The following is a 57,017-nucleotide window of genomic DNA, read 5'->3' as shown; positions in this document are numbered from 1 at the left end:
GTGGCGGGCCGCATGTTGGCCGCACGCTCTCCCGTCGAGACTCGCTCCGTGCACATGGCCAACGATACCCCCCCCACCCTTTCCGGCAACGCCCCGCCTGAAGGCGCGCAGACACTACTCGCCTTGCTTCATGCCCAAGGCGAAGTCGCTCGCCTGAGCGAGCGCGAGCAGCTCTATAGCGCGCTGCTCGATAGCGTCAATGCGGTGCTTTGGGCGTTCGACTGGGAGACCCGCCAGGTGCTGTATGTCAGCCCTGCCTACGAGCGCATCTTTGGCAAGCCGGTCAGCCTGGTCCTGGCCGACTACAACGAGTGGCGCGACAGCATCTACCCCGACGACCTCGAGTTCGCCGAGCGCAGCCTTGCCCAGGTGCTGCTCGAAGGCGCCGTGGAGGATCGCGAGTACCGCATTCTCAATGCCAACGGCGAGGTTCGCTGGCTCAGCGACAAGTGCTACATCAATCAGCAGCGAGGCGAGCGCGTCATCATCGTCGGGATCGCCGAGGACATTACCGAAAAGAAGCAGCTCGAAGGCGAGCTCCAGCGCCTGGCCACCACCGACGTACTGACCCAGAGCAGCAACCGTCGACACTTCTTCGAATGCGCCCGCCAGGCCTTCGAGGAGGCCCGCGACAACGGCAGCCCACTGGCCTTCCTGCTGTTGGACATCGACGACTTCAAGCGCATCAACGATAGCTACGGTCATCAGGAAGGCGACCAGGTGCTGCAGCGTATCGCTGACAGTGGCAAGGCCGCCTTGCGTCGCGGAGACCTGTTCGGGCGCATTGGCGGCGAGGAGTTCGCCGCCGTGTTTCCGGGTTGCACGGCACAGCTCGCCGAGCAGATTGCCGAGCGGTTGCAACGCGAGATCCAACGCCAGAGCTTCAGCCATGGCGACCAGACCTACGGGGTGACGGTGAGTCAGGGACTGACCGGCCTGACCGAGCAGGACGAAACCCTCGATACCCTGTTCGCGAGGGCCGACGCGGCGATGTACCGGGCCAAGCGCCAGGGCAAGAACCAGATCGTCAGGGGATAGCGAGTCCGCGCTCCCACAGCATCAGCTTCGTTATCATTCCACCTTGCGCAGGCGGCTCAACGCCGGCAGGCCAAGCTTGAGCAGGCGTGCGGTCTTGCCTTCGGCAAGCTTTTCAAGGCCCTGGTCCGCCGGCAAGCGTGCCAGTTGCCCAGCCAGGTTCATGACCAGGATCTCCCGCGAATACACACCACCGCCCAATTGGTAGATCGCCGCGATCAGTTCGCGCAAGCTCAACGGCAGGCGCCAGCGGGTCCGCAGCGCCGAGCCGAAGGCCGCGCCGAAGTCGTCCAGCGAGCGGCGTACCTGCCCCTCATCCAGCTCTCCCCCCGCCAGCCGCCACTCCTGCAGGCAGCGCAGCACCGCCAGGTCACCCAGGCAATGCAGCAGCCCGGCGCAGTAACACCACTCGGCATCGACCTCGAGCAGTCGCGCCAAGCTGCGGGCATATTCGGCGGTGTGCAGTGACTGGTGCCAGTAACGGGCGGCAGGCTCGGCGAGCAATGGATCGCTCAGCCGTGCGCTGCGCTTGAGCGTAAGGCCGAGGATCAGGTTCATGCTCTGGGTACTGCCCAGCTTGTTCAATGCCTGCAGCAAGGTCTGCACCGGCGCCTCACGGTGCAGCCCGGCGCTGTTGGCCGCGGCGATCAATACGCCGGTGATCTGCGGGTCGTTGCGCACTTCCTGTTCGAGCAGGTTGAGGTTCAGACCCTGAGGGTTCAGAGCGCGCTTGATCGCGACCTGGACATCGGCGAACAGAGGTCCGCCATCGGCACTGGCACGGCGCTGTTCGAGGTAGTTCGGCAGCGAAGCGCCTGGCTGCAGGGGCGGTGTCGGGCAGGCCACCTGCTCACCCTCGGCCACCAGCAGCACCTCCAACCGACGGCGCAGCTTGTCGAGGTCCAACGGCTTGCCAAGATACTCGGTGGGGTGCAACGGCAGGGTTTCCCTGACACTGGCAGCGTCGATGCGGTTGCTCAGCAGGATGAACGGCAGCCCCGGCTTTTCGCGCCTGGAGCGGACCCGGCGCAACAGGTCCAGGCCATCGCCACCAGGCAGTTCGCGAGCGGCAATGATCAGGTCGGGCTCGCTCGCCAACGCATTCAAGGCCTCGACACCATCGCCGCACACCTGCAAGCGTGCATCGCAGCGCACGCTGAGCAGGGTTTCGCGCAGCATGTCGCGTACCCACGGATCACCTTCGGCAATCAGTACGCAAGGGGGGATGGGGTCTGCAGCGCTCATGGCCAACTCCTGAGTAATCCTGACATGCGCATCCATCGCAGCTTCCAGGGCGAATCCTTCCACAACCATAGCGTCAAGCCGCTTTCGTGGGCACAAAAAAAACCCGCCGAAGCGGGTTTTTTCTGAAGCAGGTCACATCAGGCGAGTTCAGCGAAGCACTCTTCGATGATGGCCAGGCCTTTGTCCAGCAGGGCGTCTTCGGCAGTCAGCGGCACCAGGATGCGCAGAACGTTGCCGTAGGTGCCGCAGGACAGCAGGATCAGACCCTTGTCACGCGCCTTGGCCACGACCTGGGCAACGGCAGCGGCGTTCGGGGTGTGGGTGCCTTTCTCGAAGACTTCCACGGCGATCATCGAACCCAGCCCACGGACGTCACCGATGATCGGGAACTTCTTCTGGATCTCACGCAGGCCAGTGGTCAGGCGCTCGCCGACAGCCTTGCTGCGATCCAGCAGTTTCTCTTCCTCGAACACGTCGATCACAGCCAGAGCCGCGGCACATGCGATTGGCGAACCGGCGTAGGTGCCGCCCAGGCCGCCTGGCGCGATGGCGTCCATGTACTCGGCCTTGCCGCACACACCGGCCAGCGGGAAGCCGCCAGCGATGGACTTGGCGAAGGTGGTCAGGTCAGGCGCGACGCCCATCTGTTCCATGGCGAAGAAGGTACCGGTACGGCCAGCGCCGGTCTGCACTTCGTCGGCGATCAGCAGGATGCCGTGCTGGTCGCACAGGGCACGCAGACGCTGCATCAGCTCTTTCGGCGCAGGCAGGAAGCCGCCTTCACCTTGTACCGGCTCGAGGATGATGGCGGCGATGTCACGCGGCTCGGCATCGTTTTTGAAGATGCGCTCGACCGAGGCAATCGCGTCATCGACGCTGACACCGTGCAGCTCGCTCGGGAACAGAGCGCGGAAGATGCCACCTGGCATCAGGCCCATGCCAGCGGAGTACGGTACGACTTTGCCGGTCAGGCCCAGGGTCATCATGGTACGGCCATGGTAGCCACCGGTGAAGGCGATCACGCCAGCGCGGCCAGTGGCGGCACGGGCGATCTTGACGGCGTTTTCAACGGCTTCGGAGCCGGTGGAAACCAGCAGGGTCTTCTTGGCGAAGTCGCCTGGGACCAGCTTGTTGATCTTTTCGCACAGCTCGACGTAAGGCTCGTAGGCCAACACCTGGAAGCAGGTGTGGCTGACCTTGGTCAGCTGCTCTTGGACGGCCGCGACCACCTTCGGGTGCAGGTGGCCGGTGTTCAGTACAGCGATGCCGCCGGCGAAGTCGATCAGTTCGCGGCCTTCAACGTCGATCACCGTCGAGTTCTTCGCGCTTTCGACGAAGATCGGGTGAATCTGGCCAACGCCACGTGGGACGGCGGCTACACGACGTTGCATCAAGGATTCGTTGGTCTTGCTCATAATGCCCTCATCCGCGCCGCTTCGAACGGCGCTTTTATTCGGGGGTGGCTGGGTAGGCCGTTGAACAGTATTCGTTGATCGACTGTCTCGGGCGCCCGGCCACCAGGTACTGCGATGTAAAAAAGGCCAGCGAGACGTCGCTCTCGCGCCCCGCTGGCAGAGGTAAAGCCTTTACCCGGCGATCAGACGCTGATGCACAGGTATTTGATTTCGAGGTAGTCCTCGATACCGTACTTGGAGCCTTCGCGGCCCAGGCCCGAAGCCTTGATGCCGCCGAATGGCGCGACTTCGTTGGAGATCAGGCCGGTGTTGATACCCACCATGCCGTATTCCAGGGCCTCGGCGACACGGAACACGCGGCTCATGTCACGGGCGTAGAAGTACGAGGCCAGGCCGAACTCGGTGTCGTTGGACATGGCGATGACTTCGGCTTCGTCTTTGAAGCGGAACAGCGGTGCCAACGGGCCGAAGGTTTCTTCCTTGGCGACGGCAGCGGTCTTCGGCACGTCGACCAGGATGGTCGGCTCGAAGAAGTTGCCTTCGATGATCTTGCCACCGGCCAGCACCTTGGCGCCTTTGCCAACGGCGTCGTCGATGTGTTCCTGAACCTTGGCGACAGCCTTGCCGTCGATCAGCGGGCCCGTGGTGGTGCCTTCTTCCAGGCCGTTACCGATCTTCAGCTTGGCCACGGCAGCGGCCAGCTTCTCGGCGAACGCGTCGTAGACGCCGTCCTGCACGTAGATACGGTTGGCGCAGACGCAGGTCTGGCCGTTGTTGCGGTACTTGGAGATGATCGCGCCCTCGACCGCCTTGTCCAGGTCGGCGTCGTCGAACACGATGAACGGGGCGTTGCCACCCAGCTCCAGGGAAACTTTCTTGATGTCCTTGGCGCATTCTTCCATCAGCTGGCGACCGATTTCGGTCGAGCCGGTGAAGGACAGCTTGCGCACCAGGGAGTTGCCGGTCAGCTCGCCGCCGACTTCGCCAGCGCTGCCGGTGACGACGCTCAGCACGCCAGCCGGGATACCGGCGCGGTTGGCCAGCTCGACCAGGGCCAGTGCCGAGTACGGGGTCTGCGAAGCAGGCTTGAGGACCATGGTGCAGCCAGCGGCCAGGGCCGGGCCGGCTTTACGGGTGATCATCGCGGCCGGGAAGTTCCACGGGGTGATGGCCGCGGTAACGCCGATCGGCTGCTTGATGACGATCAGGCGCTTGTCAGGCTGGTGGCCTGGGATGGTGTCACCGTAGACACGCTTGGCTTCTTCGGCGAACCACTCGATGAACGAGGCGGCATAGGCGATTTCGCCCTTGGCTTCGGCCAGTGGCTTACCCTGCTCGGTGGTCATCAGGCGAGCCAGGTCGTCCTGGTTCTCGATCATCAGTTCGAACCAGCGACGCAGCTTGGTCGAACGCTCTTTGGCAGTCAGCGCACGCCAGGCCGGCAGGGCCTTGTCGGCGGCTTCGATGGCGCGGCGGGTTTCCGCGGTGCCCATCTTCGGCACGGTACCGATGACTTCACCAGTGGCCGGGTTGGTCACATTGATGGTCTGGCCGCTGTCCGCATCCAGCCACTCACCGTTAATGAAGGCTTGCTGGCGGAACAACTGAGCGTCTTTGAGCTGCATGTCGGCTTCCCGAATTGTTGATTGTAGAAAAAGCGTTTGAAATCTCAAACGAATGCTAAGCGGCTGCTGGGGTGTTGGACAATAGGCTGTTCGAAAAAAAGAACGAATGGTTGAACACCCTATCCGAAATCGAGCCCTTTCCTGCGCCGGGCAGGTGTGGCCCATTCGCTACCCCCGCGTTCTCGAACAGCGTGGACCGTGAAAGGACCGGTACAGGTTAGACGATCGAACTCCAGGAAATGCGATCGAAGGACCAACGGACCTCTGCAAATGCTGAAAACGGCTACAGATCAATACGATGGACGCAACCGAATCAGATCGGTATCATGCCTGCGCGCCGCACTCGTAGCTCAGCTGGATAGAGTACTGCCCTCCGAAGGCAGGGGTCGTGGGTTCGAATCCCGCCGAGTGCGCCATCTTCAATCACAAAGCCCGCCATGAGCGGGCTTTGTCGTTTCTGCGCACTCACCTAATGACGTTTTTCAATCGCCTCGATGCCGTTTCCTGCATTGCCGTGCAAGGCGCCGTGCCGGATGCTTTATTTACTCCGACAGGTCGTACTTTTCACCCCGCAGAGGCCCTTATGAAGAACGTCGAACAATTGCTCAAGACCAAGTCCCAACATCAGACCGTGTACACCATCGGCCCTGAGGACTCGGTGCTGGAGGCGCTCAAGCTGCTGGCTGAAAAGAACATCGGTGCCCTGCCCGTGGTGGAAGACGGACAAGTGGTGGGCATCGTCAGTGAGCGCGACTACGCACGCAAGCTGGTGCTCAAGGGACGTTCATCGGCCGCCACCCCTGTGCGGGAAATCATGAGCGCACCGGTGATCACGGTTGAACCCCGCAAGAAGCTGGACGACTGCATGCAGTTGATGACCGACCGCCACCTGCGCCACCTGCCGGTGGTCGACGGCGGCAAACTGCTCGGTTTGCTGTCGATCGGCGACCTGGTCAAGGAAACCATCGCCGAACAGGCCGGGTTGATTCAGCAGCTGGAGCAGTACATCCGCGGCGAATGACCGAGCCTCAGTGGTAGGCACGCTCCAGTTCGTCGAGCTGATGATCGAAACTGCGCAGGCGTGCCGACCAGGTGTACACCAGTACCTCCAGATCACGGTTGAGCACGGCGGTGTTGCCCCGGTCGGTGCTCGAAGGCTCGCAAAGATCCAACTGGTAGCGTTCGCGCGCCATGGCCGTGGCCACGCTGGAGAGATCACGGGCATTGGCCAGCCACCGGTGGTGATGGTCGTGGACCTCACGGTCCAGCGCCCGACATTGACGTCTGAGGGCGTCCAGGCTTTGCTCCAGCGGTGTCCCCTTGAGCTCGCCCATGACTTCTTCGAACGTCCGTCCGGAGTGCCAATAGCTGCCCCAGAAGTAACGGTCGAACACTGTCTCGACCCGACGCAGGGCCACCTTGGTGTTCCAGATGGTCAGCAGCGTTCGACCCTGGCTCACTTCACGCTTGTTCAGGTGCCATTGCTGCCAGGCGATCCAGGTCAACGCCACCAACGTAACGGCAGCGGTCACGGCGGCTGCGGCGTAGAGAAACTGCACCGCCTGGCTCATCTGGTGCGTATGGCGGATGCCGTAGAAGTAACCGGCCGTCAGTGCGCCCAGGATCGTCACGGAGCACCAGAAACCTGGCGCGTAGGGATCTTTCATCGCCATATCCCCTTATTGTTTTCCTGAGCATAGCAACGGCCAAATCACTCACAGCTGCCGCTCGGCTTATTTTTTTTGCGGGTGCAGCGCCTCGTTGAGTTGGTCGATCATCGGTACCCAGTCGGCATCCTCGACGTAGCTCTCCTTGAGGAAAGCCCGCTGCGATTCGTTCCAAAAGGGTGCGTCGACCAGCTTGGTGCCGTCATCGAGCGGCGAGTGGGTGGTAATGAAGCGCTCGATGTCCGTCGGGTCGTCCGACAGCCCGAGTTGCTTGAAGATTTCGGAAAATTGATGGGTCGGTGCGTCCATGGTGCCTCCTAGGCGCCTGGGCGGTTGTCCACGACACCGCCCGGCATGGGTTGAAGAGCATCAGCACAATTCGCGCACTTCGGCGCGTGGTACCAATTTCAGGTATTGCTCCATGCTCATGTGGATGAGGTGATCGTGATCACCTGCCTCCAGGTAGACATCGCCCTGACGGGTAAGACTCGAATCGAGCAGCATGTTTATCTGATAGGCCTCACCCAAGGCCGGCACGGCACCGCGCTCGCAGTCGCCGAACAGGCTCGGCAGGCCACTTTCACGGGTCAGCTGCCAAGCCCCGGTCATCCGTACCTTGCTCATGTCCAGGTGGCGGTTGGCCGGCAGCACCGCCATGAGGTAATTGCCATGACGGTCGTCGAGCATCACCGACTTGGCGACCCGCTCGGCGGGCACGCCTGCGGTACGGGCCGACTCGAGGCTGGTGGCCGAATGAGGATGGGGAATGATGTCGTAGTCGCAGTTGGCCTGGTCCAGGCGTTGCTGCAGGGTCTTGGCCATACGCATGTTGCACCTCCGGATATCCCCCACTGTTCAATTTTAGGCCGTGCCCGGGCAGGCATGGCTAAACTTTGCTTAGAGACCTCGACGAGGTGACGACAGGTGTACACGCGATGTTGCCGCTGGTTGCTCCTGGCGCTGCTGGCGCTGACCCCGGCAGGTCATGCCGCGCCAGGCAGCGTCTGGGTGCTGGACATCGGCGATGCCATCGGCCCGGCCAGCGCCGATTACCTGGTACGCAGCCTGGAGCAGGCAGGGGATCAGGGAGCGCAGTTGGTGGTGATCCGCCTGGACACGCCCGGCGGGCTGGATACCGCCATGCGCCAGATGATCAAGGCGATCCTCGCCAGCCCGGTTCCGGTGGTCAGCTTCGTCGCGCCCAGCGGCGCCCGCGCCGCCAGCGCCGGCACCTACATTCTGTATGCAAGCCACGTCGCCGCCATGGCGCCGGGGACCAACCTGGGTGCCGCCACGCCCGTGCAGATCGGCGGCCCAGCCGGCTCTTCCCCAGACAAGGCACCAGATGACAAAGCCAATACCGCAGACGACGCCACCCTGGCGCGCAAGCAGGTCAACGATGCCGCCGCCTACATCCGAGGCCGAACGTGAACGGCGAGCCAAGGTGATCCATGCCGAAGGGGAACTGCAGGCGTCGGAAAAGCTCATGCAGGCCGCGCAGATGCTCGGCAAGGAGCCAGGCGCCATGCAGCTGCGTTACATGCAGACGCTGGGGGCGATTGCCGGGGACAAGAGCTCGACCATCGTCTTCCCGTTGCCGCTGGATCTATTCAAAGGGTTGGCGGACAAGCCGAATTGAGGCGGGGGCGTCCTGCGCCCCCTGGCTCGGTCAGACTGGTGCGCGGCGCAAGGTCGCGAGGAAGGTTGCAGCACCGAGGAACAAGCCGGCGAACGTGCGGTTCAGACGCTTTTGCTGCTTGGGCGTGCGCAATACCCGCAAGACCCGGGCTGCGAGCCCGGTGTAGCCTGCCATCACCAACAGGTCGACGGTCACCATGGTCACCGCGATCGCCACATACTGCGCCAGCAGCGGCTCGTGCGGGTTGATGAACTGCGGCAGCACGGCGAGCATGAACACCAGCGCCTTGGGGTTACTGACGTTGACCAGGAATCCGCGGAACACCAGGCTCAGCGGCTTGCCGATCGGGCGGATGCCGGACTCATCGGTCATGTCCATCGGCAAGGCACGCCACTGTTTGTAGGCCAGGTACACGAGATAGGCGACACCGAACCACTTGATCAGCTGGAAGGCGGTGGCCGACGCGGCGAGCACGGCGCCGACACCGGCAGCGATGATGGCGATCTGCAGGATCAGGCCCAGTTGCAGGCCCAGGGCATTCCAATAACCCCGCCAGAAGCCATACTGCAGCCCGCTGGACATCGAGGCGATGGCCCCGGCACCCGGCGACAGGCTGATGACCCAGCACGCGGCAAAGAAGCCTAACCACACGTCCATCGACATCACACACCTCACTTCACTCGAACAAATGTTGCAAAACGTTAAGCTAAGCGGTTGGTGAAAAAATGACCAGCGAATTTTGCGTGATCAGGACAGCGCCTCGAGCTCGGCCTGCATGCTCTCCAGGGTTTCCAGCGCTTCCATCCAGGCTTCTTCCAGTTCGGCTTCGCGCTGCTTGAACTTCGTCTGCCGCGCCAGCAGATCCCGCAACTCATCTTTGCGCGCCGCTTCGTAGACTCCGCTGTCGCCCAACGCGGCCTCGACCTCGGCCAGTTGCCCATGCAACTGGTTGAGTTCGGCCTCCAGCTTGTCGGCAGCCTTTTTATGCGGGGCCAACTGCTGGCGCAAGGCTGCAGCAGCCTGGCGCTGGGCCTTCTTGTCGGTCTTGTCCGGGTTGACCGGCGCATTGCTGGCGGGTGCGCTGCGCTGGCGGTAGTCGACCAACCAACGGCTGTAATCGTCGAGATCGCCGTCGAAGGTGTCGACCTTGCCGTCGGCCACCAGGAGGAAGTCGTTGGTGGTGCTCTTGAGCAGGTGACGATCGTGGGAAACCACGACCACGGCACCGGCGAATTCCTGCAGGGCCATGGTCAGCGCCAGACGCATTTCCAAGTCCAGGTGGTTGGTCGGCTCGTCGAGCAGCAGCAGGTTGGGCCGCTCCCAGGCGATCAGTGCCAGAGCCAGGCGGGCCTTTTCGCCGCCGGAGAAATTGACCACCGGTTCGTCGACGCGATCGCCATGGAAATCGAAGCCGCCGAGGAAGTCACGCAGGGTCTGCTCGCGCTCGGTCGGGGCAATGCGCTGCAGGTGCAGCAACGGACTGGCTTTGTCGTCGAGCGAGTCGAGCTGGTGCTGGGCGAAATAGCCCACTGCCAGGTTTTCGCCACGCACCAGGCGCCCGGAAAGCGGCTCGAGTTCACCGGCGAGGTTCTTGATCAGGGTCGACTTGCCTGCGCCGTTGGGGCCCAGCAGACCGATCCGTGCGCCGGGAGCCAACTGCAGTTTGACCTTGTCGAGAATGGCCTTGTCGCCATATCCCAGGCGTCCCTCGGACAGGTCGAGCAGCGGGCTGGAAATCTTCTGCGACTCGCGGAAGACGAAATCGAACGGCGAATCGACATGGGCCGCCGACAGCTCCTCCATGCGCTCCAGAGCCTTGATCCGGCTTTGCGCCTGACGGGCCTTGGTGGCCTGGGCCTTGAACCGGGCGATGTACTTTTCCATGTGCGCACGTTGCGCCTGCTGCTTCTCGTAGGCCTGCTGCTGCTGCGCCAGGCGCTCGGCCCGGGTACGCTCGAAGGCGCTGTAACCGCCCTTGTACAGATTGAGCTTGCGCTGTTCGACGTGCAGCACATGGTCGACCACGGCATCGAGGAAATCGCGGTCATGGGAGATCAGCAGCAGCGTGCCGGGGTAGCCCTTGAGCCAGTCTTCCAACCACAGGATGGCATCGAGGTCGAGGTGGTTGGTGGGCTCGTCGAGCAACAGCAGGTCGGATGGGCACATCAGTGCCTGGGCCAGGTTCAGACGCATGCGCCAGCCACCGGAGAAGTCGCCGACGCGGCGATCCATCTGCTCGTTGGTGAAGCCCAAGCCCGCCAGCAGCTTGCGCGCACGGGCGTCGGCGGTATAGCCGTCGGCACTTTCCAGTTCACTGTGCAAACGGGCCAGGGCAGTGCCGTCATGGGCGGCCTCGGCCACCGCCAGCTCGGCCTGGACCTTGCGCAGACGTGCGTCGCCATCGAGCACGTAGTCCACGGCCAGGCGATCGAGGGTATCGACCTCCTGGCGCATGTGCGCGATGCGCCAGTCGCCAGGCAACTGACAATCGCCGGCATCGGGCGTCAGCTCGCCGCGCAGGAGGGCGAACAGGCTGGATTTTCCGGCGCCGTTGGCGCCGATCAGGCCGGCCTTGTGACCGGCGTGCAGGGTCATCTCGGCGCCTTCTAGCAAGCGCTGCGGACCACGCTGTAAAGTGAGGTTGGATAGTCTGATCATGATGGTCGCGGAGTCTACCAGCTTCCTCGGCCCGTAGCGTGAGTGGAATGATGCACACCGACCTGTGGAATCACGCCCTGGCCCTCTATGGGCGACCTGGCGTGGAAACCGCCTGCCTGGCACTGCAAGACCTGGGCGGCGACGTTTGCCTGTTGCTCTGCGCCACGTGGCTGCAAGCCCGCAGGGTGGCCGTGGACGAAGCGCGCATCAAAGCCTTGCGAGGCCTTGCCGAGCCCTGGCAAGGCCAAGTGGTCGGCCCATTGCGGGAGCTGCGTCAGCGCTGGCGTAACCAGGCGCACGACGATAGCGCCCTGGCGACGCTACGGATGCAGGTGAAGGCCATGGAACTGGAAGCAGAGAAGGTGTTGCTGACGCGGCTGCAAGCCTGCTCGCAACTGTGGCCCGCAGACCCGGGTGGCGCCTCGGGCGACTGGCTGGACGCATTGGCGCCGGCCAACGCCCTGGGCCACGGCGCGCTGTTGCGATTGCGCGCCGCAGCCAGGGGGCTTCAGGAAGCCGAGGACGGCGTCTGAGCTGGGGTGCTGGCAGATGCTGCCGATGGCGAGGCCGGGGCGGGCGAGTTGGTCACCGGTGCACTGGCGGCCGGTGTAGTCGCTGGCTTGGTTTCGGCCGGTTTGGCGGCTACCGGCTTGGCAGCGGCAGGTTTGGCCGGCGCCTTGGCAGCGGGCTTGGCGGCAGGCTTTGCAGCTGGCTTGGTAGCGGATGCCTTGGCAGCCGGCTTCGTCGCAGCGGGCTTGGCAGCGGCTGGTGTGGCCGCAGTCTTGGCAGCAGGTTTCGCCGCGGCTGGCTTGGCCGAGGCCTTGGCAGCAGTTGGTTTGGCTGCGGCAGCACGTGTCGCAGGCTTGGCCGCAGCGGCCTTGGCTGGCGCCTTGGTAGCCGCAGGTTTGGCTGCAGCAGTACGAGCCGGGGCTTTGCTGGCGGCCGGCTTAGCGGCTGTCTTGTTCACTGCAGGCTTGGCAGCGGCCTTGCTCGTGGCGGGCTTGGCAGCAGCGACTTTGGCTGGTGCTTTTGCGGCAGCAGGTTTGGCCGCAGCACGGGCGGGTGCCTTGGCAGCTGCAGGCTTGGCCGCAGCACGGGCTGGCGCCTTGGCAGCTGCAGGCTTGGCCGCAGCACGAGCGGGTGCCTTGGCAGTTGCAGGTTTGGCCGCAGCGCGAGTGGGTGCCTTGGCAACAGCCGGTTTGGCCGCACGTTGATCGAGCGCTTTGGTGGCTGCCTCACGCACCTTGCCAACACCCTGGGCTAGCTTCAGGCTTTCCTGGGCGTCACGTTTGAGTTGCTGAATATATCCGCGGGTCTGGGTCTGGCGATCCTTGAGGGAGTCGAGCACTTCCTCCAATTCGCCGATGGCTTTTTGCGCTTTGCTCTGCGCCTTGGCTTTACCCGCCTTGGCCGCATCCTGCAACTTCAGGCGACCGGTGTGCAGTTTTTCCTGAGCCTTGCCACGCTGCTTTTCCAACTTGGCCAGGAGTTTCTCCGCGTCCGCCAGTGCTTGGGAGCAGGCATCTTCCAAATGTTCGAGCAGGCTGCTCGAAAGTTGCTGGAGCAGGTGTAACGGCGTACTTACTGGCTTCTTCTTGGCCGACATGGTTTACCTCCTGGCTGACGAGATTGCGGCTCATACTATGCTTCTGCTGCTACCGCCGCTAGGGCATGTGGACAGTATTGTTTGCGCCGCGTTGCATGCCTGGGCAAAGTTGTTATCTTGCAGCTCCGAGCAAGTGTAGTTGCTTAACTCATCATTGCCGATATTTGGCCCAATCACTTTATTGCGCGCATCCTTCAATTGCCTGGAGTTGTCATGCCCCGTTCTCTGGTTCTCGGCCTGTGCCTGATGGCGCCCTCCGCACTGGCCAACCCCGATGCCGCCCCTGCCAACGACCACGACCTGGCCTACAGCCTCGGCGCAAGCCTGGGAGAGCGCCTGCGCCAGGACATGCCCGGGCTGCAATTGGACGTGTTGGTGGAGGGGCTGCGCCAGGCCTACCTGGGCCAGCCGCTGAAACTCGACGACGCCCGCATGCAAGCCATCCTGCAGGCGCACGATGCCCAGGCCGGCAGCCCCGTGGGGCAGGAAGACATGTTGAAGCTGCAAGCGGCCGAGACCCGCTTCATGGCCAACGAAAGGGCCCGCGCCGGCATGCACGAGCTTGCCGAAGGCGTGCTTTACAGTGAACTGGCCAGTGGCTCCGGCGCGCAACCGAGAGCCGATGGCAAGGTGCAGGTGCGGTATGTGGGCAAGCTGCCGGATGGCTCGGTATTCGACCAAAGCCAGCAACCGCAGTGGTTCAGCCTGAATTCGGTAATCGAAGGCTGGAAAGTGGCTTTGCCACATATGAAAACCGGCGCCAAGTGGCGCCTGGTCATTCCTTCGGCACAGGCCTATGGCGCACAGGGGGCGGGCGACCTGATCGCGCCGTATACCCCACTGGTGTTCGAGATCGAACTGCTGCCGGTCAGCGATTAGTCCAGCGCCGGAACTTGCTCGGCACTTTCTTCCTGATGGGCATTGTGTAGGACTTCGATCAGGCAGTCTTCCAGCTCGAAGCGCTCGTGCAACAGGCCACCCAATTTGCCAAGTTTTTCGGCGAATCGTTCGGGATCGGTGCAACCACTCTTCTCGCAATGGTCGTTGAAGGCCAGGGCGATCTGGGTGATGTCATTGATGCGCGGGTTGATCTCCTCCGCCAGCACCAAGGCCTTTTCGTCGCCGAATGCCTTTGCCTCGCTGACCAGTTGCTCGCAGACCTCGAAATGCCACGCCGACACGTAATCGACGAGAACCTCGCAGAATCCCCCGTTGTGCTCCCGATCGGCAAAGGCCGGCTTGGCATCGCGCAAGGCGCGGAAAGCCTGCACCAGCTCCTGGCGCTCCTTCAGCCAACGGTCGATCAGCTTGTGAACCCCACCCCAGCGTTCCTGGGCGTTCTGGCAACTATCGAGCATGGCGATCTCATCCCTTCTGGGTTGATGCCGTTGCACCTCGTAGCACAATCGTGCAGCACAAAGGTGACATCAGCAGGACGGCATCGAGCAGTTGTAATTTCGGTATACGTGCTGCGAGATTATTCCCGCGCGTGCAGGCCTTCAAGGTACGCAGCAGACAAAGTTCATACAAGCGTTTAATACTTTTTCTGTTCACCACTGGTCGCGCAATGCTTTGGCATTGCTATAGATCAAGCATTGGCCAAGACACGCAACCGATAAGCGAACAGACAGGACAAGGGCACCGAGGCCAACAACAGGAACGCCACCAGGCTCCACTCCGGAAGCGTCAGGTCGATGAAGCTCCAGGTCAGCGAGCCGCAATCCGAGCCGCTCCACAACAGGGACCGGACGATTTCATACCAGGGCTGCTCGAACACTCGTGACATGGGCTGGGGACACGAGCTGCCGGCCACGCCCTGCACCCACACATGCCGCGCCGCCAGCATCGCGCCCACCAGCGCGCAGACCAGGGCAGCCACCATGTAGCGATAGATGCCACGCACTCCGGGGCCATGCAGCCAGGCCACGAAACAGACAAGGGTGTATCCGGCCAGTGCCACGCGCTGGCTGAAGCAGAGCGCACACGGCATCAGACCCAGTACGCTTTCGAGGTAGAAAGACGCTGCCAGTATCGCCAGAGAGGCAAGCCAGGCGGGAAGAAACGGAGTACGAAAGCGGGCCGGCAACATGGTCGGAATGGGTCCGGGGATGGAAGATTGGCCTGAGACGGTAGAGGATACCTATGCTTTGTTTCAAGGCACTACGGGAACGGGAAGTCGATTCGAACTGAAGGAAAATTCCGAGCTCGATGTAGGATCCCCCCAAGGAACAATCTCGCAGAACTCCCCGTTTTCACTGGATAAATTACCCGCCCAGCAGCCCGGGCCACGCCACGGGCTGCTTGGGTACATCAAGCTCTGACGCTTTCCGGCAGCGGCAGCGCCAACAGGCGCTCATCCAACAGACCGAGCCCCTCCTGGAACAGCTGGTTGCTGCGTTCGGTCTCGCCGAGGCCGGCCAGCAGGCGGGCGAGCTCGGCACAGGCTTCGGGATTGCGCTCCATGCGCAAGCTGCTTTCGAGGTAGTCACGGGCCTTGCCCCACAAGCGGTTCTGCAGGCTCAGACGGCCAAGGGTCAAGAGCAGGCTGGGGTCTTGCGGATGGGCCTTGAGCCAGCCTTCGGCGGTCTGCAGCTGGCGCGCCGGGTCATCGCCCCGCACCAGACCGTACAGACGCGCCAGATGGCTTTCGTACTCACGCTTGAGCGCCGTGCGCAACACCTGCTCTGCCTCGCCCTGGGCGCCCACCTGGCGCAGTTGCTCAGCGTAGGCCAGGACCAACTGCGGCTCCTGTCGCTGGGCAGCGCTTAGTTGCTGCCAGGCCCTTTCCAGGGCCTGCCGCGCGGTCTGGGCGTCTTCGCCACGGGTAGCCGCCAGGCTCAGATTCTGGCCCCATGCGCGCTGTTCCAGAGCAGCCAGCTCCTTGGCCGGTAGCACCTTGTGCTTGCGCAGGTCGGGTAGCAGACGGATCAACGCCGACCAATCGCCGCGTTCCAGGTACAGGCGCTGCAGCAGGCGCAGCACCTGGCCGTTGTGCGGGTGACGTTCCTGCATCGCCAGCAACGTTTCAAGGGCGCCGTCGGATTCGCCACGATCCATCTGTAACTGGGCATGGGTCAGGGCGATGGCCAACTCGGCCTGAGGCTGGCGTTCCAGCGCACGCTCAAGCAGGTTGTCGCTGTCCTCGCTGCGCCCCTGTTCGTTGGCCGCTCGGGCAGCGCCGAGGTAGTAGAGCAGCGGCTGGCGCTCGGCTTCGGCAGCGCGATGCAGGTGGCGCTGGGCGCTGGCCCAGCGTCCTTCGGCGAGATCCAGTTGACCCTGCTCGATGGCCACGCGCACGCGGCGAGTACGATTACGCCGCGACCAGGGATTGACTACGCCGCTGGAGGTGAGCACCAAGCCCACCAGGTAGCGTACCAGCCACAACAGCAGCACGATCGCCACCAGTGCTGCCAGAGCCGCCCACAAACCTGACTGATAGCGGAAGCCGCCATAGGCGATCATCACGTAGCCACTGTGCTTGGCCACGGCGATGCCGAGCGCTGCGGCGACGACGATCGCCAGCACCGCCAACAGGTAGACACGTTTCATGGTTTGGCCCCCTCGCCTTCGACCGGCAGGTGGCGACGCTGGATATAGGCCTGCACCGCAGCCAGGCTGTCGCTCAGGTCAGGGGTGACCACCGACACCGGCTGCTCGGCCAGCGCATTGAGGCTTTCGAGCATGGCCTGGCTTTGCGGGTTGTCGGCGTTGAAGTTGGCCAGCAGCACGCTGCGGGCATCGTCCAGGGCTTGGGTGTAGACCTTGGCCTGCCCATTGAGCGCCGCCCACTGGGCCTGCTCGATGGTCAGGCTCAGCGCCAGCCGCAGTTGGTTGAGCGATTGCCCGGCCAGCAGCGGCCGAACGTTGTCATCGGCATTGAAATCGATCTGGAAGTACTTGCCGATTTCCGCCCACCACTGTGACCAACGACTGGCGCCGTCACCGTCGGAGGTCAGCGCCCCCATGGGATCGGCGTTGCTGTCGAACTCCGGCGACCGGGCGCTGAGCTGCTGCACCAGCTCGCGCTGGGCCGCAAGCTTGAGGAACAGCCCGGTACGATCCGGCTGCTCGGTGCTGTTGAGCGTAGCCAGGCTGCGGGCCAATGCTTCACGGGCGGCGAAGGCGCCGGGGTCGCTCTGCTCGCGGAGAATTTCATCGGCACCTTCGACCAGGGCCTTGGCGCTGGTGATGTCCTGCAGCGCCGACAGGCGCAGGGTGGCCAGTCGCAGCAGGTGCTCGGCCTCGGCCAGCCGCCATTCCTTGCGGCTCTCGCCCAGCACGGTTTCCAGGCGTTGGCTCAAACGTTGCTGATCGCCCTGCAACTGCGCCACCAGCCGGCGACGGTCTTCAAGCTCGCTGGCAGCCGGCAAACTGGCCAGTTGCTCGCTGATCTGCTGTTCGCGCTGCTGCAGAGCTGCGGCACGTTGGCTCAACGTTTCAAGGTGCTGACCCTGGCTCAGTTCGCTGCCTTGCAGTTGCCGCACTTGCCAGACGCCCCAGCCGCCGACCGCGACCCCCGCCGCGCCAACCAACAGGGCCAGTAAGGCCAGGCCGCTGCCGGTACGCTTGGCGGGCGCGGCGGTATCGGATTGCGCCGGCTCCTGGGCCGACGGCTGTTCATTGTTGGGCAAGACAGTTTCGCTCACGTATCCATCCTTTGCATGGGAGGCGCATCGCCCTAGCTTAGCGCCTTAGGAGGCAGGTGCAGCGCTGCGCTGCACGGCTGCCAGCAAGGCCGCGGCGCTGGCGCCACGGCAATCCACAACCTGTTGAGCCCCAGCGGACCTGGCCTGTTCGGCCACCCGTGGGCTCGGCACGAACACTGTCAGGCGCGCCACCCGCGGCCAGTCGTCCCCGGCCATCTGCCGCAAGTGTTCAAAGCCCTGCCCACTGCTGACCACCAGGCCATTGAGGCGTTCCGCTTCGATGCATTGCATCAGCGTGCCGGCCGGATACTCCGGCAGACGGCGGCGATACAGTTCCAGATAATCGACACTAGCACCTTGCTCTCCAAGACGCTCTGCCAGCAGTTCGCGACCTCCGATGCCGCGCACGATCAGTACACGTGCTGCGGGCACGGCGACAGCCTGGCGCAGTAACGGGCTGGCGAGCAAGGCCTCGCTGTCGTCGCCCTGGACGGGGCAGGTCACTTCCAGGCCCGCGGCCTGGAGTACCCCTGCGGTCGCCCCGCCGACACTGAACCAGCCCGTGGGTGGCGCCGGTAAGCCTGCTTTGGCTAGAGATCCAAGCAACAACCTGGCCGCCGGCTTGCTGACCACGATAATCGCCTGGTAGCTCGCCAGCGCTGCCAGCAGGCTACGCCGTGGCGCATCCAGGGGCTCTGGCTCGATGGCCAGCAGGGGCAGGCTCGCGTTGGCCACGCCCTGTGCCGCGAGGTACTGCGCCAGTGCCGCGCAGTCCTCTTCGGGCCGGGTCAGCAGCAGACGCCAGGGGCTCACGGATGTCCAGCCTCGCCATAGACTTCCTTGAGGATAGCCTCGGCGCCCTGCCCCAGCAGGTCCTCCGCCACCCGCACGCCGAGGGCTTCGGCGGCCGTACGCGGGGCCCGGGCATCGGCGACCAGCAACGTGCCGCCACTCGGCTGGCCGACCAGGCCACGCAGCCACAGCTGGTCGCCGTCGAGCACGGCATAACAGGCGATGGGCACCTGGCAACCACCATTCAGGCGCTTGTTCAGTGCGCGTTCGGCGATTACCCGGTCGGCGGTGTCGACATGGTTCAGCGGTGCCAGCAGTGCGTGAATCTCGTGATCGGCGCTGCGGCACTCGATGCCCACCGCACCCTGGCCTCCTGCCGGAAGGCTGTCGTCGACGCTGATGCTGGAGGTGATGCGTTGCTCGAAACCGAGGCGGATCAGACCGGCCGCAGCGAGGATGATCGCGTCGTATTCGCCCGCATCGAGCTTGGCCAGGCGGGTATTGACGTTGCCCCGCAGGAAGCGAATCTGCAGGTCAGGCCTGCGTGCCAGCAACTGGGCCTGACGGCGCAGGCTGGAGGTGCCGACGATGCTGCCGGCGGGCAGCGCGTCGAGGCTGGGGAAACGATTGGACACAAAAGCGTCGCGCGGATCTTCGCGCTCGCAGATGCAGTACAGACCCAGTCCCTCAGGGAAGTCCATGGGCACGTCCTTCATCGAGTGCACAGCGATGTCGGCTTCGTTGTCGAGCAAGGCGGTTTCGAGTTCCTTGACGAACAGCCCCTTGCCGCCAATCTTCGCCAAGGGAGCATCGAGCAATTTGTCGCCGCGGCTGACCATGGGCACCAGGGTCACCTGCAGCCCCGGATGCGCTTGCTCGAGTCGGGCCTTGACGTATTCGGCCTGCCACAGGGCCAGGGCACTTTTACGGGTGGCAATGCGGATTTCGCGAGTGGACATGGAACGCCCCGATGCAGAGAAATGCCGCCGATGATAACAGCTCCGTCGGCATCGCTAGCAGATGTGGGTCATGATCCTGCTCAGGCTGCGGCCGATCCGGCACCGCGTTTGCGGCACCGGACCGGCCGGCCAACTTTGGCTACTGCGTCGTCACAGCGTCTGCATCATCTTGCGCACACCCGCGACATGCCGCCGGCTGACGGTCAAGGCATCGCCATCGAGGCCCTTGAGGAACAGCTGGAAATGCCCCAACGGCGTGCGCTGCAAGCGTTCGATGCGCGCACGGGCCACGAGCGCATTGCGGTGGATACGCACGAAGCGTTCACCGAATTCATCTTCCAGGGCCTTGAGCGGCTCGTCCAACAGGACTTCACCGGTCTCGTGGCGCAGCGTGACGTACTTGTGGTCGGCAATGAAGTAGATGACCTGGTCCAAGGGAATCAGCTCGATGCCCTTGCGCGTCCGGGCGCTGATATGACTACGCGGGCCACCGCCTTCATTGGCTGGCCGGGTCAGCGCGGCCAACTGCGCGCGGTTGGGCTTCTCCGCCTTGCGCAGGGCATCACGCAGGGCCTGGGGTTGGATAGGTTTGGACACATGGCTGAGGGTACTGTCCCCGAAGGCTTCGCTGCCGTATTCATCATCCCCGGTGCAGAACACCACTGCCGGGGGCGCCTCACGCTCGCACAGGCGTGCGGCGACTTGCAGGCCATCCAGGCCTTTCATGCCGATGTCCAGCAGGACGATATCGGGCTTGAGGCTTTCGATCAGGGCCAAGGCCTCCTCGCCGTTGGTGGCGCTGGGCTCCAGCACGGTGTACCCCTCCAGCTCCGCCAGCAGCCGCGTCAGGCGTTCGCGGGCCTGGGGTTCATCATCAACGATCAGGACATTCATAGTTGCTCTGGATTCCTGAGTGAGTCTCGCACAAGGTTTAGCGTAGACAGATGCAGGTCGAGCGACACTGCGGTCACGCTCTAGACCGGTGCGAAGGCCAAAGATTCACTGTGCTGGCAGATTCATCGCCAGTCCTTTGTCCAACTGTAGACGGTCCGTGGAACACTGCCGTTCAATCGGTAAATATCCCTGGTACCCGTTCACACTGGATTTTCCGACCGTTTCTGGCGACCGGCGCCCTGCGGCCGGGCCCTCAATCCTGTTATCATCGGCGACACTTTTTCGTTCACGCCTTCAAAGAGTGAATCCATGAGCACCGACAAGACCAATCAGTCCTGGGGCGGCCGCTTCAGTGAGCCCGTCGACGCCTTCGTCGCCCGCTTCACCGCCTCGGTCGACTTCGACAAGCGCCTGTACCGCCACGACATCATGGGTTCGATCGCCCACGCCACCATGCTGGCGCAGGTCGGCGTTCTCAGCGATGCCGAGCGCGACACCATCATCGATGGCCTGAACACCATCCAGGCCGAGATCGAGGCAGGCACCTTCGAGTGGCGCGTCGACCTCGAGGACGTGCACATGAACATCGAGGCACGCCTGACCGACCGCATCGGTATCACCGGCAAGAAGCTGCATACCGGCCGCAGCCGCAACGACCAGGTCGCCACCGACATCCGCCTGTGGCTGCGCGACGAGATCGATCTGATCCTCGCCGAGATCACCCGCCTGCAGGAAGGCCTGCTGGAGCAGGCCGAGCGCGAAGCCGCAACCATCATGCCCGGCTTCACTCACCTGCAGACTGCCCAGCCGGTCACCTTCGGCCATCACCTGCTGGCCTGGTTCGAAATGCTCAGCCGCGACTACGAGCGCCTGGTCGACTGCCGCAAGCGCACCAACCGCATGCCCCTGGGCAGTGCCGCGCTGGCCGGCACCACCTACCCGATCGACCGCGAGCTGACCTGCCAGCTGCTGGGCTTCGAAGCCGTGGGCGGCAACTCGCTGGACAGCGTCTCGGACCGCGACTTCGCCATCGAATTCTGCGCGGCGGCGAGCGTGGCGATGATGCACCTGTCGCGCTTCTCCGAAGAGCTGGTGCTGTGGACCAGCGCCCAATTCCAGTTCATCGACCTGCCCGATCGCTTCTGCACCGGCAGCTCGATCATGCCGCAAAAGAAGAACCCGGACGTGCCGGAGCTGGTCCGGGGCAAGAGTGGCCGCGTATTCGGTGCTCTCACCGGCCTGCTGACCCTGATGAAAGGCCAACCGCTGGCCTACAACAAGGACAACCAGGAAGACAAGGAGCCGCTGTTCGACGCCGCCGACACCCTACGTGATTCGCTGCGCGCCTTCGCCGATATGATCCCAGCCATCAAGCCGCGTCATGCGATCATGCGTGAAGCGGCGCTGCGCGGCTTCTCCACCGCTACCGATCTGGCCGACTACCTCGTGCGCCGTGGCTTGCCGTTCCGTGACTGCCACGAAATCGTCGGCCATGCCGTGAAGTATGGTGTCGATACCGGCAAGGACCTGGCCGAGATGAGCCTGGAAGAGCTGCGCCAGTTCAGCGACCAGATCGACCAGGATGTGTTCGAAGTGCTGACCCTGGAAGGTTCGGTGAATGCCCGCGACCACGTCGGCGGTACCGCTCCTGCGCAGGTGCTGACCGCGGTGGTGCGAGGCAAGGCGTTGCTGGCTTCGCGCTGATCGGCAAATCTAGGGCGTATCCTCTGGGGTACGCCCGGCCGCATCCTTCCAACCCCCACCCAACGCCAGAAACACCCCAACCTGCCCCATCGCCACCTGGCTGTTCGCTGCCGCCAACTGCGCACGCATGTCGGTGTACGCGCGGGTCGCCTGCAGGTCCGCCAGGAATGATTCCCGCCCGGCCTGGAAGTACCGGTGGGTCTGCTCCGCAGCCAGCTTGGCCGACTGCTCGGCTTCAGCCAGGGCATCACGGCGATCGAGCAGAGCGCTGTACTGCGCGAGTCGGGTCTGGGTCTCGCGGATAGCGTTGAGCACCACCCCGTCGAAATGCGCCAGGGCCGCCTGGGTCGAGGCTTCGGCCATGCGAATTCGCGCGCGGGTACCATTGGTGGGGATGGTCCAACTGATCTGCGGGCCGAACCCCCAGCGGTTGGTCGCCGGCTCACCGAGGTTTTCCAGGATACCAATGGTGCCCACCTGGGCGCCGATGCTGATGTCTGGATACAACGCGCCAGTGGCTACGCCGATATTCGCCGTGGCCGCTGCCAGCTGACGTTCGGCCTGGCGCACGTCCGGGCGACGCTTGAGCAGGGCGGCACCGTCGCCGACCGGCACCAGCTGCGCCAGGTGTGGCAGCTCGGCGCAATCGGCGGTGCCCGCCGGCAGTTGATCGACCGGCTTGGCCAACAACGCGGCCAAGGCATACAACCCCGTTTCGCGCTCGGCCTTGAAGCGTGGCAGCTCGGCCCGCAACGACTTGAACTGGGTCTGCGAGCGAGTGACCTGGGTCTCATTACCGCGACCGGCATCGCGCAGGCGCTGGGTCAGTTGCACGCTCTGTTCCTGCAAGTCGAGTGACTCGCGGGCAATATGGTATTCCTCGTTGGCCGAACACACCTGGGTGTAGGCCTTGACCACGTCGGCCACCAGGGTGATGCGTGCCGTGTCGGCAGCGGCCTGGACCGCATCGGCATTGGCCTTGGCGGCCTCGGTGCCGCGCTTGAAGGTGCCCCACAGGTCGAACTGATACGACGCACTGATGATCGCCTCGCCAATGTTGGCCACTGGCACCTTCTCGCTCAGCAGAAACGCCTCGCCGGACTCCTGCAAACGCTGGGCACCGAGTTTCACGCCACCATTGAAACCGCCCTGCGACTGCGCCACCTCGACCTGGGCGCGGGCTTTGGCGATGTTGGCGGCAGCCACGCGCAGTTCGGTGTTGGCACCCAACGCCTGGCGCACCAGCTCGTTCAAACGTTGATCCTGATACAGCTGCCACCAATCCTCGGGCACGGGCGCAGACACCACGCTGTCTGCATCCTGGCGCAGCGGACCGTTGAGGTCACTGCGCTGCACCGCCGCTTCCTTGGGCACTTCATAGTCGGGACCGACCATCATGCAGGCCCCCAACGACAGGCATACACCGGCCAGGATCAGATGCTTCATGGGCGCTGGTCCTCGATGATCGAGACCGTGGCGGTACGTCCGGCGATCATCCGAAAGTCCTGCGGCACGTCGTCGAAGGCGATGCGCACCGGGATGCGCTGGGCCAGGCGCACCCAGCTGAACGCCGGGTTGACGTTGGGCAGCAGGTTGGCGCCACTGACCCGGTCGCGGTCCTCGATGCCGGCGGCGAAACTCTGCACGTGACCGCGCAGGCGGGTGTTGTCGCCCATCACGCGGATGTCCACGGCATCGCCGATGTGGATGCCGCCCAGCTTGGTTTCCTCGAAGTAGCCATCGACGTGGTACGACGCACTGTCGACCACCGACAGCACCGGCCGGCCAGCGGTGACGAACTCATGGTTACGCGGTGCGCGGTCGTTGAGGTAGCCATCCACCGGGCTGCGGATCACCGAGCGGTCGAGGTTGAGCTGGGCGGCATCGACCGCCACCTGCGCCTCGTTGGCCGCCGAGCGAGCTCGGGCTTCGCGGGACTGGCTCTCTTCGAGCTGCTCGGCTGCCACCAGGTTGCCCAGCTTGCGGTTGCGCTGCGCTTCACGCGAAGCCTGGGCCAAGGTTTCCTGGCGCTCGGCCAGGGTCGCCTTGGCCTGGCGCAAGGCCAGGGTGAAGCGGTCCTGGTCGATGGTGAACAGCACGTCGCCACGCTTGACCACTTGGTTGTCGCGCACCTCGACCTTCTGGATCAGGCCGGAGACGTCCGGGGCGATCTGGATCACGTCGGCGCGGATGTGGCCGTCGCGGGTCCAAGGCGCGAACAGGTAGTACACCACCATCTGCCATACGAGCACGGCGGCGAAACTCACGACCAGCAAGGTCAGGACCACACGGCCCAAGGTCAACAAAGGTTTTTTCATGGCAGCATCAGGTTTCGGCAAAAGTGGTCGACCGCGCCCAGCATCACGGCGTACAGGGCGACGTTGAACAACGCCCGGTGCCAGACCAGGCGATAGAAATTCAGGCGCACGAGCACGGCGTGCACGCCCAGGAACAGCAGGTAGGTGAACACCATCATCACCAACAGCGTGGGCAGGAACACCCCGCTGATATCCAGATCACCAATCACAGTGGCGCTCCATCGATGCCGTGGGGCAGTTGCGGTTGTTCGCTGGGTTCGAGCATCACCTCGACACCCGGCAGCAGGGCCAGACGCAGGCCGCTAAGGGCATGCAGCAGGTGCAGGCGGGCATCGCCACGGTCATGGCCCTGGTCCAGCGCCAGACCCTGACGCGCCCGCTCCATGCTGCGCAGCAGATCGGCCGGCGCGTGCAAGCGCTGGTTGGCGTGCAGGCAGGCCGAATAATGGCTGCCGACTTCGGCAATGACCGTGTCCAGTCGCTCGCGGGCCGACAAGCCGACACGCGGCATGTACGCCTGCAGGTCGAGGAGGTTCAAGCCCACGCGCAGGTCGCGCAGGGCCGCGCCGCTGTCCTGGCCAGTCTGCGACAGACGCGGCAGGTGCTGCATCAACCGGTCGAGCATCTGCACGCCAAGCTGGCGGTGCTCGGCAAGGCTCGCCGGATGGGTGATGTCGACGATGTCGCGCCAGGCGAAACGGGTCATGCGCTTGGCGGCCAACTCGACGCCGAAGGGGCGCAGGAGCAGGGTCCAGATGAAAGCGAACAGCAAGCCTACGGGGCCGGCCAGATTGGCATTGATGAAGGTCAGGAAATCGGCATCGTAGGCGCCCTGGATGCTGATGAAGGTTGCCGTGTTGACGATCGTCAGCAAGGTACCGAGGTAGAAGCGCGGCTGTACGGTCAAGGTGCCGACGCAGATGAACGGCACGGCGAAAGCCAGCACCAGCATGGGGAAGTCATGCAGGTTGGGCAGCACCAGGAACAGATAGACGCTGGAGAAGATCACCGACAACAGCGTCCAGAAGAAGAAGCGGTAGATCTGCGGCGCCGGGTCGTCCATGGCGGCGAAGAAGCTGCAGGCCACGGCGGCGAGGATCACCGCACTGCCGCCGTCGTTCCAGCCGAGCAGGATCCACAGGCCGCTGGCGACGATGATCGCGGTGACCGTGGAGAACACCGAGTACAGCATCAGGCCGCGGTCGAAGAATGGCGTCAGACGGCCCAGGCGCCAGTGTCGGTAGACGGCCCGCCATGGCGTGGCATCGTCCTGGCGCAAGGCATGCTGCAAGGTGCAGCAGTCCTGCCAGAGGTCGACCCATTCAGCAAGACGGTAGAGGGCATTGGACAGCAGCAGCTCGCCGCGCTGGTCCAGCGCGGCGGCGCTGGGCTGCTGCCGGTCGATCTGTTCGCGCAAGGCGCTCCAACGTGTCAGCGAAGCATCCTTGGCAGTGCCCTCGAGCCATTCCCGCGCAGCCTCGAGCAGCGGCTGCACCTGGGCGAACTGGGCCGGAGCACGGCCTTCGAGAGCGACCAGGGCGTCATCCAGCGCATCGACCACCGGCAGCAGGTGAATCATCCGCCCGCGCAGCTCACGGGCGTTTTTCACCGTGTGCGGGCCTGCGCCTTCATGACCGAGCTGACCGATCATCATTTCCAGGGTATTGAATGTGGCGACCATCGAGGCGCGCATACCGCCCACCTTGTCGGCGACAACGGCGCGGGCCAGGTAGGTATCGCTATAGCGGATCGCCTCGCTGAACCAGTTACCGGTGGAGCCGACCACCACCGGTGCCAGCCGGCGCGGCCAGAAGATTGCCCCTACCACGGCGGCGCAGACGATACCCAGGCAGATCTCCTGGGCCCGTGAGGACGCCACGTCGAACACTGCGGTCGGATTGTCGACCACCGCCAGGGCGATCATCGGCAGGGTGTAGCCGGCCAGCATCAGCACATAATTGTTGGCCGTGCGCAGGTTCAACGAGAGAAACAGCAAGGTGCCGGTCCAGAGGGCAATGGCCACCGACAGCAGCAGCGGCGATTGCACCAGCGGCGGCACCAGGAAGATTGCCCCACCGGCGCCCAGCAAGGTGCCCAGGGCCCGATACAAGGCCTTGGAGCTGGTCGGGCCGACGAATGGACTGGAGACGATGTACACCGTGGCCATCGCCCAGTACGGGCGTGGTAGCTGCATGAGCAGGGCGATGTAGAGGGCGATCATCGACGCGGCGAAGGTGCGCACCCCGTAGAACCAGTCACGGGCCGGCGGCACTGAGCTGAAGAAACCCTTCATTGCTCCCCACCGACGTTACCCAGGCCCGCAGCTTCGAAAGCGCGGAGCACGCGTAGGGTGGCCTGCAGGTCCGCTTCGCTGATGCCCTGGAGCACCTCATGGCGCACACGTACCAGCTCGGCCTCGATGGCTTCGGCCAAGGCGCGGCCCTCGGCGGTGAGGCTCAAGGCCTTGGCGCGACGGTCCAGTGGGTCTTCACTGCGGCACACCAGGCCGGCCCTGCACAGTTGGTCAAGCAGACGCACCAGCGACGGGCTTTCCAGACCTGCGGCCTGAGCCACTGCCACCTGGTGCACACCATCGCCCAGGCGCACGATCATCAACAGCGGCGCAGCACAGGCTTCGGAGATACCGTAGCCGGTCAACGCCGCATGGCAGATGCGTCGCCAGTGGCGAGCGGCAACGACCATGCCGCTGCTGACTTGAAGGCGCAGGGAGTCAAGGGACATTTGGATAACCAAGGATATTCATAGTTTGCTAACTATCAATATACGCCTTGCCCTCCCCCTGTCGTCAACAGCAGGCGACCAGTTGCCAGGATGAATTGTTGTTCATACTGCCATCACGCCCGCACCTCGGCCTCAAGGCTGGACCTGATCCTCGAGCTTCATGGCCAAGGCCAGCGAGCTGCCCAGTTGCACCGCCCGGTCGCGCCAATCCAGATAGCGCCCAGGGTCACGGCTGCTGAAATGCACCGCCAGTTCCTCGGCCGCCTGCATCACGCCCGTCGCCGCGGCCAGCTCCAACCAATACAGCCCGGCCTTGATGTCGGTAGCGACGTGAAGACCGTGGAGCAATCGATAGCCCACCTCGAATCGGCAGCGTGCCTCGCCCTGTTCGGCACCACGCAGGAACCATTCATAGGCGCACCCGACGTCGACCTGCCAAGCGAACTCGCCATCGCAGACTTCTTCTTCGTATAGATCGCCCAATGCCGCGGCCGCCTGCGCCATGCCGAGTTCGAAGGCCTGTCGATAGCATTCGGCGGCCTGGGTATAGGAAGGGCTGATGCCTTTGCCGAAATACAGTTGCTGCCCAAGATTGAACCAGGCCGCCGCATGCCCTTGCAGTGCAGCCATGCGCAGCAGGTGTCGGGCCAGTTCGGTATCGGCGCGCCAGTACTTGCCATTGAGCCAGATCCAGCCCAGGTCATTCAGCGCGCTGACGTTGCCTGCCAGCGCCTGACGCCGCAGGTCGGCGTACACCGCTTGCAGGTCCGGTGCCTCGTCCAGACGGCTGACCAGCAGCGCTCGCTGGCTGGGCAGGCCCACGCCGGCGAACTGTCGCTGGCGCTTGCCGGCGGGTATGGGAGCCGGAACGACCTGCTCGGGCAACAGCCGGGCAAGTAACGGGTGGATATTGCTGACAGCTGACATGTTCATCCTCATTGAACGGTCCACGACCCCGGGCACGGCGGCACGAGGCGTGATTCTGCGCGACGCCACGACAAAACCTGTCGCGAACGAACCGGTATGAGGCAACCAATTGCACATTCGTTGATCAGAGCGAGTTGTGGCAAATTGCCATGAGCCCGGACAATACCGCTTCAACCGATGTCGCAAAGCCTAGACAAGGACGTAATCTTTTGCCGTTCGCCACCACCCGCGCCACCCTCAGCCGACAATGGGCGTTGCTTCGCCAGCTGCCCAGCCGCCCCCCGGGCAATACCAGCGCAGAACTGGTGTGGCGCCTGCGCGATGTGGGCTTCACCGTCAGCAAGCGCACAGTCGAGCGTGACCTCAACGAGCTGTCGCTGATCTTTCCACTGGAGCGCAACGACAAGAGCATCCCGTTCGGCTGGCACTGGGCGGCCACAGCCGGTAGCGACCTGCGTGGAAACTTCGACCTGCAAGGCTACCTGCGTGCAGGCGCCGCGCAAGGCACTGGCGAGCAAGGCATCGGATTGCAGGCGTGGGTCAGCGACCGCCTCGCCCGGCAGTTGCGCGATGCGCCTTTGAGCGCTGACATGCAGTTGACCGCGCTGGAACGCGGGCACCGCCTGACCGCCACGGTGGATGCCGAATGGCCGGTGCGCTGGTGGGCATTGAGCCAGGGCGATGAGGTCGTCGTGGAGTTGCCCGAGGGGATGCGTGAGGACATCGCGCGGACCTTGGAGAATGCGGTGGCGCAGTACAGGAATTAGCTGGCTGTAACGGCCCTTTCGCGGGACGAGCCCGCTCCCACAGGCACACCACAGATCCGAAAAACTGTGGTGTGCCTGTGGGAGCGGGCTCGTCCCGCGAAAGGGCCGGTACAGACACACCCTACCGCTGCATCCCCCACCGCCGCACGGTCAACCGCTCCAGGGTATTGAACACCAACCCTTCGACCAGCAACCCGATGAGGATCACCACCGCCAGTCCGGCGAACACCTTGTCGGTATACAACTCGTTCCGGTTTTGGAAGATGTACCAGCCCAATCCGCCCTTGCCGCTGCTGGCACCGAACACCAACTCGGCGGCGATCAGCGTCCGCCAAGCGAACGCCCAGCCGATCTTCAGCCCCGACAGAATCGACGGCAATGCCGCTGGCACGAGAATATGCAGCACCAACCGCAGCCCCTTCAGGCCATAGTTGCGACCAGCCATGCGCAAAGTCTCGGAAACTCCCAGAAAGCCCGCATAGGTGTTGAGCGCCAGCGCCCACAGCACCGAATGCACCAGCACGAAGATCAGGCTGTTATCGCCAAGCCCGAACCACAGCAGCGCCAGCGGTAACAACGCGATGGCCGGCAACGGGTTGAACATTGAGGTCAAGGTGCCCAGCAGATCGCGCCCCAACTGGGTCGACACCGCCAGGCTGGTAAGGCCGAACGCCAGGGCGATGCCCAGCACATAACCCTTGAGCAGAATCACCAGCGACACGCCGACCTTGGCCGGCAACTCGCCACTGATCAGGCCGTCCCAGAGCGCGGCGGCGGTCTGCAGGAAACTTGGTAGCAGCAGGTCGTTGCCCTGGTAACGGGCAGCGCCCTCCCACAGAGCGGCGATCACCAGCAAGATCACGGTCTTGCGCAGCCAACCGTGTTGCCAGAGGCGTTGGGCCAACGGCAGTTGGCGTTCCACAGGCACAGAGAGCAACGGCTCCAGCTGCACCTCGTATTCCTGGCGTACAGGTGTAGTGGTCATGGCTCAAGCTCCTGTCAGTAGGCGATGCGGATGTCGTTGAAACCCAGTTCGGCGGCCTCGACCGGCGCCTCGGCCTCGTCGAACAGCAAGCGGTGGATGCGCCTCGCACTGGCCTGAAACTCGCTGCCGCCAAGGCTGCCCAGGTCGTACTGGTGGCTGTGTACCTCGGCCCGAACCCGCCCTGGGTGGGGCGACAGCAGCAGAATGCGATTGCCCACCACCAACGCCTCCTCAATAGAGTGGGTGACGAACAACAGGGTGAAACGCACCTCTTCCCACAACAGCAGCAACTCTTCCTGCATCTTACGCCGGGTCAGCGCGTCGAGCGCGGCGAACGGCTCGTCCATCAGCAGGATCTTCGGCTGGGTGGCCAGGGCCCGAGCAATTGAAACCCGAGCCTTCATGCCGCCCGACAGGGTATGCGGATACGCATCGGCAAAATTGGCCAGGCCGACCTTGTCCAGGTAGTGCAGGGCTCGCTCCTCGGCCTCCGCCCGCTTGAGCTGGCCGGACATCAGCAGCGGGAACATGATGTTCTGTTTCACCGTCTTCCACGGCGGCAACTGGTCGAACTCCTGGAACACCACGATGCGGTCAGGCCCAGGCCCGCGCACCGGCTCGCCTTGCAGGAGGATCTGCCCTTCCTGGGGCTCGATGAACCCGGCCACGGCCTTGAGCAGCGTGGACTTGCCGCAGCCGGAGGGGCCCAGCAAGACGAAACGGTCAGCGCGATCGATTTCGAAGCTGACCTGATGGGTGGCCCGCACCACGCGTTGCGAAGTACGGTATTCAAGGCTCAGGTTGTCCACCTTGAGCAGCGCGGGTGTAGCGACACGGCTCAGGTTGCTGACCGTGTGGCCTGGCAAGGGGGCGGTCATGGTCAATCAGCTCCCCTGCAGCGGGCGCTCATCCTGGAAGAAGTAATCCTTCCACGACGCTGGCTTGTTCTTGATTGCCCCGACCCTGTACAGGAAGTCGGCGAGTTTGTATGTGTTTTTCGGCGTGACAGTGAATTCGTACTGCGGGTTGTCGATCAGCTTGATCAGCGTGTCGCGATCAATCTTGGCTTTGGTCACACGGATATAGGTATCCGCTGCCGCGGCCTTGTCCTTCTGAGCGAAGTCCGCCGCTTCGGCCAACGCGTCGACGAAAGCCTTGTAGGTCTTGGGGTTGTCGTTGCGGAATTTTTCGGTGGTGAACAACAGCGTCGGCGAGTTGGGGCCGAGAAGGTCGTAGCTGTTGAGCACCACATGCACGTCCTTGTTGGCCAGTACCTGATCCTGGAACGGCGGGTTGGAGAAATGCCCGTTGAGCTCGGTGCCACCGGCCAGCAACGCAGCGGTGGCATCAGGATGCGGTACGGCCAGGGTATATTTGTCGAGGCGGTTGTATTCCTTGTCGCCCCACTGCTGGGCAGCGGCGTACTGCAGGAAGCGCGACTGCACCGAGACACCCACCGCCGGCACGGCGATGCGGTCCTTCTCGGAAATATCTGCGATGGTCTTCACATTAGGATTGCTGCTGACCAAGTAGTACGGAAAGTTGCCCAGCGAGGCCACGGCCTTGACGTTCTGCCGGCCCTTGGTGCGGTCCCAGACGGTAAGTAGCGGGCCAACGCCGGCCCCGGCGATGTCCACCGAGCCAGACAGCAGTGCGTCGTTGATCGCCGAGCCGCCGGACAACTGCGCCCAGTCGACCTCGATGTCGATGCCCTGTGCCTTGCCATGTTTCTCGATTAGGTGCTGATCGCGCACCACGTTGAGCAGCAGGTAGACGATGCCGAACTGCTCGGCGATGCGGATCTTGCCTTCGGCCTGGGCCACGCCTGGGGCGGCCAAGCTGCCGACGATCAGGCTCGCGCCCAGACCGATGCTTGCCGCCAGGCGGCTGATGGATTTACGCATGATGAGGTTCCTCAGTCGTCAGAATGGGGCATCGCCCTGAATGGTGGTGCGGTACAGCTTGCGGCGCAGGTGGGCGGGGCAGCCGGTGGCCAGGTGGATCAACGATCGGTTGTCCCAGAACACCAGGTCATGGGGCTGCCACTGGTGGCGGTAGATGTTCTGCTCGAGCACGCTCAGCGCATACAACTGCTGCAGGACATCGCGGCTTTCGTCGTCAGGCAGCCCGACAATACGGGTGGTGAAACCTTCGCTGACGAACAGCGCCTTGCGGCCATTTTCCGGGTGGGTTCGTACCACCGGGTGAATGACTTCCTGGACTTGGGCAAGCTGCTCGGCAGTGAGCGTCGGGCGCCAGTTGCCCTCGAACTTGGTCTCGGCGTAACGGGCGGTGTAGGAGTGCGCTGCACTGCGGTTCTCGACCACCTTGCGCAGGGCCTCGGGCACGGCGTCCCAGGCTTTGTGCATGTCGGCGAACAGCGTGTCGCCGCCTTCGCTGGGCAGTTCCTGGGCATGCAGCATAGAGCCCAAGCTCGGCAGTTCCTTGTAGGACAGGTCGGAATGCCAGAACTTGCCAGCATCGCCCAGACCGATGTTCTGACCGTTTTCGATGATGTTGGAGACGATCAGGATTTCCGGATGGCCGGCGAGCAGGAACTGCTTGAGCACGTGGATCTGCAGCTCGCCGAAACGGCGGCTAAAGGCAATCTGCTGTTCGGGGGTGATGCGCTGTTCACGCAAGACCAGCACATGATGTTCGAGGTGGGCGCGATGGATACGCTTGAAATCCTCGGCGTTGATCGGTTCGGCCAGGTCCAGACCGATGATCTCGGCGCCGACGGCACCGGAGAATGGGCGGATTTCAAAAACTTGCGGTTGCGCGCTGTCGATGGACGACAAAGCGTTAGAGGCGGCGGACATGGTTAACTCCCACGCAGTGCGCGACGTTCAATAGGCGCGCAACGATTAGAAACGCACGGGGATTTCCCGTGTGGGTTCACGTCGTGCGGCGCGCCGATTGGTCGGCAGGTACGCAGTGGAAGAAACTATAAATGCATAAGAAAAATAATTTAAATATCTTTATAGAATAAAGATATGAACGCTCTCCATCGCGTCAAGGCAACGGTAAATCATCGCTGTACGGCTTTTGCAGGTCGCGTTCGTTGATCTCCCAGATCAGCAATTGCGCCGGCGTCTGCTTGAAGGCCTCGCTGCCGAAATAGTCCTTCGCCGCACCACTGAATTCGCCACCATCCTTGGCGAAGTTGCCCACACTGGCACCTACGCCTTGCTCGAGGAACGGCACGAAGTTGCTGTTGCGTGAGAACGAGGTGCCGATCAGCGCGATGTTCGGCAGTTGGCTGTCACCGAACAAATCATCCTCGCTGCCGGCTGTGGCGCTGGCTTGCACCTCGAAGCGCGACGCAGTCACGGTTTCGCCGGCAGGCTGCAAAGCCTCGGGTAACCAGTCCAGCCCGGCCAGGCGCACCAGGTCGCCTGGGCGTCGTGCGGCCGGCAGCAAGGTACGTACCGAGGTCTGCTCGGGGGTTGGGGCGATCCCCGTTGCCAGCACTGCGGTCGCCAGCTGTCGCGCGGCGGCTTGCGCGCCCTGCTCGCTCCAATGCGTGTCGGTGCGCAGGAAGGCTGCGCTACCCAGTGCCTGCAAGGCCGCGGTCGGGTCGACGGTGGTGATGCCTGCCTGCTGCAAGCGCGCGTTCCACTGCTGCAGGCGCCCCTCCAATGCAGGCGCACGGTACACGCCGCACAACTGATCAGTGGCAATCCGACTCTTGTCCGGTACCAGCAACACCAACAGGCGAATGTGGCGCGCCGCCAACCAGTCGCGCACGGCCACCACTTTGTCCGCCCGCGCCTCGGCGTTGGCCTGTGCATGGGGATGGATTCGGGTTTCATCGGCCAGGAACAGCCACCCTGGGCAGCCACTGCGCACGCGCGGGCCGGTGTCGCCCACAGTGAGCCAACTGAAGCCGCGCTCCAGGTCGGCGGCGCGTTGCGCCAGCGACACGTGCGACAGCTCGTGGGCGATATGATGGGTGATTTCGCCATCGCGCACGCCCTGCCAGCCCAGGTGCTCCGGCCATAGGTCGACCTTGCCGATGAAAATCGCCCACAAGCAGGCAACCAGCCCCACCAGCATGAAAGCGAACATGCACAGGCCCGCCAACGGGCTGAGCCGGATCATCATCGGGCTGGGTGGCACCGGCGCCAGGGAAGGATCTTTCTTCGACATGGGCGCCCCTTAGAACTGGAAGTAGAGAAACGGCACGGTTTCACGGCTGGCGATCAGCGCGAACGACAGGGCGAAGCCCAGTACCGGCCACACCGCTCCCAGTACACGAAACACTCGGCGCTCGCCAAAGCGCTGCTCGGCGCGCCGTTGCCACAGTGGTAGCAACAGGCACAACGCGCCCAGGCCCGCCGCCAGACCATGCACTGGGCGCAAGGTGGCGGCCAGGGCATCGCCCAAGGCGAAGCCGTGCAGACCGAATTGGCCAGCGTACAGACTCAGTGCGGTGGCGAAGTCGGGAGCGCGGAACAGGGTCCAGGCCAGGCACACGAACAGCAGCGTCACGCTGTGTGCCAGCCATGCAGGCAAGTCGGGCAGGCCGGCACGGGTCCAGGCCCGGTCGATGCACAGGGCGATGCCATGGGCACAGCCCCACAGCAGGTAGTTCCAACTGTCGCCACCATGCCAAAGGCCGCCGATGGCCATGATCAGGAACAGATTGCGGTAAGTCTTCCACACTCCGTGGCGGTTGCCGCCCAAACCGATGTACAGGTAGTCGCGCAGCCAGCTCGACAACGAGATGTGCCAGCGTCGCCAGAAGTCCTGGATGTTGCGCGCCCAATAGGGATGGTTGAAGTTCTCCGGGAAGTGGAAGCCGAGCATCAGGCCCAGGCCGATGGCCATGGCGCTGTAGCCGGCGAAGTCGAAGAACAGCTGCAGCGAATAGGCCAGGCAACCGATCCAGGCGTCGATGAACGACGGATGCGCCTGCGTGAAGGCGACGCCCACCAGCGGCGACAGGCTGTCGGCCACCAGCACCTTCATGCTCATGCCGATCATGAAGCGGCGTGCGCCCAGGGCGAAGTTCAGCGGGTTGAAATAGCGCTGGCGTAGCTCCTGGCGCACCCAGTCGTAGCGAATGATCGGCCCGGCGATGGAGTGGCCGAACATGGCCAGGTAGGTGGCGAAGTTGGCGAAATTATGCTCGACCGGCACCACCTTGCGATGCACATCGACCAGGTAGGAAATGACCTGCAGGACGATGAACGAAAGCCCCGCCGGCAACGCCACCTTCTGCCACTCGAACGGCATCGCGCCATGGGCGCTTAGCAGCTCGTTGAAGCTGGCGACGACGATGTTGGCGTACTTGTACCAGCACAGCACCAGAGTGTTGACGACGATCAGCCCGGCCAGCCATCGCTTGCGCCGTGACGTCGTCTCGCCACTGCTCGCCACCAATAGCCCGCCCAACCAGCCACCGATCGTCAGCACGATGTGCAGCAAGAGGAAGGCCGGGCTCAGCCAGCCATAGAAGAACCAACTGCCCAGCAGCAGTACCAGGTTTCGCCCCGAAGGCCGCGCCAATGCATAGACCAGCATGAACGCAGGAAGAAACAGCAGCAGAAACTCGAGCGAGGCGAAGACCATGGTTGTCCGTCAATAGGCGTGTTGGCGAGGTTCAGTTGGCCAGCGTGTCTTGCGCCTGATACAGGCGCGGCCCTTGGGCACCGGGGGCGAGCAACACGGTGTAGCGCTGGCCGGCAGCCAACTGGCCGAGGTCCAGCGCATCGCCACGCGGTGCACCACCGCACGTCAATTGCACTGCCAGTTTGAGCGGATTGATCGAGCGCCGCTGGGCAGTGCCGTCGGCCACATCCTTGAAGATGGCAACGTTGCCGGCCGCAGAACGCAGGCTCGGCTGGGTACAGTTGGCGTCGAGGCTGTAGAACGCCAGCGAGGCCTTCAGGGCATTGAAGTCGTCCGGCTGCTCGCGCACGGTGACCAGGCGCAGGGCGTTGCCGTCAGGCACGCCGACCACGGTGGCGAACTCGCCCGGCTGGACACTGACGTCGAGCGCCTGCTGCTGGCCAGCGAGGGCCAGGGTGCCCTTGATCGGCTTGCCGGCAGGCACGGTGAGGAAGTTCGAGGCTGCGCCCGGCGCCAGGTCAAGCCCAGCGCCGTTGGCCGCGCTCAGGTGCAGTTGCCCACTGCCGACGTTGAAGAAACGCAGAAAGGCCGCGTCTTCGCTGGGCCCGGTCGGGTACAGCGGAATCTCGGCCGCGTGGGCAATGCCCAGACTCAGTAATGCGGCCAGGCCGCCAGCGATACGACGCATCATTTGTTCCCCTTGAGACTGCCGGCTGGAAGCTTGTCGATGGCATCGACGATGGCGCCGGCCCAGGACTTGTAACCGGCGACGGTGAAGTGCTGGCCATCGGTGGTGATCCATTGGCCGGGTTTGGACAGGGTCAGCGAATCGATGTAGCTGCACGGCGCGACGTTGGCGGCGAGGAACTGCGACATCAGCTGGGTGCGCTGGTCGTTTTTCTTGTACATGCCGCCGACCTTGCCCCAGGCCGGGCCGACCCAGACGCACTTGGTGCCGGTTTCGCTGATGGCCTTGGTCAGGCTGGTGACGCTCTGCCATGCCCAGGCCTTGGGGAAGGCCGGCTTGTCGTAACTGGCCATGGTGTCGCCGATCACCAGCACCACCACGTCGGGCTTGTGCTGGGCGATCAGTTCCTTGATAGGCGTGGTGGTGGCTTCACGGCCCTTGATCTGCAGCTTGCCGTTGTCCTGTTGCACGGCACCGCAGTCGACCTTCTTGGTCACCAGCCAGTCCGCCGCGCTGGCGCCGCAGGCGCCAATGGAATAGGCGTGGCCACCCTTGGCCACCACGGCAGCATTGAGGGGCTCGGTCAGGTGGTTGGCCAGGCTCATGTGGCTTTCGCCCAGCACCAGCAGGGACAGACCGGCAATCGCGGAAGCAGGCATGGTGATCTCCTAGAATCGGTTCAATTGGAATAGGGGGAACGGTAGGGGCTGACCGGCAGCGCCATCGGTCGGTACTGGTCCTCGAACATGTAACGCACGTACATGCCCCCGTTGAATTCGCGGTAGTCCTGGGCGTTGTTCAGGCCCATGTGGCCACCGAGGAAGAAGTTGCGTCCCAGCTGGTACTCGGCGGCGGCGGCGAGGTTGTAGCCGACACCGGTCTTGCTGTCGCTGGCGTATTCCCGCTGGGCAACATCGCGAGTGGGGAAGTAGCCGACGGCGTCCTGGTGGAAGGACTGCACGCCGACCGAGCCCTTGAGCGAGACGGTCAGCCGCTCGAAACGCCGGGCATAGCTGACCGGGACGCCCAGGGCGAAGAAGCTCTGCGGACTGAAGTAGCCGCCATGACCGTAGGTGTAGTACCCCTGGTTATCTTCATAACCCATGGCCATCAGGCTCAGGCCGGCGGTGAGCTGGGTGTCTTCGCTGTTCTGCAGGTACCAGTACATGCCGCTGCCCAGCTCGGCACGGGTGTTGTCTTCGACGTGATGCCCTTTGAGGCTGTGCATCGAGCCATATACGTAGGCGCCGAACTGGCGATCGTCGTAGCTCAGCTCCAGGCGGCCGCCATTGGCCGTGACGCCGCCCCACTTCAGGCCACTGCGCTTATCCTTGCTGCCGGCGAACGAAGTGACACTGTCAGTGACCGCCCGCCGCGATGCCGTGGCTTTCCAGTGCAAATCCGGATTGCCCGCCACCGGCCGCTCGACGGACACGCCGCCGACCAGGGTGCTGTAGAGGAAGCCCTGGGGCGTGATGCCGATATCGGCCTTGACTCCGCTGGGTTGGTTTTCGAACGCCACAGCCACACCTACGCCGGAGGCTTTCTGCGAGCCGACCGAGGCTGTGCCACCGCTGCCGAAGCGGGTGGCGGCTTCGCTGCTCGGACTGCCGGCATTGAGCGCGACCGGGGTCACGCGCAGCGCCACACGGCTGTCGCCAAGCGGCGCGCTGGCCTCCAACGGCGTCTGCACACTGCTCATGCGGCCCAGACCCGACTCGCTATCGTTACCGCTGACCTCCAGGCCCTGAACGACATAGGCACTGCGCTCCTGCTGGATATCGCTCAGGTCCCGGGCGGCCTGACTCATGCCTGCTCGCGGGTCAGGCTTGCCGGACTGGGTCGTGGTCAGGAAGGGGTTATTGGCGTCGCTGGCGCGGCTGGCCGGGGGCAGACGGGTCGGTTGCGCCGCGGCCAGGGTCGGCGCCAGCAACGCGTCCAAAGACTGCCCCGCGCGCGGCTGGTCGGCCCGGGCGAACGGATTGCTCGGCACGCCGACCGGCGCGGACGCCGCGTAGGTGCTGCTGTCCTGCTGGCGCTTTTCCTGATTGACCACCTTGCCGAGCAATGCAGCGGCTTCGCTGGTTCGGCCCTGGAAGCGGTAGATACGCGCCGCCACGGTCAGCACCTCGGGATCGTCGGGCGCCGCTTTCAACGCCTGCTCCAGGGCCTGGTTGGCGTAGCCGTCCTCGCGCAACTGCGCCGCGACATCGGCCGCCCCGACCAGCAACCGGGCATCTTCAGGGTTGCGTTGTACCAGGGGCTGATACAGCTCGAAGGCCTTCTGGGTGTCGCCGTTGGCCGCATACATGCGCGCCAGCGCGGCGCCGGCCAAGGGATCCTGCGGACGTTGCGCCAGGGCTGGCGACAGGGTGTCGTAGGCCGCTGCCAGGTCGCCCTGCTCACGCAACTGATCGGCCTTGCGCACGCGGTAGAGGAACAGCAGATCGTCATACTGGCGGCGCTGCTCCGGGGTCAGTGACTGGCCCTGAAGATCGCGAAGGATGCCGGCGACCTCAGGCTCCTGGCCGGCCTGCAGCAGCACGCCGGCGTAACGCAGCAACAGGCCGGTGTCCGCTTGCGGACTGGCGGCCATCACCCCGCGCAGCAGGCCCAGGGCACGCTGCGGGTCCTTGGCGTCGGCGTAGGCCGAAGCTAGTTGCGCCTGGTGCTCGGGCACACCGCGGGACAGTGGCTCGAGGCGCGACAGGAATATCCGCGCTTCCTGGTAGCTGCCACGTTTGTTGAGACGCTCGACTTCCTGCAGGCGCTGACGGAACTCGACGTCACTCAGCAATTGGTTGACTTCTGCGCTGCGCGCCTCGGCCGGGATGCTCGACAACTGCTCGCGGGCCTTGCCCCACTCGCCCTGCTGCATCGAGAACAACGCCGAGGTATAGAGCGCGTCCGGATCGTTGGGTTGCGCACGCAGCAGCCCGTTCATCAGGCTGCGGGCTTCGGCGCCAGCGCCCATGCCTTGGTACAGCCGGGCCAGGCCGTAACGGGCCCAGGCATTGTTCGGGTCGTTGCGCAGGGCCTCTTCCAGCGCTGCTCGCTGGCTGGCCGTGTCGCCACGCTGCTCCGCCAGTTGCGCCTGTTGCAACGCCAGGTCGGCACGCATGCGAGCCACGCCGCCCAGCTTGGCCTGTTCCTCGCCAGGCAGTTGCTGCACTTCACGCAGAGCTTGTTCCTGCTTGCCTTGCTGGACCAGCGCGCCGACCAGGCCGCGACGGGCGTCGGCATTGCCAGGCTGCTGCGCCAGCACCTGGCGATAGAGCGACTCTGCGGCTGCCGGGTTGCTGTTGGCAGCGTACACATCGGCCAGCGCCTGCGCGGCTTCCGGCGACTGCGGGCGCATGCGCCGGGCCTGTTCGAGCTGGACCTGGGCATCGCCCAGACGGCCTTGTGCCTGACTCTGCCGAGCCTGGTGCAGCAACGACCAGTAGCGCACCTCGTCGAGCGCCTTCTGCCACGAACGTCCCCCGGCCTTCACCGCCCGGCCCAGCAATACTTCGGCATCCTCGAACCGGTTTTGCTGCTGACGCAGCACGCCGAGGCCGCCGAGGGCATCGGCGTCGTTCGGAGCGGCTTTCAGGCGCGCGGAAAACTCACGTTCGGCGCCTGCCTGGTCGCCTTGCTCGAGGGCCCTCAGGCCACGCTGGACCTGGGGGGAGCGCTGCCACCCGGCGCGACCCGCAGCGCCGTCGGATCGCCCCTTGGCCAGTAGGGCACGGATCTCTTCATCGTCGGGATGGCTGGCCAGGAAGGCCTCGAACAACGACCGTTGGCCCGCATTCGGCGCCCCCAGCCAGGTCAGGGCCAGACGCCAGGTCTCGTCGGCGTCACCGCCGATGTCCTCGCGCTTGGCCAGGCGCTCCAGGGCACGGATACCTTCCTCACGGGTGTCTTCGCGGCGCACCAGGTGCTTGGCGAAGAACAGCGACACGTAAGGGTCATCCGGCTGCTCCTGGCGCAGGCGCTCGAAACCCTGCCGGGCCTCGGGCCAGTGGCCGTCGAGGAATCCCAGGTTGTTGTAGAACTCGCGACCGACCCGGCCTTGGGCCGGCTGGTTGCCCAGTGCCTTGCGGTACAGCTCGTCGGCCTGATCGCGTTGGTCGTTGTCCACCGCCAGACGCGCCTGTTCCAGCAACTTGGCGTTGGTCGGATCGGCCAGACGGATATCCTGGGCCAACTGACGAGCCTGACGCGGCTGCGGGTTCAGGGCGCGCAGGCGGGCCAGGTATTGGTTGGCCGTGGCCAGTTGCTTGTCGCCAACGGCGATCAGACCCAGGCCATACAGCGCGTCGGGCTGCTGGGCATCGAGCAGGAGCAGCTTGTTCCACACCTCGGCAGCGCGCTTGGGTTTGTCCTGGGCCTGCCAGAACAGACCCTGGTCTACCAGCAGATGCTTGGGGTCGCTGTTCTCGGCCAAGGCGGCGCCGTGTATCAGGACGGCCAGCAGACCCAGGGTCAGGGGGCTTTTGCGGAACATTCGGACTCCCAGAAGGGCTTCAATTGGCCGTTGGCGGCGAAGCGATAGCGGTGCTCGCTCCAGCCGAGGCCGAACAGGCTGAGCATGTAGTCGTAGTAAATCGAAGGCAGCTTGGGATCACGCGGACCTTGCAGGGCAGTTTCGAGCGCCTGGCGGGCGCGGCGCGCCTGCAGGTCGGCGAGCCAGGGTTGCTTGTTGGCCTGGAAGTACGGCACCAGGGCTGCGGAGAACCCGAACGGAGCGCTGCCTTCGCCATGGCCGCTGGCAAGCGCGACCTTCTCCGGCGGCACGCCGCTGACGGCGGTCAACCGGGCCATGCCCTGCAAGGCTGCCAGCACCGGCGCGGCCTGTGGATCGGCCGGGTCGGTCATGCCGGCCCACAGGTAAACGCGGATCGCATCGTAGCTGCCAAGATCGCCGGACGTCGCATCACGCACGAACAAACCCGCCTTGGCCGAGGTCGCCCGGTAGCCGACCCAATCGGCGGCCAAACCTTGACCGCCGCCCTCTCGCAAGAGCCTGACGCTGCTCTGCAGTACGCCCTTCCACGGCCCTTGGCCATCGAAGGCGGCCATCCGGCGCAACAGCGGCAGGGGCACATAGCTCGGGTTCAGGCGCCACAGGTGATCGGCCTGGGCAAAGCCGACCGGCCCCGGCAGCAAGGTCGGGCCGAGGCCCGGTAGTTCGGCCACTTCCTGCGCCTTGACCTGGCCCAACAGGGCCTGTGCATCGGCGCGATAGGCCGGCACCTGCCACAGGCGATCGGCCTCGATCAGTGCGTAGGCGAACCAAAGATCGGCATCGGACGCCGAGTTGCGGTCCTGGATCTGCCAGTTGCCGTCACTGCCCTGCCCCCACAACCAGCCAGGCAGCATGGCGCCGGGTTGATTGCCTGCAAGGTTCTCACGGCTCCAGCGCCAGATCTGCTGGAAGCGCGCACGGTCATTGGCCACCAGCGCGAAGAACAAGGCGTAGGCCTGCCCCTCGGAGGTGCTGTGATTGGCCTTGAGGCTGGACTCCAATACACGGCCGTCGGCCTGCACCCAGCGTTCGGCGAAAGCCGTCCACATCGGCCAGGCGACCTTGCAGGCCGGCTCGGCCGCCTGGGCGGACAACCCGGCGCACAGCGCCAGGGCCAGTAACGCACGTGACAGTAGACGGACCATGCTCAATCCTTCAACCGGTTGCGAGCCCGCGCGCGCAGGCTCAGGTACAGCAACACGCTGGCCAGTGCCACGCCCGCGGCAGTGAGCACCAAGGTGCCGCCCAGGTGGCGCGACAACCACCACTGCAGGTAACGGAAGGCGCCGAGGTCACCGACGTAGTACTGCTCGTCAGCCACCAGCGAGTTGACGCGGGTGCCATTGACCACCGCCAGGCTGCCCTGGATGGCATTGTCTTCGTCCTGCGCCGCAGCCATCGCTGCCGTGACTTCGCCCAGGCCCTGCGGGCTGCTGCCGGCGATGATCACCACGCTGCGGCCACTGTCCAGAGGCGATTCGAAACCGGTCAGGTAGTTGTCGACGGCACCTGCGCCCAGGGCCACGCTGCTGTTCGAGCGGCGCTGGTCGATGCGGTCGTCGCCGCTGACCCAGTCACGCATGCGATAGGCCAGGTCGGACAACTGGAAGTGCGATGGACCGCCGAGGCTGGCCGGCAGGTGCTCGGCCCAGCGCTGCAGCAGCGGCTGGTTGCCTCCCGAGGCGAACACCAGCAGGTCCTTGCCGCGCAACACGGCGTCATCGCCGGCCTGCACTACGCTGACCGCGGTGGCGGGCAAGCCGGTGGAGTCGCCGAAGTGCCCGAGCACATCGAGCAGTGCCGACACCTCGGCAGCGCCATAGCCGTCGGGCATGACCACCGCTGTCTCGGACAGATCGGCCATGCGCGTGAACGGGAAGCCGCTGTCACGGAATACGCCGAGATTGGGCAGGGCGATGAAGTGACGGTAGCCGCTCAGGTCGAGCGTCGAGGTGGGTTCGATGGTGCCGCGCATGTTGTCGATGATGATGTCGCGGCATTCGCCTTGCTTGATGTAGTCGTACATGAAGCGCAACTGCAGCGACGACTGTAGCGGGAAGCTGGCCAGCGGAATGGTCAGGTGGGCATCGCGCAGCAGGCTCTCGTCCTGTTTCAGGCGCGCCATCAGGGTCTGATCGTCCTTCAGGCGCTCTTGCGAGGGCAACGGAAACGACTTGAGGAACTTGCCGCTGATACTGACCAGCAGTGACGAATTGCTCGACACCGGTTGCGGCGTGTAGCGGTACTTCAGGTGCAGCGGCACACCAGGTTCACGCCAGGTGAACAGGTCCGGCGGCAAGCGCATCGGCAGGTTGATGGTGCCTGGGTCATAGCCGGCCACGCTCAAGCGTTTGGCTTCGGTCAACTCGCCGAGCTGCACAGGGCGATCACTGGGCAGCCAGTTGGGCGCGTCATAGGGTTTGCGTGGTTGCAACTGACTGACGCCATCGATGCTCGCCAGCTCGCCTTTCATCACGCCACTGCCACTGACCAGCGCAGCAGCGGCCTGCTTGAGCTGCCCGGCGTCGTGGCCGACGATCAGCAGCAGCTTACCGTTGGGGTCGTTGGGATTGGTGAGCATACGCACGCTGGGCTTGGCCGCAGGCTCGCCCTGGACGCCAGCCACGGACTGCCCCTCGGTCAGCAGCACCACGGCGTTGCCTTGGGCCGGCAGCTCACTGAACAGCACCGGGAAGTGCGCGCCGCGATAGCTGGCCTGGGCACCGAACCAGGACGCCACCGCGCCAGCGGCCTCCAGCTGGGCGTTGCCCGGTGTTTCGGCAAACACGAAGGGCAGCTCCAGACGCTGGGCATCGCGGCGATCGAAGAACGGCGCGGGCAGCAGGGCCAGGTCGTTGGGCAGGGTCAGCGGCGCAAACTGCAGTTGCAATTCGCTGCCGTTGCTGACCTTGGCCCACAGACTGGAGTGCTGGGGATCCTCGCACTGCATGGTGTAGTGGCCGATCAACTGCAAGGTGAGGCGGTTGAAGTCAGTGATCAGGTGTGGCGGGATTTCCACCACCTGTTTTTGCGGGCTGCCAGCGGTTTCCTTGGGCAGCGCGATGCTTGCTGCGACCTGGTCGTTGACCAGCACGTTGAGCTGCGACATCTCGGGAAGCAGCGCCGGCGAATAGCTGTATTCCAGGTTCAGTCGAGCCGCAGTCACCACCCGGTCGGCGCGCACGTCGAAGTTGACGCTGTCGCTGCCCTCGATGCCCCGCAGGTTCAAGGTGTAGCCCGCCCCCAGCTGCTTGAGGGTGGCGTTCTGCCCCGGCACGCTGGCCTCGGCAACGGACTCAGCTGCGGCCTGTTCGTCGGCACCGACGGAGCTTGCCGCGAGGCACAGCAGGGAGAACGGCAGCGCGAGTGCGAGCCGGCGTGTTGGCTTGCCGATGACAGAGAGGCTCATGGATTCCTCGGAGGATGATCGCCAGGCGAGAGAGATGAAGGACGTACCCGGTCAAGCGCCGCATCGAGGGTGGCGCGCGCCAGCTGAGCGATCCCGCGCAAGCCGATGCGTGATACCTCGCGCAGGGCCGACAGCGGTGTGTCGCTAGCCTGGCCCCAGGCGTTGGCCCAGGTGTCGGCACGGGAGAAGGTCAGTCGGGTCAGGTCGAACTGCTGTTGCAGGTTGAGCTCGTGGAAGGTCAGCCCAAGCGCCGTGCCGCGGCTGAAGACCACCTGGGCGGGCAATACGCACTCCTGTTCGTCGAGGAACAGCGAAACCTGCACCTGCTCGCCACGGGGGACGGAAACACCGTCGGGCAGGGTCAGCCCCACGCCGCGCTGGGAGAAGTCGTTGGTGGTGCAGACCACGGTCTTGCCATCAGCCAGGCCGATGGTCGCCGGCAATGTCGCGAACACCCGTGGTTCGGCGCGGATCTGCCGGGTTTCACTGGCCACGGCGACGGCGGCGGCACTGATGATGATGTTGTACAGCGTCCAGCCCAGGTTGATCAGCAATGTGGTGGCGCTGGCCTCGGGGTCGAAGGCCAGCTTGTACACGCCGAGCGCCGCACCCAGCAGGTTCAGGGTCAGCACCACGATATAGGGTCGCGCCAGCTTCCAGTCGAAGTAGCCTTTCTCGATCATGCCGCCCTTGGCCGTGACGTTGAAACCGCCAGCCTTGGGGTTGATCATCGCCATCAATACCGGACGCATGATGTACCAGGCCAGCACGGTCTCGTAGACCTCGTTCCAGAACGAATGGCGGAAACGGCCCTGGATAGTCGAGTTGGTGACGCTGGCGATGAGGATGTGCGGCAACGCGTAGGCCATGATCAGCAGCGCAGGCGCCTGGAATACCTGGGCCTCGAACAGCAGGTAGGCCAGCGGCGCGGTGAGGAACACGATGCGCGGCAGGCCATAGAAGAAGTGCAGCATGGCGTTGAGGTAGCACAAGCGCTGCCCCAGGTTGAGACCCTTGCCCAGCAATGGGTTGTCGGTACGGAAAATCTGGGCCATGCCCCGTGCCCAGCGGATACGCTGGCCGATATGCCCGGACAGGCTCTCGGTAGCCAGGCCCGCTGCCTGCGGCAGTGGCAGGTAGGCAGTGTTGTAGCCACGGCGGTTGAGCTTGAGCGCGGTGTGGGCGTCCTCGGTCACGGTCTCGACGGCGATGCCACCAATCTCCTCCAGTGGCTTGCGCCGAATCACTGCGCAGGAACCGCAGAAGAAGGTGGCATTCCACAGGTCGTTGCCATCCTGGATCAGGCCATAGAACAGCTCGCCTTCGTTGGGCACGCTGCGGAAGGTTTCGAGGTTCTTCTCGAACGGGTCGGGCGAGAAGAAATAATGCGGAGTCTGCAACAGCGCCAGCTTCGGGTCCTTGAGGAACCACCCCATGCACACCTGCAGGAACGAGCGGGTCGGCACATGGTCGGCGTCGAACATGGCGATGTATTCGCCGTGGGTGTGACGCAGGGCGTTGTTGAGGTTACCGGCCTTGGCATGAGTATTGTCGCCACGGGTGATGTAGCCGATGCCCGCGGTTTCGCAGAACCGGCGGAATTCGTCACGGCGGCCGTCATCGAGCACGTAGACATTGAGGCGGTCCCGAGGCCAGTCGATGGCCAGGGCAGCCAACGCGGTACGGCGGATGATTTCCAGCGGCTCGTTGTAGGTCGGGATGAACACGTCGACGCTCGGCCACTGCGCACTGTCGGCGGGCAGCGGATGGGGCTTGCGCTGCAGCGGCCAGGCGGTCTGCACGTAGCCAAGCAGCAGCACCAGCAGGGCATAGAGCTCGGCGGCGACCAGACCATAGCCGAAGAACATGTCCAGCGGACTCTCGAAACCCAGGGAGGACGTCAGCCGCCAGTACAAGTAACGCAGCGAGGCGATCACCGACATCACGGTCATGGCCAGCACCGCCAGTCGGCTGCCACGGCGGCGCAGCAACAGTGTGCCGCCAAGGCAGGCAGCGCAGAACAACATCTGCTCTTCAAGCTCGAATGGCACGGTGACCACGACCATCAGCATGATCAGCGCGGCTACACCGAGCAACAGGTCCCGGGCTTTGTGCGCACGCCAGCCCTCACCTGCCTTGAGCAGGTTTGTCCTGGGCTGATTCATTGTGCGGCTGCAGTGGCGACTGCCAACCGCCCGATCAACGCTTGCGCGCAGTCGAGAATGTCGTGGCAGCCGCGACCGTTGGGGTCGTAGCCCAGCACGTTGCGGTTATAGGCGAGCGCTTCGCTGATCGACTGGTCGCGGTGAACGATGCCGATCAAACGTTTGCCTAGCAGGCCGCGCAAAATCTGCGTGATGTCTTTGTTCAACTGGCGCGAATAGTCGATCTGATTGATGACATACGCAGCGCCGGTGAAGTCGTCGCGACCTTGGGTGTAGGCAGTGATCAACTTGTCGATCTGTGGCAGCGATGTGTACGACGCCGGATCCGCGAGGCTGACGACCATGGCCAGATTGGCAACCGACAGGGCCTGGCGCAGGTAGACCGAGGGCCCTGGTGGCGTATCGATGACCACGATGGCGCCATTGGCGATCTCCATCTCGGCCAGGTGGCGCGCCAACCACAGTGGATCATGTTGCAGGCTATGTTCGAACGCCGGACGCTGTTGTTCGTCGATAAGGCCATGGGCCACTACCAGCACGCCCTCCTCGCTGACCCGCCCCATGCTCTGCCACGGCTGGCCGGCCTGGACGACGCCGGCATCTTCCAGGACATTGGCCTGGGCATCGGCGGGCGTGAAGTGGTGATGCAGGGCATTCTGCGGGTCGAGATCGACGGCAACCACCTGGCGTCCGCTGCGGCGCAGCGCACTGGCGAGGTTGGCGGCCATGGTCGTCTTGCCAGCGCCACCTTTGGAGGACACCACCGCGATGACGCGCAGGTGAGCGAGATCGGGGCGAGCCTGGTCGATCAGCGGTGCGCTGACAGGCGTCGGGGTCGGTGCTTCGGCGAGCTTGGCCAACAGGTTGCGCAGCCCCGCGGGCGACCAGTCGGATGCCTCCGGCGCGACGTTTGCCAGGGTTTGCGGTACGCCAGCAGGTACTTCGGCCTGCGCGGGTGTAACCACCGGCGCGGCGCTCGATGCACTCACTGGGGATACGACAGGCGCAGGAGAGCCGGACAGCAATGGCCAGCGCCCGGAGGCTCCGCGTCCAGTGTCATCACGTGTGAACTCCTGATACTGCTCGGGTTGACCGCCAAACTGCTTGAACAAACTACGAATATCGTTCGAGGCACTCATCTGATACTACGCACTTAGTGATTAGTCAAAGTTCAGGCGTTCACGCGACAATCTTCTGTCAAAAAATCGTCGATTTTCGGTATGCCAAACGTGATCTGTCAATTTTACAACGCGCTTGCGCTGCGATGTCAAGGTGCCATTGCCAGGAGTTGATGGGCGGCATGTGGCAAAACGTCGCAGATCACGTTCACGGGGATCCGACCATCAGACGCTCGAGAGGCGCCTCGGGAGTCACTTCCTAGCTGAAAAGGCAGAAAAAAACAGCACGCAGGCCCAGCCACAGGCGCGTCGGGGGAACTTTGCCTAAGCTGCCCACACGGACTCATCGTAACGAGGATGGACACCATGTTTTACGTGCAACGTGACGAGCAGGGGCAGTTGCTACGTGTGGAAGCTGCTCCCTACGAAGGCTTCACGGACATCCTCGCGGCCGACCACGCGGACATTCAGGCCTGGCTTGCCGCAGATGCGGTCCAGAGCAGTCTGAAACAACTTGAGCAAAGCGACCTGGACATGATCCGTGTGCTCGAGGACCTGATCGAGGTGCTCACCACCAAGGGCGTGATCAGCATCACCGACCTGCCACCGGGAGCGCAGGCCAAATTGCTCAGCCGCTCCACCGCGCGCAAGGCACTGGGCGGCCTGAACAACCTGATTGCGGATGAAGACGAAGATCGCTTGATCTGACGATTGGGTTGCCTATGCCGACCCTATCCCAGGCAAGCCGGCCCCTACTCATCGGGCCAAGGCGCAGGCTCGCCCACCCAGCGCCCTTGCACGCCCTGCACGCCCATCTCCCGCAGTACCTGCCACTCGCCCTCGGTTTCCACCCGTTCGGCGATCAGCGGCAGGTCGATACTGTGCGCGGCGCGCTGAATGGCTTCGATGAACAGCCGCTTGTGCTGTTCGTGCTCGATATTGCGCACGTGACTGCCATCGATCTTCAGATAGGCCAGGCCCAGGTGCGCCAGGTTACCGATCATGCTGAAGCGCCCACCGAAACGCTGCAGTGCCAGGCTGAAGCCCAGGTCACGCAAGTGCCGGGTGAGTTGCTCCAGCACGGGCTGCTCGGGTAGTTGTTCTTCACCGAGCTCCAGCGTCAACCGCGACCCGAGCGCACCGTGCCGGGCCAACAGCTCGAACACCTGTTGAAGCGCTTTGGCGTCGGCCACGGTGGCGGCGGACAGGTTGAGCGCCAGCGCCTCGTCGTGCGAGCGCATGTGCGCGAGTACTTTCTCCAACATCAACAGATCCAGTCGCGGCATCCAGCCAAAGCGCTCCAACCAAGGCAGGAAGCGCCCGGCAGCCAGCGCTTCGCCGTGGTCGTCCTGGAGCCTGGAGATCACCTTGTAATGCAACACCCGAGCAGGCTCCTGGCTATCCGCCACCGGCTGGAAGAACAGCGCGAAGCGCCCTTGGATCAACGCCTGGTCAAGACGTTGGTGCCACGCGTGGCGGCTGTCGACCCGCTCGGCAACCGCACCTTGCTGCAGGCATACCCAGGTCGGCCGACCCTGGCTCTCGGCCCGCGACACGGCCTCATCGGCCAGCTCCAGCAGCGCATGTGGCGAATCGCCTGGCACGTATGGGGCCAGACCGATGCTCGCGACCGGGTCGACATCGCTGGCGCCGGTCTGATGAAGGCTGCGCAGACCCGTTTCCAGTGCCTGGGCCAAGTGCACGGCCTCCTCGAATACCAAGCCTGGGGCCAGCACCGCGAACTCACCGCCGCGAATGCGGGCAATCAAGTCATCGGTATGTGCTAGACCAGTACAGGCCTGGCGCAACTGGTCCGCCACGGCCTGCAACAACTCGTCAGCACGCTGGCCACCCAGACGCGCGTTGATGCCGGCCAGGTCATGCATGCGCACGACCAGCACGTAACCGGGCCGCACCTCTTCCTGGGTGCCCAGCCTGGCGTTGAGCTGCATCTCGAAGTAGCGCCGGTTGGCAAGGCCGGTAAGGTTGTCCTGGTATGACTCGGCGCGCAGTTGTTCACTGCGTTCGGCCTGCTCGCTGAACAGCTGCTTGAGCTTCTCTACCATCTGGTTCATCGCCTGCACCACTCTTCGCAGCTCGGGCGTGCGGGGCAACTTCGACTGGCTGAGAAACTCGCGCCGGGCAATGGCTTGGGATTGCTCGACCATGTAGTCCAGTGGGCGCAACTGACGGCGCAACAACAGCGCACCGAGGGCGGCACTTACGGCACCGCACAACAGCAGCCAGCCGAGGCTGCCCAAGGCGGCCTGCCATAGCTTGGCAAGGGCGAACATCGGATGGCTGACCACCTCGACCCGTGCGGCCTGCTGCCAACCCCGGCTGACGATGGCATCGCCGGCCGCCGGTTCCAGGCCGATCAGGCGAATGAACCAGGTCGGCACTTCACCGCTGTCAGGCTCTGCGTGCTGCTCGACCAGTACGGCGTTGGAGCCCACATCGAGAACCTTGATGCTGGAGTAGTAACCGCTGTCGAAGATCGAGCTGACCATCAACTCGACCATCGCCGGGTCGTCGATATTGGGCGTGAGCGACAAGGCCAGGGCGGTGGCGGCGTCCTGGGCATGGGAGCGCAACTGATTGACGTACTGGCTGCGAGAGGTTTCCAGGCTGACCACGAAGCTGCCTGTGAACGCGACCACCAGGAACAGACAAATAGCCAGCAGCAATTGTTTGAACAGTGACATCGACGCTCCTTCAATACACGGGTTCGCCGTCGAACCCTTCGGCCTGCATTTTTTTCAGCAACTCCTGCCAGCGCGACAACCGTTTGGTATCCCCCACCTTCTTGTTGCCGGCGGCATTGGCCAGCCACATACCCTCACCATTGAAGGCGTACACCGGGAGCAGGTCGTTACGCTGGCCCGCGGGCTGGATTGCGTTCATCAGGCTGTCGAGCACCAGGGGTTCGGACTGGGGGCTGGCGTAATAGGTCAGCACCATGTGCGCGCGGTTTTGGGTCAGCGCCTTGACGTAGGTGATGCGCAACTTTTCGCTGGGAATCCCCATGCGTCGCAGGCTGAAGTACTTGGCGATAGCATAGTCCTCGCAATCGCCGGCGCCCTTGACCAGCGACTGGATCGGCGTGGCCCAATAGTCCACTTCGTGCCACAGGTCGATGTCTTCCACATACCGCAGTTGCTGGTTGAAGAACTGGTTGACCACTTGCAGGCGCTGGATCTCGCTGCCTTGTGCCTGGGTCGACAGCAGGCGCTGCCAGGCATCGATGCGTTGCTTGCCCTGGCCGAGCGGCCCGTACAGGGCCTGGGCGCGCTGGCTGATCTGGGCGAAGTCCCAATCCGCGTGCAGGCCCATGACCATCGCGCCAAGCAGCACGGCCAAGGCCAGGCGTAGCACCGAAGGTTTCAAGGCTCGAATGGCCACCACTGCCGACACCTGTGCGAGCTGTTGCGAAACGCCGATGTTGCTCCCTGACGTGGGAAAACGCCAATGACCGCGAACGGCATCATCGCCAATGGTCGGCTCGACGAAACTTTCCATGGCTGGCACGGTGATCCAGCTTCCTTTGCACATAGACTTGATACACGATAGCCGCGTTTTCGCACGGCTTGACCCCGCTTCGGATGGCGACGGTTTGACAGGCTGGTCGGTCTGTCTCTAGGTTGATTGGATCCAATTACTGTTTTCGTCGAGGCGTAGTTCCGGGTGGCCGTAAAAATCAAACTGAGCAGTGTGTTCGGCCCCGAGCAGGTCCCGGCGCACGAGGCCCGTGGGGTGATTGAAGAGCGCCTGCGCAGTGCCATTCTCGATGGCCGGCTGGCTCCTGGCACCGCCGTGCGCCAACAGGAACTGGCGACCTTGTTCGGCGTCAGCCGCATGCCAGTGCGCGAGGCGCTACGCCAACTCGAGTCGCAGGGGTTGCTGCAGGTCGAAATGCACAAAGGGGCCGTGGTCGCGCCATTGATCGGCGAAGATGCGATGGATACCTACGCCCTGCGTGTACTGCTCGAATCCGAGGCGCTGCGCCAGTCGGTACCACGACTCACCCCAGAGGACATCGATCAGGCCCGTGATTACATCCGGCAACTGCAAGAGCAAACCGAGCACGCCGAGCTGGGCCGCCTCAATCGTCTGTTCCACATGACCTTGTACAGCAAGGCCAGTAACCAGAGGCTGCTGCGGTTGATCGAGCACGAGCTCAACCAAGAAGAGCGTTTCCTGCGCTTTCACCTCTCGTCCATGGGACTGGGCACACTGACCCAGGACGATCACCTGGCCTTGCTGGACGCTGCCAGTCAGCGCCAGGTAGAGACCGCGGTACAGGTTCTGGAGGCGCACTTGAACAAGGGAGCGCAAACCATTCGCGCGTATCTGGACCGCCAGCCTGCCAGCCACGGCTAGCACCGCCAGCCACGGTGGCAAATTCCGGTTGCAAATCTACGAGTCGCCGGCCAACAATGAGAGTCATTATCATTAGTAACATTGTCTGCCATGGCTCCCAACGACTCGGTGCACACGCTCTATAGCCATCATCACGGCTGGCTGCACAATTGGCTGCGCAGCAAGCTGGGCAATGCCGCCGATGCCGCGGACCTTGCCCAGGACACCTTCGTGCGCCTGCTGCAGCGCCGCGAAGCCCTGGAGCTCAGCGCCCCGCGGGCCTTTCTGCGAACCGTGGCACGCGGTCTGGTGATCGATCACTGGCGCCGTGAAGAACTGCACCGTGCCTACCTCGAAGCGCTGGCCCAGGTGCCCGAATACCAGGCGCCCTCCGTCGAGACCCGCGAGCTTTTGCTGGAACTGCTCGAACGCATCGCGCGCCTGCTCGATGGCCTCAAACCGAAAGTGCGCCGCGCCTTCCTCCTGGCTCAGTGCGATGGCCTGAGCCATAAGCAGATTGCCGAGCACATGGGCATTTCTCTGCGTTCGGTGGAGCGCTATGTCGCCGACGCGCTCTACCATTGCTATCTGCTGCGCTATGAAGACGAACGCTGAAGCGATGCGTGCAGCAGCCCCCTCGGCAAAGGCCGTCAGACAAGCCATCCAGTGGATGCTCAGGTTGCGCGAGAGCGGCGACAACCCTGCCCTGACTCGGCGCTGCGAGCAGTGGCGTAACGCTCAGCAAGAACATGAACAGGCCTGGCAACGGGTGATACGCCTGCACCAGGACCTAGACCTGCGTGCCGTACCCGGCGCCGGGTTGGCCTTGCAGACATTGGAGACCAGCCAGCGCCGGCTGCACCGACGCCAGGCCCTGAAATTGCTGGGCGGGATCGCGATGGTGGGTACGAGCGGCTGGTTGGCCAGGGATCTGGCGCCGGTCCGCGTCTGGACATCCGACTACGCCACGGCCACGGGCGAGCGGCGTAGCGTCGATCTGGCCGATGGCGGTTTGCTGCAAATCAACACGCGCAGCGTGGTGGATCTGGATTTCGACCTGACACGACGTCTGTTGCGGCTGAAGCAGGGTGAACTGCTGCTCACCTGCAGCGACCCCGCCGCCCCAGGTCGCCCACTGCTGGTGCAAACCCGTGAGGCATTGCTCGAGGGCTTCGCGGGCCGTTTCAATGTTCGCCAGGACGCCGACTGCACCCGTGTCACCGTCGGCCAGGGGCAGGTCGCACTGCATCGACCCGACGGCCAGTTGCAGTGGTTGGAGGGCTCCCAGGACTGGCGCATCGATGCCCAGGGCGCGCGGCGTCTGGAGCAGGTGGAAATGGATGGCATGGCCTGGAGTGAAGGCCTCATCGTCACCCGCGACATGCAACTGGTGGATTTCCTCGCTCAGATCAGCCGCTATCGCCACGGCTATCTGAGCTGTGCCGATGAAGTCGCCGGCTTGCGCCTCTCAGGTGTGTTTCGTCTCGAAGACCCCGAGGCCTTGCTGCAACTGCTGCCGCAGACGCTACCGGTGCAGTTGCGACAGCGGACGCGGTGGTGGACCCGGGTAGAGCGACTGGGCTGATGTCGAGTCGATTCGCTGATTTTTTGGCGGGTTTTGCTCAGGTGTCCGGCTAGGACAGTAAGCGATGTCTTCTGCCCTCACTCATCACGGACCTTTTCATGCCCTTTGCCTCACGCTCAGCCCTGCCTCTCGTCGAGAACGATCGTCGACCCGCCCTCAACTCTGCTCACCTGGGCAAAGCGGCCCGCGCAGCCCTGTTCGGCACCGCGCTGGGTCTGGCTGGCAGCCCTTCGCTGCTGCAAGCTGCCGAATCGACCCCGACCCACCAGGCCTACGCTATCGCCCCAGGCCAATTGAACGACGTGCTCAATCAGTTCGCTCGTCAGGCGGGGATAACTCTGTCGAGCACGCCACAGCTTACCGGTCAGGTGCAGTCCAACGGTCTGCAGGGGCAATACTCGCCTGGACAAGGGCTGCACATGCTGCTGCAAGGCACCGGCCTCGAAGCGGTCAGCCAGGACGGCCGCAGCTATGTGATCCAGCCTCAAGCCGACAGCGCCGCACTGTCATTGCCCAGCACTGATGTCCGCGGATTCAGTCTCGGCAACGCGCTGGGCAGCATGGACGGCTACAACGCTACTCACAGCCAGGTAGCGACCAAGACCAGCACACCGCTGGTCGAGACCTCGCAGTCGGTGTCGGTGGTCACCCGTCAGCAGATGGATGACCAGGGCGCGCAAACAGTCGCCCAGGCCATGCGCTACACCCCGGGAGTACTGACCAACCCCTACGGCGCAACCCATCGCTATGACTATGTGGCCATGCGTGGCTTCAACGACGGCTCGGTGGACAACATCTACCTCGACGGTTTGAAGTCCATGGGCGACAACGGCACCTACAGCACCCTGCAGGTAGACCCGTATTTCCTCGAACGTATCGATGTGCTCAAAGGGCCCTCGTCAGTGCTCTACGGGCGCAGCTCACCAGGGGGGCTGGTAGCGCTGACCAGCAAGAAGCCACTGTTCACCCCTTATCATCAGGTACAGGCCAGCGCCGGCACCCAAGGCCAGCGGGGCATGGGCTTCGACTTCAGTGGTCCGATCGATGAGGACAAACGAATCGCCTATCGACTGACGGGTCTCGCGGACGCTTCCGACACCCAATTCGATCACAACAAGGAAGAGCGCTACACCATCGCTCCTGCAGTCAGCATCGACTTCACCGAAGACACCTCCCTGACCCTGCAGGCCTATCTGCAACACGATCCCAATGGCGGCTATCACGGCGGCAATCCGGCCGATGGCATGCTGCACCCGCGCAATGGCCTGCGGCTCTCGGATCACTTCTTCGAGGGCGAACCAGGGATCGACAACTACGAGCGCACTCAACAGTCGTTCAGCTATCAGTTCGAACACCGCTTCAATGATGTGTTCACCGCGCGGCAGAACTTCCGCTATCAGGATTCCGACGTATCCATGGACCAGGTCTACTCGGCTGGTTGGGCGGATGCTGACAGCAACATCCTCAATCGCGCCTATACCGGCGGCGATGAGCGCCTGCATTCCTACATCATCGATAACATGTTGCAGGCTGAGTTCTTCACGGGTGCTGCCAAGCACACCTTGCTGCTGGGTGCCGATTACCAACGGCGCAAAGCCGACGTGACGTGGCGCTATGGCAGCGTCGACCCGCTGGATGCCAGCATTCCACAGTATGGCCAGGGCAACCTTCAAGTGCTGGGCGAAAACCGCTACCAGCGACGTCTACAGCAAACCGGGGTGTACCTGCAGGATCTGCTCGAGCTGGATCAGTGGCGCTTCTCCCTGGGCCTGCGCCAGGACTGGGTCAAAGTGTCTGAAGAAAACCGCGACAGCAACACCAGGGTCAGCGACAACCGCTCCAACTTCACGACTCGCGCAGGGGTGCTGTACCTCTTCGAGAACGGTGTCGCGCCTTACGTCAGCTATTCGGAGTCGTTCAACCCCAACACCGTCTCTGACCAGAACGGTCGCCCCCTGGCGCCAACCGAGGGCACCCAGTGGGAGGCAGGCATCAAGTACCAGCCACCGGGTACCGACAATCTGTTCACCGCCTCGGTGTTCCGCATCGAGCAAGAGAATCTGGCCTCCAAACAGCCGGACGAAAACTTCTACCGCGCTGTCGGCGAAGTGCGCTCCCAGGGCCTGGAGCTGGAAGCCCACGTACAGGTGACCGAAAATCTGAAGCTGCTGGGTGGCTACACCTTCACCGACATCGAGTACTCCAGGTCGATGCCCAGCCTGGTTGCCCCGGGTGTGGACAACAACGGCAACTCGCCAACCCAGGCGCCCAAGCAGATGCTTTCGCTCTGGGCCGACTACAACTTCCATCAGGGGCCCCTCGATGGCCTACGCCTGGGCGGGGGTATGCGTTACGTGGGCTACAGCTGGGTGGACGCGGAAAACAGCATGAAGGTGCCCTCCTACACCCTGTTCGACGCCTCGGTTGGCTATGACCTGGGCAAAGTCGGCCTCAAGGGCGTGGATGTTCGCTTGAATGCCAACAACCTGACCAACGAAACCTACATCGCCTCCTGCGCGAGCCTGAACTACTGCTACATGGGCGAAGAACGCAATGTCAGCGCCACGGTCAGCTATCAGTTCTGAGCCCGTCACCGAGCAACACCGAGCCAGCGCCTGATCCCAGGTGCTGGCTTTTTCGTTTCTGGCGTTTTCTGGAGTTTGACGAGATGCGTCGACTATCTGTATTGCTGCATCGTTACCTGGGGTTGCTGACCGCGGTATTCCTGGCCTTGGCGGGACTCACCGGCAGTCTGCTGGCCTTTCATCATGAACTGGACGAGTGGCTCAACCCGCAGTTTTACGAAGCCCCGGCCAAGGGTGCTCTCCAGCAGCCAGATCTGCTTGTGGATAAGTTGCAGGGGGAACATCCTCGTCTGCAGGTCTGGTACATGGAGTATCCACAGGAGGCAGGGCATGCGGCGCTGCTGGCCATGGTGCCACGCAACGATCCTGTCACCGGCTCCCCCTACGCCGAGAAGAACACCGTCTTCTACCTGGACCCGGTCAGCGGCGACACCCTCGGCCAACGCTATTGGGGCGACTGTTGTTTCTCCCGGGAGAACTTCATGCCGTTCATCCTCGAATTGCATTACAGCCTGACCCTGCCGGGTAATTGGGGACTGTTGTTGATGGGCAGTGTGGCGATCCTTTGGGTAATCGACTGTTTCATAGCCCTGTTGCTCACCCTCCCCCGCGGGCGCCCGTTCTGGCGCAAGTGGTCAACGGCATGGAAGATCAAGGGTGGACACAGTTACCGGCTGAATATGGATATCCACAGGGCGGGCGGACTGTGGTTGTGGTTGCTGCTGCTACCGATCGCCATAAGCAGCGTGGCGATGAATCTGCCAGCACAGGTGTTCAAACCAGCCGTGTCGTTGTTCTCACCGGTAGCGCCAAGCGTCTATGAGGCCCGTGGCGCGATGCCGAAGGAGCAACTGGGGGTTACGCAGCTGAACTACCAGCAAGCCTACCAGCGGGCTCAGGAAGAAGGCGCGAGGCTGGGGCTCACGGCCCCGATTGGCGAGCTCTACTACAGCTTCGAATACAACTTCTACGGCGCGGGTTTCGGACAGCATGACACCGAGGCCCACGGCAAGTCCTGGTTGTTCTTTCACGGCAGCGACGGACGCCTGCTCGGCGAGGAGATCGCCGGTCAAGGTACGCTGGGTGAGCGCTTCTATAGGCTGCAATTACCGATCCATGGTGGGCGGATCATCGGCCTGAGTGGACAGATCCTCATCGCCATACTGGGCCTTGTGATCGCCGTGCTGTCGTTTACCGGCGTGTATATCTGGTGGCGCAAGCTCCAGGCGCGGCGCCTGGGCAAGGCACGCAAGGTTGCGATCGGGTAGCCGGAAAAGACAAAGCCCCTGTCTGCATGGCAGACAGGGGCTTTGTGATTGAATCTTGACGATGACCTACTCTCACATGGGGAAACCCCACACTACCATCGGCGATGCATCGTTTCACTGCTGAGT

General features: G+C 63.8%; 49 protein-coding genes, 1 tRNA gene and 3 pseudogenes. 15 read left to right on the top strand and 38 right to left on the bottom strand.

Features of this window, described 5'->3' with window-relative positions:
• The first annotated feature begins 12 nt into the window (after positions 1-12).
• Positions 13-1,038, top strand: a complete 1,026-nt coding sequence (locus KY379_RS13575; protein WP_133327723.1) for a sensor domain-containing diguanylate cyclase — start codon at positions 13-15, stop codon at positions 1,036-1,038.
• A 33-nt stretch (positions 1,039-1,071) separates the two neighbouring features.
• On the opposite strand, the gene KY379_RS13570 is transcribed toward KY379_RS13575, so the two are convergent.
• The 3 genes from KY379_RS13570 to gabD form a co-directional block, all read right to left on the bottom strand.
• Positions 1,072-2,280 (bottom strand): response regulator, encoded by a 1,209-nt coding sequence (locus tag KY379_RS13570; protein ID WP_133327725.1) that lies wholly within the window; start codon positions 2,278-2,280, stop codon positions 1,072-1,074.
• Between the two features lie 137 nt (positions 2,281-2,417).
• The gene (gabT, locus tag KY379_RS13565; RefSeq protein ID WP_133327727.1) at positions 2,418-3,695 is read right to left on the bottom strand and encodes a 4-aminobutyrate--2-oxoglutarate transaminase; all 1,278 of its coding nucleotides are present in this window, start codon (positions 3,693-3,695) and stop codon (positions 2,418-2,420) included.
• A gap of 182 nt (positions 3,696-3,877) precedes the next feature.
• Complete coding sequence (gabD, locus tag KY379_RS13560) at positions 3,878-5,320, bottom strand: NADP-dependent succinate-semialdehyde dehydrogenase (RefSeq protein ID WP_133327729.1); 1,443 nt, start codon at positions 5,318-5,320, stop codon at positions 3,878-3,880.
• 339 nt (positions 5,321-5,659) lie between these two features.
• On the opposite strand from gabD, the gene KY379_RS13555 reads away from it, so the two are divergent.
• Together KY379_RS13555 and KY379_RS13550 are read left to right on the top strand one after the other, a co-directional pair.
• Positions 5,660-5,736 (top strand) — tRNA-Arg (locus KY379_RS13555).
• Positions 5,737-5,903: 167 nt separating this feature from the next.
• Positions 5,904-6,341 (top strand): CBS domain-containing protein, encoded by a 438-nt coding sequence (locus KY379_RS13550; protein ID WP_133327731.1) that lies wholly within the window; start codon positions 5,904-5,906, stop codon positions 6,339-6,341.
• A gap of 7 nt (positions 6,342-6,348) precedes the next feature.
• On the opposite strand, the gene KY379_RS13545 is transcribed toward KY379_RS13550, so the two are convergent.
• The 3 genes from KY379_RS13545 to KY379_RS13535 form a co-directional block, all read right to left on the bottom strand.
• Positions 6,349-6,987, bottom strand: coding sequence for an NADH:ubiquinone oxidoreductase subunit N (locus KY379_RS13545; RefSeq protein WP_133327733.1), 639 nt, complete (start codon positions 6,985-6,987; stop codon positions 6,349-6,351).
• Positions 6,988-7,053: 66 nt separating this feature from the next.
• Positions 7,054-7,296, bottom strand: coding sequence for a DUF2789 domain-containing protein (locus KY379_RS13540; protein WP_133327735.1), 243 nt, complete (start codon positions 7,294-7,296; stop codon positions 7,054-7,056).
• Positions 7,297-7,356: 60 nt separating this feature from the next.
• On the bottom strand, positions 7,357-7,815 hold the full coding sequence (locus KY379_RS13535; protein WP_133327737.1) for an aminoacyl-tRNA deacylase: 459 nt from the start codon (positions 7,813-7,815) through the stop codon (positions 7,357-7,359).
• A 96-nt stretch (positions 7,816-7,911) separates the two neighbouring features.
• Here KY379_RS13535 and KY379_RS13530 point away from each other — a divergent pair.
• Positions 7,912-8,409, top strand: a pseudogene (locus KY379_RS13530) (nodulation protein NfeD); the annotation flags it as partial.
• Positions 8,402-8,626: pseudogene (locus tag KY379_RS13525) on the top strand (slipin family protein); the annotation flags it as partial. The pseudogenes KY379_RS13530 and KY379_RS13525, both read left to right, overlap by 8 nt.
• Before the next feature lie 30 nt (positions 8,627-8,656).
• Here the strand turns inward: KY379_RS13525 and KY379_RS13520 are convergent.
• Both KY379_RS13520 and KY379_RS13515 read right to left on the bottom strand, forming a co-directional pair.
• Positions 8,657-9,289: a LysE family transporter gene (locus tag KY379_RS13520; RefSeq protein WP_133327743.1), complete on the bottom strand. Its 633-nt coding sequence runs from the start codon at positions 9,287-9,289 to the stop codon at positions 8,657-8,659.
• Between the two features lie 84 nt (positions 9,290-9,373).
• Entirely contained in the window at positions 9,374-11,284 is a 1,911-nt protein-coding gene (locus KY379_RS13515; protein ID WP_133327745.1) for an ATP-binding cassette domain-containing protein, read from the bottom strand.
• Between the two features lie 50 nt (positions 11,285-11,334).
• Between KY379_RS13515 and KY379_RS13510 the strand changes: the two genes are divergently transcribed.
• A complete protein-coding gene (locus tag KY379_RS13510) occupies positions 11,335-11,817 on the top strand; it encodes a TIGR02444 family protein (protein ID WP_196174216.1) in 483 nt (160 codons plus the stop codon).
• Here KY379_RS13510 and KY379_RS13505 read toward each other — a convergent pair.
• Positions 11,793-12,890 (bottom strand): AlgP family protein, encoded by a 1,098-nt coding sequence (locus tag KY379_RS13505; protein WP_261240933.1) that lies wholly within the window; start codon positions 12,888-12,890, stop codon positions 11,793-11,795. The two genes, KY379_RS13510 and KY379_RS13505, sit on opposite strands and share 25 nt — an antisense overlap.
• Positions 12,891-13,103: 213 nt before the next feature.
• On the opposite strand from KY379_RS13505, the gene KY379_RS13500 reads away from it, so the two are divergent.
• On the top strand, positions 13,104-13,769 hold the full coding sequence (locus KY379_RS13500; RefSeq protein WP_261240932.1) for an FKBP-type peptidyl-prolyl cis-trans isomerase: 666 nt from the start codon (positions 13,104-13,106) through the stop codon (positions 13,767-13,769).
• Here the strand turns inward: KY379_RS13500 and rsd are convergent.
• The 7 genes from rsd to KY379_RS13465 form a co-directional block, all read right to left on the bottom strand.
• Positions 13,766-14,248 (bottom strand): sigma D regulator, encoded by a 483-nt coding sequence (gene rsd / locus KY379_RS13495; protein ID WP_133327753.1) that lies wholly within the window; start codon positions 14,246-14,248, stop codon positions 13,766-13,768. The two genes, KY379_RS13500 and rsd, sit on opposite strands and share 4 nt — an antisense overlap.
• A 230-nt stretch (positions 14,249-14,478) precedes the next feature.
• Positions 14,479-14,979, bottom strand: a complete 501-nt coding sequence (locus KY379_RS13490) for a disulfide bond formation protein B (protein ID WP_133327755.1) — start codon at positions 14,977-14,979, stop codon at positions 14,479-14,481.
• A gap of 221 nt (positions 14,980-15,200) precedes the next feature.
• Positions 15,201-16,439: a heme biosynthesis protein HemY gene (locus KY379_RS13485; RefSeq protein ID WP_133327757.1), complete on the bottom strand. Its 1,239-nt coding sequence runs from the start codon at positions 16,437-16,439 to the stop codon at positions 15,201-15,203.
• Complete coding sequence (locus KY379_RS13480; RefSeq protein ID WP_196174205.1) at positions 16,436-17,536, bottom strand: uroporphyrinogen-III C-methyltransferase; 1,101 nt, start codon at positions 17,534-17,536, stop codon at positions 16,436-16,438. Before KY379_RS13480 ends, KY379_RS13485 begins: the two co-directional genes overlap by 4 nt.
• A gap of 45 nt (positions 17,537-17,581) precedes the next feature.
• A complete protein-coding gene (locus KY379_RS13475; protein ID WP_243744044.1) occupies positions 17,582-18,349 on the bottom strand; it encodes a uroporphyrinogen-III synthase in 768 nt (255 codons plus the stop codon).
• Complete coding sequence (gene hemC / locus KY379_RS13470) at positions 18,346-19,287, bottom strand: hydroxymethylbilane synthase (protein WP_261240930.1); 942 nt, start codon at positions 19,285-19,287, stop codon at positions 18,346-18,348. Before hemC ends, KY379_RS13475 begins: the two co-directional genes overlap by 4 nt.
• Positions 19,288-19,437: 150 nt before the next feature.
• Positions 19,438-20,181, bottom strand: coding sequence for a LytR/AlgR family response regulator transcription factor (locus tag KY379_RS13465; protein ID WP_133327761.1), 744 nt, complete (start codon positions 20,179-20,181; stop codon positions 19,438-19,440).
• Between the two features lie 309 nt (positions 20,182-20,490).
• Here KY379_RS13465 and argH point away from each other — a divergent pair, with 309 nt between their 5' ends.
• A complete protein-coding gene (gene argH, locus KY379_RS13460; RefSeq protein ID WP_133327763.1) occupies positions 20,491-21,885 on the top strand; it encodes an argininosuccinate lyase in 1,395 nt (464 codons plus the stop codon).
• 9 nt (positions 21,886-21,894) lie between these two features.
• Here the strand turns inward: argH and KY379_RS13455 are convergent, their stop codons facing one another.
• The 6 genes from KY379_RS13455 to KY379_RS13430 all read right to left on the bottom strand — a co-directional run bounded on the left by KY379_RS13455 (position 21,895) and on the right by KY379_RS13430 (position 27,872).
• Entirely contained in the window at positions 21,895-23,331 is a 1,437-nt protein-coding gene (locus KY379_RS13455; RefSeq protein WP_261240929.1) for an efflux transporter outer membrane subunit, read from the bottom strand.
• On the bottom strand, positions 23,328-24,203 hold the full coding sequence (locus KY379_RS13450) for an HlyD family secretion protein (protein ID WP_133327768.1): 876 nt from the start codon (positions 24,201-24,203) through the stop codon (positions 23,328-23,330). Before KY379_RS13450 ends, KY379_RS13455 begins: the two co-directional genes overlap by 4 nt.
• Positions 24,200-24,412: a DUF1656 domain-containing protein gene (locus KY379_RS13445; protein WP_133327770.1), complete on the bottom strand. Its 213-nt coding sequence runs from the start codon at positions 24,410-24,412 to the stop codon at positions 24,200-24,202. The genes KY379_RS13450 and KY379_RS13445 overlap by 4 nt, the downstream gene beginning before the upstream one ends.
• Positions 24,409-26,496, bottom strand: a complete 2,088-nt coding sequence (locus KY379_RS13440; RefSeq protein WP_261240928.1) for an FUSC family protein — start codon at positions 26,494-26,496, stop codon at positions 24,409-24,411. Before KY379_RS13440 ends, KY379_RS13445 begins: the two co-directional genes overlap by 4 nt.
• Positions 26,493-26,945, bottom strand: a complete 453-nt coding sequence (locus KY379_RS13435) for a MarR family winged helix-turn-helix transcriptional regulator (protein WP_133327774.1) — start codon at positions 26,943-26,945, stop codon at positions 26,493-26,495. Before KY379_RS13435 ends, KY379_RS13440 begins: the two co-directional genes overlap by 4 nt.
• Before the next feature lie 132 nt (positions 26,946-27,077).
• Positions 27,078-27,872, bottom strand: coding sequence for a tetratricopeptide repeat protein (locus KY379_RS13430; protein WP_133327776.1), 795 nt, complete (start codon positions 27,870-27,872; stop codon positions 27,078-27,080).
• A gap of 209 nt (positions 27,873-28,081) precedes the next feature.
• Between KY379_RS13430 and KY379_RS13425 the strand changes: the two genes are divergently transcribed.
• Positions 28,082-28,639, top strand: coding sequence for a WYL domain-containing protein (locus tag KY379_RS13425; protein ID WP_133327778.1), 558 nt, complete (start codon positions 28,082-28,084; stop codon positions 28,637-28,639).
• Between the two features lie 121 nt (positions 28,640-28,760).
• Here KY379_RS13425 and KY379_RS13420 read toward each other — a convergent pair whose 3' ends face one another.
• The 14 genes and pseudogenes from KY379_RS13420 to bcsR form a co-directional block, all read right to left on the bottom strand.
• Positions 28,761-29,624, bottom strand: a complete 864-nt coding sequence (locus KY379_RS13420) for an ABC transporter permease (protein WP_133327780.1) — start codon at positions 29,622-29,624, stop codon at positions 28,761-28,763.
• 14 nt (positions 29,625-29,638) lie between these two features.
• Positions 29,639-30,502 (bottom strand): ABC transporter ATP-binding protein, encoded by an 864-nt coding sequence (locus KY379_RS13415; RefSeq protein ID WP_261240925.1) that lies wholly within the window; start codon positions 30,500-30,502, stop codon positions 29,639-29,641.
• 6 nt (positions 30,503-30,508) lie between these two features.
• Positions 30,509-31,528 carry an ABC transporter substrate-binding protein gene (locus tag KY379_RS13410; protein ID WP_133327784.1) on the bottom strand — a complete coding sequence of 340 codons (1,020 nt, stop codon included), beginning with the start codon at positions 31,526-31,528 and terminating at the stop codon, positions 30,509-30,511.
• Positions 31,529-31,546: 18 nt separating this feature from the next.
• Positions 31,547-32,446 (bottom strand): TauD/TfdA dioxygenase family protein, encoded by a 900-nt coding sequence (locus KY379_RS13405; RefSeq protein ID WP_133327786.1) that lies wholly within the window; start codon positions 32,444-32,446, stop codon positions 31,547-31,549.
• A 193-nt stretch (positions 32,447-32,639) separates the two neighbouring features.
• Positions 32,640-33,776, bottom strand: coding sequence for an alginate O-acetyltransferase AlgX-related protein (locus KY379_RS13400; RefSeq protein WP_133327788.1), 1,137 nt, complete (start codon positions 33,774-33,776; stop codon positions 32,640-32,642).
• Positions 33,777-33,785: 9 nt separating this feature from the next.
• Positions 33,786-35,201, bottom strand: a complete 1,416-nt coding sequence (locus KY379_RS13395; protein ID WP_261240922.1) for an MBOAT family O-acyltransferase — start codon at positions 35,199-35,201, stop codon at positions 33,786-33,788.
• Positions 35,202-35,232: 31 nt separating this feature from the next.
• Entirely contained in the window at positions 35,233-35,892 is a 660-nt protein-coding gene (locus KY379_RS13390) for an alginate O-acetyltransferase AlgF (protein WP_409977272.1), read from the bottom strand.
• Complete coding sequence (locus KY379_RS13385) at positions 35,889-36,548, bottom strand: SGNH/GDSL hydrolase family protein (protein WP_261240920.1); 660 nt, start codon at positions 36,546-36,548, stop codon at positions 35,889-35,891. Before KY379_RS13385 ends, KY379_RS13390 begins: the two co-directional genes overlap by 4 nt.
• Positions 36,549-36,568: 20 nt before the next feature.
• Complete coding sequence (locus tag KY379_RS13380) at positions 36,569-40,381, bottom strand: cellulose biosynthesis protein BcsC (protein ID WP_261240918.1); 3,813 nt, start codon at positions 40,379-40,381, stop codon at positions 36,569-36,571.
• Positions 40,360-41,547 (bottom strand): cellulose synthase complex periplasmic endoglucanase BcsZ, encoded by a 1,188-nt coding sequence (gene bcsZ / locus KY379_RS13375; RefSeq protein WP_133327804.1) that lies wholly within the window; start codon positions 41,545-41,547, stop codon positions 40,360-40,362. Before bcsZ ends, KY379_RS13380 begins: the two co-directional genes overlap by 22 nt.
• 2 nt (positions 41,548-41,549) lie before the next feature.
• The gene (gene bcsB / locus KY379_RS13370) at positions 41,550-43,811 is read right to left on the bottom strand and encodes a cellulose biosynthesis cyclic di-GMP-binding regulatory protein BcsB (protein ID WP_261240916.1); all 2,262 of its coding nucleotides are present in this window, start codon (positions 43,809-43,811) and stop codon (positions 41,550-41,552) included.
• Positions 43,808-45,976 carry a UDP-forming cellulose synthase catalytic subunit gene (gene bcsA / locus KY379_RS13365; RefSeq protein ID WP_261240915.1) on the bottom strand — a complete coding sequence of 723 codons (2,169 nt, stop codon included), beginning with the start codon at positions 45,974-45,976 and terminating at the stop codon, positions 43,808-43,810. The genes bcsB and bcsA overlap by 4 nt, the downstream gene beginning before the upstream one ends.
• Entirely contained in the window at positions 45,973-46,965 is a 993-nt protein-coding gene (gene bcsQ / locus KY379_RS13360) for a cellulose biosynthesis protein BcsQ (protein WP_261240913.1), read from the bottom strand. The genes bcsA and bcsQ overlap by 4 nt, the downstream gene beginning before the upstream one ends.
• 39 nt (positions 46,966-47,004) lie before the next feature.
• Positions 47,005-47,115: pseudogene (gene bcsR, locus KY379_RS27410) on the bottom strand (BcsR/BcsP family cellulose biosynthesis protein); the annotation flags it as partial.
• A gap of 345 nt (positions 47,116-47,460) precedes the next feature.
• Here bcsR and KY379_RS13355 point away from each other — a divergent pair.
• On the top strand, positions 47,461-47,802 hold the full coding sequence (locus KY379_RS13355; RefSeq protein ID WP_133327810.1) for a tryptophan synthase subunit beta: 342 nt from the start codon (positions 47,461-47,463) through the stop codon (positions 47,800-47,802).
• A 44-nt stretch (positions 47,803-47,846) separates the two neighbouring features.
• On the opposite strand, the gene lapD is transcribed toward KY379_RS13355, so the two are convergent.
• Positions 47,847-49,799, bottom strand: coding sequence for a cyclic di-GMP receptor LapD (gene lapD, locus KY379_RS13350; protein ID WP_261240912.1), 1,953 nt, complete (start codon positions 49,797-49,799; stop codon positions 47,847-47,849).
• Between the two features lie 10 nt (positions 49,800-49,809).
• The gene (lapG, locus tag KY379_RS13345) at positions 49,810-50,622 is read right to left on the bottom strand and encodes a cysteine protease LapG (RefSeq protein WP_409977271.1); all 813 of its coding nucleotides are present in this window, start codon (positions 50,620-50,622) and stop codon (positions 49,810-49,812) included.
• 156 nt (positions 50,623-50,778) lie between these two features.
• Between lapG and KY379_RS13340 the strand changes: the two genes are divergently transcribed.
• The 5 genes from KY379_RS13340 (at position 50,779) to KY379_RS13320 (ending at position 56,891) form a co-directional block, all read left to right on the top strand.
• On the top strand, positions 50,779-51,474 hold the full coding sequence (locus tag KY379_RS13340) for a GntR family transcriptional regulator (protein WP_133327813.1): 696 nt from the start codon (positions 50,779-50,781) through the stop codon (positions 51,472-51,474).
• Positions 51,475-51,564: 90 nt separating this feature from the next.
• On the top strand, positions 51,565-52,068 hold the full coding sequence (locus KY379_RS13335; protein WP_261240911.1) for a sigma-70 family RNA polymerase sigma factor: 504 nt from the start codon (positions 51,565-51,567) through the stop codon (positions 52,066-52,068).
• 4 nt (positions 52,069-52,072) lie between these two features.
• Positions 52,073-53,038, top strand: coding sequence for a FecR domain-containing protein (locus tag KY379_RS13330; protein ID WP_133327816.1), 966 nt, complete (start codon positions 52,073-52,075; stop codon positions 53,036-53,038).
• A gap of 170 nt (positions 53,039-53,208) precedes the next feature.
• Entirely contained in the window at positions 53,209-55,623 is a 2,415-nt protein-coding gene (locus tag KY379_RS13325) for a TonB-dependent siderophore receptor (RefSeq protein ID WP_306466578.1), read from the top strand.
• An 83-nt stretch (positions 55,624-55,706) separates the two neighbouring features.
• Positions 55,707-56,891, top strand: a complete 1,185-nt coding sequence (locus KY379_RS13320; RefSeq protein WP_261240909.1) for a PepSY-associated TM helix domain-containing protein — start codon at positions 55,707-55,709, stop codon at positions 56,889-56,891.
• The last annotated feature ends 126 nt before the right edge of the window (positions 56,892-57,017 follow it).

The sequence above is a fragment of the Pseudomonas sp. HD6422 genome, from assembly GCF_025377065.1.
GTDB classification, from domain to species: Bacteria; Pseudomonadota; Gammaproteobacteria; order Pseudomonadales; family Pseudomonadaceae; genus Aquipseudomonas; species Aquipseudomonas putida_U.
This window is presented reverse-complemented; position numbering and strand designations above follow the sequence as displayed.

What these genes read in the sequence shown, in the direction of transcription:
- KY379_RS13575 (WP_133327723.1), top strand. Translation starts at nt 13, where the DNA reads ATGTTGGCCGCACGCTCTCCCGTCGAGACTCGCTCCGTGCACATGGCC.
- KY379_RS13570 (WP_133327725.1), bottom strand. Translation starts at nt 2,280, where the DNA reads ATGAGCGCTGCAGACCCCATCCCCCCTTGCGTACTGATTGCCGAAGGT.
- gabT (WP_133327727.1), bottom strand. Translation starts at nt 3,695, where the DNA reads ATGAGCAAGACCAACGAATCCTTGATGCAACGTCGTGTAGCCGCCGTC.
- gabD (WP_133327729.1), bottom strand. Translation starts at nt 5,320, where the DNA reads ATGCAGCTCAAAGACGCTCAGTTGTTCCGCCAGCAAGCCTTCATTAAC.
- KY379_RS13550 (WP_133327731.1), top strand. Translation starts at nt 5,904, where the DNA reads ATGAAGAACGTCGAACAATTGCTCAAGACCAAGTCCCAACATCAGACC.
- KY379_RS13545 (WP_133327733.1), bottom strand. Translation starts at nt 6,987, where the DNA reads ATGAAAGATCCCTACGCGCCAGGTTTCTGGTGCTCCGTGACGATCCTG.
- KY379_RS13540 (WP_133327735.1), bottom strand. Translation starts at nt 7,296, where the DNA reads ATGGACGCACCGACCCATCAATTTTCCGAAATCTTCAAGCAACTCGGG.
- KY379_RS13535 (WP_133327737.1), bottom strand. Translation starts at nt 7,815, where the DNA reads ATGCGTATGGCCAAGACCCTGCAGCAACGCCTGGACCAGGCCAACTGC.
- KY379_RS13520 (WP_133327743.1), bottom strand. Translation starts at nt 9,289, where the DNA reads ATGTCGATGGACGTGTGGTTAGGCTTCTTTGCCGCGTGCTGGGTCATC.
- KY379_RS13515 (WP_133327745.1), bottom strand. Translation starts at nt 11,284, where the DNA reads ATGATCAGACTATCCAACCTCACTTTACAGCGTGGTCCGCAGCGCTTG.
- KY379_RS13510 (WP_196174216.1), top strand. Translation starts at nt 11,335, where the DNA reads ATGCACACCGACCTGTGGAATCACGCCCTGGCCCTCTATGGGCGACCT.
- KY379_RS13505 (WP_261240933.1), bottom strand. Translation starts at nt 12,890, where the DNA reads ATGTCGGCCAAGAAGAAGCCAGTAAGTACGCCGTTACACCTGCTCCAG.
- KY379_RS13500 (WP_261240932.1), top strand. Translation starts at nt 13,104, where the DNA reads ATGCCCCGTTCTCTGGTTCTCGGCCTGTGCCTGATGGCGCCCTCCGCA.
- rsd (WP_133327753.1), bottom strand. Translation starts at nt 14,248, where the DNA reads ATGCTCGATAGTTGCCAGAACGCCCAGGAACGCTGGGGTGGGGTTCAC.
- KY379_RS13490 (WP_133327755.1), bottom strand. Translation starts at nt 14,979, where the DNA reads ATGTTGCCGGCCCGCTTTCGTACTCCGTTTCTTCCCGCCTGGCTTGCC.
- KY379_RS13485 (WP_133327757.1), bottom strand. Translation starts at nt 16,439, where the DNA reads ATGAAACGTGTCTACCTGTTGGCGGTGCTGGCGATCGTCGTCGCCGCA.
- hemC (WP_261240930.1), bottom strand. Translation starts at nt 19,287, where the DNA reads ATGTCCACTCGCGAAATCCGCATTGCCACCCGTAAAAGTGCCCTGGCC.
- KY379_RS13465 (WP_133327761.1), bottom strand. Translation starts at nt 20,181, where the DNA reads ATGAATGTCCTGATCGTTGATGATGAACCCCAGGCCCGCGAACGCCTG.
- argH (WP_133327763.1), top strand. Translation starts at nt 20,491, where the DNA reads ATGAGCACCGACAAGACCAATCAGTCCTGGGGCGGCCGCTTCAGTGAG.
- KY379_RS13455 (WP_261240929.1), bottom strand. Translation starts at nt 23,331, where the DNA reads ATGAAGCATCTGATCCTGGCCGGTGTATGCCTGTCGTTGGGGGCCTGC.
- KY379_RS13450 (WP_133327768.1), bottom strand. Translation starts at nt 24,203, where the DNA reads ATGAAAAAACCTTTGTTGACCTTGGGCCGTGTGGTCCTGACCTTGCTG.
- KY379_RS13440 (WP_261240928.1), bottom strand. Translation starts at nt 26,496, where the DNA reads ATGAAGGGTTTCTTCAGCTCAGTGCCGCCGGCCCGTGACTGGTTCTAC.
- KY379_RS13435 (WP_133327774.1), bottom strand. Translation starts at nt 26,945, where the DNA reads ATGTCCCTTGACTCCCTGCGCCTTCAAGTCAGCAGCGGCATGGTCGTT.
- KY379_RS13430 (WP_133327776.1), bottom strand. Translation starts at nt 27,872, where the DNA reads ATGTCAGCTGTCAGCAATATCCACCCGTTACTTGCCCGGCTGTTGCCC.
- KY379_RS13420 (WP_133327780.1), bottom strand. Translation starts at nt 29,624, where the DNA reads ATGACCACTACACCTGTACGCCAGGAATACGAGGTGCAGCTGGAGCCG.
- KY379_RS13415 (WP_261240925.1), bottom strand. Translation starts at nt 30,502, where the DNA reads ATGACCGCCCCCTTGCCAGGCCACACGGTCAGCAACCTGAGCCGTGTC.
- KY379_RS13410 (WP_133327784.1), bottom strand. Translation starts at nt 31,528, where the DNA reads ATGCGTAAATCCATCAGCCGCCTGGCGGCAAGCATCGGTCTGGGCGCG.
- KY379_RS13405 (WP_133327786.1), bottom strand. Translation starts at nt 32,446, where the DNA reads ATGTCCGCCGCCTCTAACGCTTTGTCGTCCATCGACAGCGCGCAACCG.
- KY379_RS13400 (WP_133327788.1), bottom strand. Translation starts at nt 33,776, where the DNA reads ATGTCGAAGAAAGATCCTTCCCTGGCGCCGGTGCCACCCAGCCCGATG.
- KY379_RS13395 (WP_261240922.1), bottom strand. Translation starts at nt 35,201, where the DNA reads ATGGTCTTCGCCTCGCTCGAGTTTCTGCTGCTGTTTCTTCCTGCGTTC.
- KY379_RS13390 (WP_409977272.1), bottom strand. Translation starts at nt 35,892, where the DNA reads ATGATGCGTCGTATCGCTGGCGGCCTGGCCGCATTACTGAGTCTGGGC.
- KY379_RS13385 (WP_261240920.1), bottom strand. Translation starts at nt 36,548, where the DNA reads ATGCCTGCTTCCGCGATTGCCGGTCTGTCCCTGCTGGTGCTGGGCGAA.
- KY379_RS13380 (WP_261240918.1), bottom strand. Translation starts at nt 40,381, where the DNA reads ATGTTCCGCAAAAGCCCCCTGACCCTGGGTCTGCTGGCCGTCCTGATA.
- bcsZ (WP_133327804.1), bottom strand. Translation starts at nt 41,547, where the DNA reads ATGGTCCGTCTACTGTCACGTGCGTTACTGGCCCTGGCGCTGTGCGCC.
- bcsB (WP_261240916.1), bottom strand. Translation starts at nt 43,811, where the DNA reads ATGAGCCTCTCTGTCATCGGCAAGCCAACACGCCGGCTCGCACTCGCG.
- bcsA (WP_261240915.1), bottom strand. Translation starts at nt 45,976, where the DNA reads ATGAATCAGCCCAGGACAAACCTGCTCAAGGCAGGTGAGGGCTGGCGT.
- KY379_RS13355 (WP_133327810.1), top strand. Translation starts at nt 47,461, where the DNA reads ATGTTTTACGTGCAACGTGACGAGCAGGGGCAGTTGCTACGTGTGGAA.
- lapD (WP_261240912.1), bottom strand. Translation starts at nt 49,799, where the DNA reads ATGTCACTGTTCAAACAATTGCTGCTGGCTATTTGTCTGTTCCTGGTG.
- KY379_RS13335 (WP_261240911.1), top strand. Translation starts at nt 51,565, where the DNA reads ATGGCTCCCAACGACTCGGTGCACACGCTCTATAGCCATCATCACGGC.
- KY379_RS13330 (WP_133327816.1), top strand. Translation starts at nt 52,073, where the DNA reads ATGCGTGCAGCAGCCCCCTCGGCAAAGGCCGTCAGACAAGCCATCCAG.
- KY379_RS13320 (WP_261240909.1), top strand. Translation starts at nt 55,707, where the DNA reads ATGCGTCGACTATCTGTATTGCTGCATCGTTACCTGGGGTTGCTGACC.